Here is a 57671-nt window from a genome sequence, read left to right as displayed (position 1 = left end):
GCTGGTCACGGGGCTGATAGCTGGCTTCCAGTACTTCACCCCAGCGTACGTGCTCACCGGGGGCAACGGCGGCCCCGCCAGGTCCACGCTGATCGCGGCCCTGTACCTGTACCAGAACGCCTTCCGCTACTTCAAGATGGGCTACGCCAGCGCCATGGCCTGGATCCTGTTCCTGATCATACTGGTGATAACCCTGCTGACCTTTAGAACCCTCTCCAGGCGCATATACTACGGAGGTGCTTAGCATGACCGTACCCAGCACGAGCAGCGAACAAACCTACATGCAGGAGGTCGGTGCGACCAGGATACCAGCCATCACAAGGCAGAGGAGGCGCAGCACCAGAAGCCTCCTGCAGAGCCTGATCGCCCATATCGTGCTCGTATTCCTGAGCGTGGTGTTCTCCATCCCGTTCTTCTGGATGGTCACCGGGTCCTTCAAGACCAACCAGCAGCTCAACGCCTTCCCCCCGGTCTGGATACCCGACCCGATCACCCTGGAGCACTATCTATACGGGCTCAGGGTCGTGCCGTTCGCCAGGTACATCGTGAACACCCTGATCATCTGCGGCTTCTCGGTCGTTGGCGTGGTCCTGTCCAGTGCCATGGTGGCGTACGGCCTGGCAAGGATAGACTGGCCGCTACGCACGCCGCTGCTGATCATCATCCTGGCGACGACTATGATCCCCTTCTACGTGACCATGATCCCGCTCTTCACCCTGTTCAGGAGCATGGGATGGACCAACACGTTTCTCCCGCTGATCGTGCCCGCGTTCTTCGGGAGCCCATTCTATATCTTCCTGCTCAGGCAGTTCTTCATGACCATACCCAGGGAGCTGTCGGAGGCAGCCAGGGTGGATGGAGCCAACGAGCTCCTGATATTCGCGCGTATCATCCTGCCGCTTTCGGTGCCCGCCCTAGCCACCGTGGCCCTATTCCAGTTCCTGGGAGCTTGGGGCGATTTCCTAGGGCCGTTGATCTACCTGAACGACCCCAACAAGTACACAGTATCTCTAGGGCTGTCGTTCTTCCAGGGCCAGTACACCACCGACTTCGGGGCGCTGATGGCGGCCAGCACGGTCATGCTCTTGCCAGTGGTGGTGCTGTTCTTCTTCACCCAGAAGACGTTCATCCAGGGCATCACGCTTACGGGCATCAAGGGGTAGGGTATGCAGTGGCAAGCTAGCTGGATATGGCTCGAGGGGGAACCCAGCCCTCGCAATGCCTGGGTGTGCTTTCGCAAGAGCTTCGAGCTCGACCGACATGCCTCGCGGCTTGAGGAGGCCAGGCTCTCCATAACCGCGGACTCGAGGTACGTCCTGTACGTCAACGGCCAACTGGTCGGCCGGGGACCGGTGAGGTCCTGGCCTTTCGAGCAGTCCTACGACACCTACGACCTGCACCATCTGCTGCGCCCCGGCCGCAATTGCCTGGCGGTACTGGTGACGCACTTCGGCGTCTCGACCTTCTCGTACGTCCGGGGCAGAGGGGGGCTGCTGGCGCAGCTCGAGCTCTCCACCGGCGACGGTCGCACGACCCTGGGAACGGACGGCTCCTGGAAGGTGCACAGGCACCTGGGGTACAGCCGACGTACCACGCGCATATCCCCGCAGCAGGGGTTCGTCGAGCAACTCGACGCTCGTGCCTGGCCCGGCGAGTGGACGGATCCGGTGTACGACGACTCCGGTTGGGAGGACGCCAAGATCGTGGGGCCCGCGGGCACTCCGCCCTGGGAGCGGCTCGTGCCCAGGGATATCCCGTTCCTGACGGAGGAGGTGCTGCACCCCACGAGGGTCGTCTCCCTGCACTCGGTAGTCCCGCCGCAGGTGGCCGTGGCCGTGGACATGCGCACCATCATGATGCCCGATAGCGCCGACCACGCCGAGCAGGTGCAGTACGCGGGCTTCTTGGCCACGATCCTGAGGGCCGATGGCGAGGGCACCGCCAGGCTCCTGCTCTCCAAGCCATGGTTGGGCGACGGCATCGCCGCCAGCGTCAACGGGCAGGTGTACTGGGCGGACCGGATGACGCGCACCCCCACGGGCCGAGAGCTCCACCTCGAGCTCTCGGCGGGGGACAACCTCCTGCTGGTGTACGTGTGCGGCAGCGACCATGCCGATCCCCTGCGACTGGCGCTGGACTCCGACCTGGGGCTAGAGCTTGTGCCCCCGCTGGGTGGGGAGTCGCCGTTCGTCGCGATCGGTCCGCTGGGCTCACGGGTGGTGCGCAACTTCGACTTCAGCCGGCCCCTGGAGTACGACGAGGCCGCCGTCCAACGGATAAGCAGCTGCGCCTCGGCGGCAGACCTGCACGCTTGGTCGCACCTCCTGCGTCCCGTGCCACCCGAGCTGGTCAGTCCGGCAGACGTCTTCACGCTGTGCACCTGGCCAAGGCGGAGGGAGAGACTGAGCACGGGGAAGGACGTGGAGGCCATGGTGGTCCCCAGCCAGGACCCGGGCGTGGCGCCCATCCTGCGGGCGGGGGATACCGAGCTAGTGCTCGACTTTGGGCAGGAGGTATCCGGCTACCTGTTCCTGGACGTGGAGGCTTCGGAGGGCACCGTGATCGACCTCTATGGCTTCGAGTTCATGGAGGACGACTACCGGCAGGACACGGTAGGGCTGGACAACACCCTGCGCTACACCTGCAGGGAGGGCAGGCAGCGCTACGTCTCACCCCAGAGGCGCGGCCTACGCTACCTGATGCTGACCGTCAGGCACGCCAGGGCTCCCCTGCGCGTGCACGGCGTGGGCGTGGTGCAGAGCACCTATCCGGTCTCCCAGGCAGGCACCTTCCGGTGCTCGGACCCGCTGCTGAACGACATCTGGGAGATCAGCAGGCTCACGACCAAGCTGTGCATGGAGGACACGTTCGTGGACTGCCCGGCCTACGAGCAGACCTTCTGGGTGGGCGACAGCCGCAACGAGGCGCTCATAGCCTACTACCTCTTCGGTGCCGAGGGGCTGGTGAGGAGGTGCCTCCGGCTGGTGCCAGGCTCGAGGCGGTACACCCCCCTCTACATGGACCAGGTGCCCAGCGGCTGGGTGAGCGTCATACCCAACTGGACCTTCCTGTGGGTGATGGCCTGCAGGGAGTACTACGAGAGGACGGGCGATCTGGCTTTCGTCCAAGGCATCTGGCCAGATATCCAATACACCCTAGACCATTACCTGCAGCACATCAACGGCGACGGGCTGCTGGAGATATCCGCCTGGAACCTGCTGGACTGGGCGCCCATAGACCAGCCCAACAGCGGCGTGGTCACCCACCAGAACTGCTTCCTCGTGCGCGCCCTCATGGACGCCGACGAGCTGGGGCGGAGCGCCGGGGACGAGACCGCGAGGAGGTACGCGGAGAGGGCCCGGGAGCTCGCGGCCGCGATCAACGCCCACCTGTGGTGCCCCCAGCATAGGGCCTACATAGACAGCATCCACGCCGACGGCCGTAGGTCCGACACCCTCAGCATGCAGACGCAGGTGGTGGCGCTGCTGACCGGCGTCGCCGAGGGGGACAGGGCGGAAGTCGTTCGGAGCTACATCGCATCCCCTCCAGCCGGCTGGGTGCAGATAGGCAGCCCGTTCATGTCCTTCTTCCTCTACGAGGCCATGGTGCGTCAAGGGATGTACGCCCAGATGCTCGAGGATGTCAGGCACAAGTACGGCATAATGCTGGAGCACGGGGCGACCACGTGCTGGGAGACGTTCCCCGGAGCCCTGGGCGCAAGGTACACCCGCAGCCACTGCCATGCGTGGTCCGCGGCTCCGGGCTACTTTCTGGGAGCGTACGTGCTGGGGGTCAGGCCCGGAGGGCCGGGGTGGCGCAGGGTGATCGTGGCCCCGCAGCCGTGCGACCTAGCGTGGGCCCGGGGCAGCGTCCCACTACCCCGAGGGGACAGGGTGGACGTCTCCTGGAGGAGGTCGGGGCAGAAGCTGCTGCTCCGCGTGGAGAGGCCTCGGGAGGTGGAGCTGGAGGTCGTGCCTCCGGAGGGTTACGAGCTGGAGGTCGAAGAACGGGTGAGAGATATAGCACCGCAGTAGCTGACAAGGAGGAGATCATGGAGAGACGCGAACCAAGAAGGGCGAAGGTCGGAGTGTTCGGGGTGGGGCTTGCGGCCTACTGGCCGCAGTTCCCCGGGCTCCGCGAGAGGCTGGAGGGCTATCAGCGGCACGTGGAGTCGGAGATCTCCAAGTGGGCGGATGTCGTGTCGGCCGGGCTGGTGGACACGGCCCCGGCGGCTTACGAGGCCGGCAGGCTCTTCTCACGAGAGATGGTCGACCTGCTGGTGTGCTATACCGCCACCTACGCCACCAGCTCGCAGGTGCTGCCGATCGTGCAGGAGCGGCGCGTGCCGGTGGTGGTGCTCAACCTGCAGCCGTCGGCTGCACTGGACTACGAGCACACCGATACCGGTGAGTGGCTAGCCAACTGCTCTGCCTGCTGCGTGCCCGAGATCTCATGCGCCTTCGAGCGCTCCGGGATAGACTTCAACGTGGTTTCCGGCATGCTCTTTGATGACGAGGAGGCCTGGCGGGAGATCCAGGAGTGGTGCGAGGCGGCCATGGCCGTGGCCAATCTCAGAGGGGCGCGCTTCGGATTCCTGGGACATACCTATCCCGGCATGCTGGACATGTACTCCGACTTCACGATGATCCACGCCCAGCTGGGAGCGCACGTCGAGGTGCTCGAGATGGACGACCTCAAGGACCGGGTGTTGGACGCCACGCCTGAGGAGGTCCGGCGCAAGATAGAGGAGGCGCGCGAGATCTTCGAGCTCGACAGGAGCGTGACCAGCGAGAACCTGGAATGGGCCGCCAAGGTGGCGGTGGGGCTGGAGAAGCTGGTGGAGGACTTCGACCTGGATGCCCTGGCCTACTACTACAGGGGCACGAGGGGTGACCTCTACGAGAGGATCGGCGCGGGCATGATCCTGGGCAACTCCATTCTCACGGCCAACGGCGTGCCGGCATCCGGAGAGGGGGACCTCAAGAACGCCGTGGCGATGAAGGTGATGGACACCCTCGGCGCTGGGGGCTCCTACACGGAGTTCTACGCCATGGACTTCAAGGAGAACTTCATCCTGATGGGGCACGACGGCCCAGGGCACATCTCCATCAGCGACCGCAAACCCATCCTGAGGGAGCTACCTCTCTACCATGGGAAAGCAGGCTTCGGTGTGTCGGTGGAGTTCAACGTGCGCACAGGCCCGATAACGATCTTCGGGGTCACCCAGACCCGCCACGGGCGGCTCAAGCTGCTGGCGGCCGAGGGAGAGTCCATCCCGGGCCCCATCCTGCAGATCGGCAACACGAACAGCCGCCTGCGGTTCGGGCTGCCCCCAGCCAAGTTCATGAATGCCTGGTGCGAGCAGGGACCCACTCACCACTGCGCGCTGGGGGTGGGACACAGGTTGAGCGCCCTCAGGAAGGTGGGCAGGTTGCTCGGTCTGGAGTTCGTCTCAATAGGATAGATATAAGAGGAGAAGAGGATGTCGTTGCTGAGAGAGAGGTTCGAGAGACCGCCGAAAGCCTTCTCGCCGGTCCCCATCTGGTGGTGGAGCGGCGACAGGCTGGAGCGGGAGAGGCTGCGGTGGCAGCTTGAGAGGTTCGCCGAGGGCGGGGTACACAACCTGGTGGTGCTCAACCTGGCGCCCACTAGCCCCATGTACGGCTCGGATGCCGACGATCCGCCCTTCCTCTCGGACGCCTGGTGGGAGATATTCCGCGGCGTCTGCGAGGACGCCAAGGAGCTCGAAATCTACCTCTGGTTCTACGACCAGCTGGGGTTCTCAGGGGCCAACGTCCAGGGGGAGATCGTCAAGGCCAACCCCGGCTACGCGGGGAGATCCCTCGAGAGGCTCCAGGTGGAGGCGGAGGACGAGGCCGAGCTGGTGGTGCCTGGTGGGGGCACGCCGGTCGGGGCCGCAGCCATCCCCATAGACGACAGCGGGCGCCCGGTGGGACCACCGCAGCCCCTGGAGCTCGAGGGCAGGCGCCTGCGCTGGAGGGGCAACTCCCGCCACAGGGTGATGCTCTTCTACTCCGTGGAGAGGGGCTTCGACTACTTCAACCCCGAGGCCTGCAGCAGGCTGCTGGACACCGTGCACGGCGAGTTCGAGAGGCGGCTCGGCGAGTTCTTCGGCAGCGTCATAGTCGGCTCCTTCCAGGACGAGCTGCCGTCGATGCCCACCTGGTCCGAGGATTTCCCCGGGCTTTTCAGGCAAGCCAGGGGCTACGACCTGGTGCCCAGGCTGGCTGCGCTGTGGGAGGACTACGGGGAGGAAGCCAAGAAGGTGCGCCGCGACTACCACCTCACCCGGGCGGAGCTCGCTGAGCGGGCATTTTTCCGCCCGCTGTTCGAGTGGCACGAGTCGCGCGGGCTCATCTGCGGCTTCGATCAGCAGCACCCCGCCCGGGCAGGATACCCCCTGCAGAGCATGTCCCTCTACGCGGACTACCAACGCACCCACAGGTGGTACGGAGCTCCGGGGAGCGACCACCACGGCGAGACCAAGATCCACTCCTCCCTGGCGCACCTTTACGGGCGTCCCAGGGTGTGGTTGGAGGCCTTCCACAGCTCGGGCTGGGGCGGCACGCTGGAGGAGACCTTCGACTGGCTCCTGAACTGGATCAGGGACGGCGCTACCCTCTACGACCCCCACGCGGTGTACTACAGCACCCACGGCGGCTGGTGGGAGTGGGCGCCGCCGGCCACCGACTGGCGCCAGCCCTACTGGCGGCATTACAAGGGCTTCGCGGAAGCGGTGGCCCGCCTGTGCGCGGTGCTCTCGATGGGGGACCACGTCTGCGACGTGGGGTTGCTGTTCCCGGCATCCACCGTGCAGGCCAACCTCGGCCTGGGGGGAGCGCTGGAGGATGGGGAGGTGGCCCACGACCTGTACCTCCAGCTCGTGGGGAAGAAGCACTGGTACAAGATGGAGCCTGGCCTATTCGACAGGATGTGCCTGGACTACGATGTGCTGGACGAGGAATCGATAGCAAGGGGCGAGGTCCGGGAAGGCAGGCTCCGGATAGGCAACGAGTCCTACTCCAGGCTGGTGCTGCCCAACTGCACGTCCCTGCCCGAGCCCGTGGCCAGGAAGCTGCTGGAGTTCGTCGAGGGTGGCGGGGAGCTCATAGCCCTGGGCAGGCCTCCGTCGCTGGGCGCGGGCATGGAGGACGAAGATGCGGTCGTGCGCCGGCTGGGCGAGGCGTGCGTGCGGGCGAGCGGGCCAGAGGAGCTCGAGAGGCTGCTGATGGAAGGACAGCCCCTAGTGAAGGCCCCTGTGGCCACTCTGGTCCGCCGCTACCAGGACAAGACGGTGGTGTACGTGCCCGCAGCATGGCCCAGGGCCACGAGGATGAGGAGCGAGGAGGACGAAGACGGGTGGTCGTGGCTGCAGGTGGACTACACCTTCGACTCCGCTAGGTACGCCCGTGAGATGGAGGTGTGGGTAAGGGGCGCCTCCGGCCGCGCCCAGGCATGGGACCCGTACTCCGGGGAGCGCAGGGAGGTGGAGACCTGGGAGTCGGACGGAGGGTGCTGGGCGAGGCTACGCTTCGCAGGCAGCCCGGCGATGCTCCTGGTGTGGGGAGAGGAGGACCCAGCACTCCCCGAGGCAGGAGGCACCGAGGCGGAGCTGCTGGAGCTGGGCGACACTTGGGAGGTGGAGCTCGTGCGCACCTTGGACAACCGCTGGGGAGACTTCGACATGCCCCCGGGCAAGGAGGTACCCCTGCAGAGGTGGAGCCTGCTGCACAGGGCGGAGGCACCGGGCGAGGATGGCCTGGAGCTCAGATGGCAGGCCCGCGAGGTCCCAACGGATGGTTGGCGGGAGGTCCACGCCAGCTTCGGCCCCCGGGTGCTGTGGACGGGCCCCTCGAACCCGGAAGACCTGCCCTCACCAGGCTCCGGGGACGATGGGCTTTGGCGGGAGGCCGAGTACTCGCTCTCCAGGGGCATCCACAAGGACCCCGTGCACGTGCCGACGCTCGGGCCCAAGGGGCACGTGCCGGAGGAGTTCCTGGACTTCGGGAGCGTGCGCGCGGGCCAGGCGGTGCAGCTGCGCACCGTCCTCCGAGCCCGGAGCGCCCTGCGCACCTACCTTGCCGTGGGAGCCGCCGCCGCCAAGAGGGCCTGGCTCAACGGCGAGGAGGTGCACATGGAGGACCCAGGCTACCTAGCCTTCGGAGCGGTACACCTCAGGGAGGGGGACAACCTGCTGGAGATAAGGCTCGAGGCCGAGGAGGACGTGCGGCTGCGGGCGCACTTCGCCTGCGTGCGAGACCCACAGCGCTACAGGCGGCCGGAGTGGATGCGCCTGGAAGGGGAAGTGCAGAAGGACTCCCTCATAGTGTTCAGCAAGGCGGTGCACGCCCCCGACCGGATCGAGAGGGCCGTCCTGCAGGTGGCCAGCGTGGACCCATGCAGGGTGCGAGTCAACGGCCACGAGGTGGGCAGGCACGGGGGCTTTGACCCCTACTTCGAGTCCGACAGCGCGCGCATCCGTCCCTACGACCTCCGCCGCTGGCTGCGCCCGGGGGAGAACCAGATCGAGATAGTGGTGATCGACCTGCGTTCCCGGGGTGTGCTGCTCGTGGACGGCTTAATAGAGGGCGGAGGAGAGAGGGTAGAGGTGTTGTCAGATACCTCTTGGCTGGCCACAAGAGACGGGATACCTGCACAGGTGGTGCTGCGACGCACTCAGTGGGGGGATCCTGGATGGACTCACCTGTGGCGACGCCCACACCCATTGAAGCACTCTTCCTGGCTAGAGAACAGGATACCAGGGGACGACGTCGAGGACCTGCCCCCCGGGCTCCCAGGCAGCGGGGGCAGGGTGGAGTGGCTGAGGTTCCCGCTGCCGCCGGGCGCCAGGAGCATGCGTCTCAGCCTGCACGGCGATGCCAGGGTGTTCGTGGACGGCCAGGAGGTCCAGCCAGCCCACCAGGGAGAGGGCGGCAGCACCCTGTTGGAGGTGGAGCTACCCCGGCCCGAGGCGGTGGGGCGATGGTGCGCCGTCAGAGTGGTGACCGAGCAGGGGCACAACGGCGGGGCGATCCTAGACGGCCCCATCACCTTCGTGGAGGGCCCCGGCAGGATGAGGCTGGGCGACTGGGAATCGGAGGGGCTGGTGGGCTGGAGCGGTGGCGTCACCTACAGGCAGACCTTCAGCTACGGCGGCCAGCTGGGGCGCGTGCTGCTGGACCTCGGCCGCGTGAGGGGCACGGCGGAGGTGAAGCTGAACGGGGCTGTGATCGGAGCGCGCGTGTGGTCTCCCTACCGGTACGAGCTGGGCGACGCGCTGGTCGAGGGGGACAACACCCTGGAGATCACGGTGTACAACACGCTGGCGCCGTATCTCGATGAATTCAGCCCCACACACTACGTGTTCCCCCGACAGCGGGTCTCAGGGCTGTTCGGGCCGGTCAGGTTGTTGAGGGGATAAAAAGCTTGGGGGCTCGGGAGTTACCCGAGCCCCGAGTGCAGGAGGATGAACCTACTTCTTATCCCTATCCAGAAAGTCGGCCACCTTGTCCTTGACGTCACCCACGGCCTGCTGAATCTTCCCCTCGGCCTGCTCCTTCTCGCCCTCGGCCTGGAGCCTCTCGTTGTCCGTGAGGTCGCCAGCGGCCTCCTTCACCTTGCCAGATAGCTCCTTGCCCTTGCCCTCGAGTCTGTCGTCCATTTCGAATCTCCTTTCTCTACTTTGCATATCTACTTTGGGTCCTTTGCAGGGACCTGGATATCTATAGCAACTAGCGTGCCATAGGCGTTGAGCATCGGTGGCGCTAGTCGGAGCTGAAGCCCCGCCCGCGCGCCAGGGTGACTGCTGAGGCTATCACCCCGATGTGGGAGAAGGCCTGGGGGTAGTTGCCCAGGTGGTGCCCGGTGGAGGGGTCTATCTCCTCGGCGTACAGCCCCAGGGGGCTAGCCCTCCGAAGCATGCGCTCGAACATCTCCCGAGCCTCATCGTGCCGCCCAGCGAGCGCCAGGGCGTTGATCAGCCAGAAGGTGCACAGCACGAAGGCCCCCTCGTTGCCCGACACGCCCTCAGGGGCGTCGAGGTACCTGTAGCAGAGGCCATCCACCACCAGCTGGTCCAGGGTAGCGTCGATCGTGGAGACCATCCTCGGGTCGTCGCCGGCTATGAAGCCCATGCTCGACAGCAGCAGGTTGGAGGCGTCCAGGCGCTCGTCCTCGTAGGACTGCTTGAACGCCCCCAGCCTCTCGCTCCAGCCCCTCTGGAGCACCTGCGACCTGATCGCCTCCCGCTCCCGCCGCCAGCGCTCGAGATCACCACGCAGGCCCAGCTCCTCGCACAGCTTGATCGCGCGGTCGAGTGCCACCCAGCACATCGCCTTGCTGTACACGAAATGCCTCCTGCCGCCCCGCACCTCCCAGATGCCGTTGCCGGGCTCCGGCCAGTGCTCGGCCACCCAGTCGACTATGGGCACGAAGTGGTCCCACACGCCCCTCGGGTCGTAATCCCCCGCGTGCACCGCGAAGTACAGGGCGTCCAACACCTCGCCGTACATGTCCAGCTGCAGCTGGTCGGAGGCGGCGTTGCCCACCCGGACGGGGCGGGAACCACGGTAGCCCTGGAGGTGCTCCAGCACCCGCTCGGTGGTGTCCCCCTCGGGCGTTATGGGGTAAAGCACCCGCATGCCCTCGTGCTCTATCTGGACGGTCCTCGTGATCCATCCGAAGAAGGCATCGTCCTCATCCTTGTAGCCGGCCATCAGCAGGGCGTACAGCGTGAGGGAGGCGTCCCTGATCCAGGCGAACCTGTAGTCCCAGTTGCGCTCACCCCCTATCTCCTCGGGCAGGGACGTGGTGGGCGCAGCTACGATGGCACCGGTGGGCTCGTAGATCAGCAGCTTGAGGGCCAGGGCGCTCCTCACCACCTGCTCCCGGTAGGGCCCGTCGTAGGTGCAGGCCCCCGCCCACCGGCGCCAGAACTCCTCCGTGGCGCGCAGCATGGCGCTCGGCTCCGGCAGCCGCAGGTGCTGGGACTCCTCGCCCATGCAGGCCAACACGAAGGCCCGGGACTCGCCCTTGCGCACCCTGCCGCGGCTGCGGAAGATCCCCTCCCCCGCGGACCACTCGAACGGTGAGTCCAAGAAGCACCGATCCCAGGTCAGCCTGCACCCGTCGATGCGTGCCGACACCCCAGCCAGCGCGTAGTTGGGGGTAGGGCGGCACGTGCTCTCCATCTCGGGAGCGCCCTCGATACCCTCCAGCAGGCGCACCATCACCCTGTGGCCGGTCCCGCGCAGCTCCGGGATGACCACCAGGCAGTCCAGCATCCTGACCCGGCCCGCGTCGCAGGTGAACACCGTCTCCAGGATGTTGGTGTCCTCCAGGTACCGGCGCCTGACCCTGTACTTCCCGACCGGCGATACCTGCCAGAATCCCCCCTTCTCCCAGTCCAGAAGGCGGCAGAAGAGGGCAGGGGAGTCAAAGGCAGGCACGCACAGCCAATCTACGGAGCCGCGGCTGCTCACCAGCGCGGCGGTGTGCATGTCGCCGATGATCCCGTAGTCCTCTATCGGAGGGTAGAAGCTGGCGTCGGTCACGAGTCAGGAGGTAGCAGGAAGCGTACCAGCGGAGGATCCCCTCCAGGGGAGGCGCTCGTACTCCTCGCGGATGAGCGCGTACACGTGCGTGTCCCTGAGGTGGCCGTCGCCGTCCCGCATGTTGCGCCTGAGAGTGGCCTCGTGGGTGAACCCGAGCCGCTCGGGCACGCGCCGGCTGCGCTCGTTCCTGGCGTCCATCCGGATCTCCACGCGAGCGGCGTCGAACAGGTCGAAGGCGGTGCGGGTGAGCGCGCGCACCGCGTCGGTCACGTACCCCTTGCCCTGCGCACTCGATCGCAGCCAGTAGCCTATCTCGAACTTGCGGGTGGTCCAGTCTATGCGGTGGAGACCGGTGCCGCCCAGCAGGCGCCCGGTGGAGGGGTCGAAGATCCCCATGGTGAGGTCCTCCCGCAGGAGCCACCGGGCCTTATGCCGTATCACGAACTCGAGGGCCACATCCGGGCGATCGTAGCTCCTCACCCAAGGCAGCCAAGGCTCCAGGTCCCGGCGGGACTCCTCTATCGCCTCCCAGAGCGCCGGCGCGTCCTCCTCGCGGTAGGGGCGCAGCAGCACCTTCTCTCCGCGTACCTCCTCGGGCACGGGTATCAGGCACGGCGAGAGCTGTTGGCCAGGCCGCGACAACGCTAGCTCCCCAGCAGCAGAGCAGTGATGTCCTGCGGGGACGCCGTCATCCCGATGTAGAACGGCCCGAACTCGGCGTACCTGGAGCTGGCGGGGTCAAAGCGCATCTCGTACACCAGCTTCTTGAAGTGTATGGGGTGGTCCGCAAAGAGCGTCACCCCCCACTCCCAATCGTCCAGGCCTTGAGAGCCAGTAATGATCTGAGTCACCTGCTCAGCGTACTTGTGACCCACTCTGCCGTGCCCCTTCATCATCTCGCGCCTCTCGGACGCCGGTAGATCGTACCAATTGTACCGCTCCCCCCTGCGCTTGTTCATGGGGTAGAAGCACATGTAGCGCCTGTCGGGGATACGCGGGTATAGCCGCCGCTCCATCACCTCCGGACGGGAGGAGGGCCCCCTGTACAGGCTGAGCTCGATGACCGAGAAGTAGGAGTAGGCAGGCAACAGGAAGTCGGCGATGCCGCACCTCCAGAGCCCCGCCTGCAGGTCGAACAGCTGCGCGGGATCCGGCCGAAAGTGGATGACCGCGAGGTCCGCCTTCTGGGTGATCACCCTGTAGGCCCTGCTCGAGCCCCCGCGCTCGACCCCCTCCACCGAGGCGCACTCCCCGAGAAAGCCCAGCAGCTCCTCCAGGAGTCGCGACCTGGCGGCCTCCGGCAGCGAGCGCCAGCGCGGCCAGTCGATCCGGCGGAAGTCGTGGAGCACCCAATAGCCCTCGATGGTCTCGGGAGCCTCCACCTCGGGCGCCGCCATCTGCTGCGTGGTCAGAGTGTTATCCGTCAAAGCCCGACTCCTAGCAGCCGCCACGCTCGACGACGGTCTCGCAGTGGTTGGCGGCTGTGACTTCCACGCTGCCTGCCTGCTCGAAGGGCTGCATGAATCGCTTGACGGCCTCGGCGTCCTGCGCCTCCACGATCATCACCAGGGTGTGCTGGCCGTCCAGCACGGCCTCGCCCTGGATCTTGACGCCGTGCTGCTCAGCGTTGGCAGGAGAGAGGTGCTGCAGGAGCATGGCGCCCATCCTCGGGTCCCTCGCGGGGCAGGTATCTGGCGAGTGTCTGTGCTCTACAAAGTACAGAGCCATAAGCGTACTCCTTCTTAAATTTTGCTCTCCTAACAGTATAAACGACGCACCGCCCGAAGGCTAAGCGGCTGGGCCCGCGCCCGACCCTCAGTCGCTTATGTCAAATACAAGTTACAGACGGGGTTTTTGCCTTGCGGTATTGCAATCCGGGTGCGTTGACCGTATAATATGCCATGACAAATCTCATAGACGCAGAGAGATTTCTTAATTAATGCAATAAAATACAAGGAGGATTCGCGTTCATGATACAAATCTTCAACCTGCGGCTGGTGACCCTCTCCCTCGTGCTGGTGCTGCTCGGCGTGGCCGCTTACGGCTTCGCGGCGGCCAACACCGTGCCCGACTCGGGCGCCGGCGACGGCTCGGGCAACATCACGGGCTACACCGTCAGCAACATCAGCTACACGCTGGACAGCAACGATCCCACCAAGATCAACGCCGTCACGTTCAACCTGAGCGCCGCTCCCAGCGTGCTCAAGCCGAACGTCGTGAAGATCAAGCTCGTGAGCAGCAGCAACACCTGGTACACCTGCACCACGAACTCGACCAACTCACCGTACGCTTACAGCTGCAACACCACCGCCCCACAGGCCACGGTGCAGGCAGCGGATCAGCTCCGGGTCGTGGCCGCTCAGTAGTCCGGAGGCCCGGTTTTGAGGAAGGTCCTGCTCCCCTGGCAGCTTCTGCTGTTGGTGGTTCTCGCTTGGTGGCTGCTCCCGGTGCAGCTGGGGGGCAGGACCGCCTACGTCATCGTCAACGGCAACAGCATGTACCCCACCCTGCACAGGGGGGACCTCGTGCTCGTGCGCCGCGCCGAGAGCTACTCCCCTGGGCAGATCGCCGCCTACCGCTACCCGGACGTCGGGACGGTCATCCATCGCGTGGTCGGCACTGCGGGCGACCGCCTGATATTTAAAGGAGACCACAACTCCTGGACGGACGGCTACAGGCCCACGCCCGCGGAGGTGATCGGCAGTTACTGGCTGAAGATACCCAAGATCGGAGGTCTAATAGGCAACATGCGCTCTCCCCTCGAATTCGCGATCCTGGCCATGGTGATAGGAGCGGTGTCGCTGGGACCGGCAGCGCTCGGCGCGAGGCGATCCGCCTCCACGGCGACCAGGGCGATGCCCACGGTCGGCAGCGGGCTGCTGGTGGCCGCTGCCCTCTCCCTCCTGCTTGGCGCCCTCGCCTTCACGCGCCCCACGCGCATCGAGGCGGTCCAGGAGGTGCCCTACACCCAGGCCGGCAGGTTCGGTTACACCGCCCGGGCGAACCCATTGGTGTACGATGGCGGGGTGATCACCACAGGGCAGCCCGTCTTCCGCAGGCTGGTGGATACCCTGCAGCTGCGGCTGGCCTACCGCTTCTCCTCCCCTCAGCCCCACGAAGTAGGGGGCAGCTACAAAGTGCTAGCCCAAGTCGGCGACGATAGTGGGTGGAGGAGGAGCATCGAGCTAGTGCCATCTACTCCCTTCCGAGGAGACGGCTTTGAGAGGAGCTTCCAGCTCGACCTGCGCCGCGTCCAGCAGCTGCTGGCTGAGGCCCAGCGGCTGACCGGGGTGCAGAGTGAGCAGTACACCCTGACGATCCTGGCCCAGATAGCCACGGAGGGTACGCTCGACGGGCAACAGTTCAGGGCCCAATTCGCCCCCGCCATGGCTTTCCAGATGGACTCGCTCCGCCTGCAGCTGTTGCAGCCCACGGAGGGCGAGGCCACGGGCAAGTCGGTGCAGGCGATTCTGCGGGTGCCCGCCCTGGAGACCAACTACCTCTCGCTGGGGCCGTTGCGCCTGCCGGTGATCGCCGCCAGGTGGCTGGCGACGCTGCTCCTGCTAGGCTCTATCCTTGGGCTGATCGCCCTCCAGGGCTGGTCGCGCCGGCTGCTGGAGCAGGGGGAGCACGCCGTGATAGCCTCGCGCTGGGGGCACGCGCTGGTGGACGTGCTGGAGCCCCCCAGGGCAGAGGGGATCGTGCCCCTGCGCGACCTGGGCAGCCTGGAGGCACTGCTGGCTAGCGCCCCGAGCGCCAGGCTCCTCCACGCTCGGCAGGGAGACCACCACTACTACTACGTGATGGTCGACGGCCAGACCTATCTGTACGCCGCGGAGGGGCGATGACGCGCAAGCTGACCGGACGCCTGGCGACGCTGCTTATGCTCCTCGCGGCGCTCTCGATGGCCGCCCTGGCCACGGGCAACAGCGTGCCCCCCAGCGGCCTGAGCACATCCACCTCCTCCATCGGCCCCAACGCCCTCAAGCCCTCCCAGTGCGCGTCCCTCAACCTGACCAACCTCCTGGTAGTCAATGGCTTTGGCTTCTCGCCCCACGTCCCCACCCTCATCCTGGGGTCCAGCGGCCCGGATTACATCTTCGCCGGCATCGACGACGACTGCATCGTGGCCGGGGCGGGCAACGACTTCATCAGCGGGAGCGATGGGGACGACATCATCCTGGCCGGGAGCGGCGCCGACTACGTGAACGGCGGTCCGGGGTACGATATTTGCTATGGTGTGTTTGACCCGGGGGACACGGCCGTGGGCTGCGAGGTGCGGCTGCCCTAGGCCGAGACATTTGACAGCACGAACCAATCCATATACGATTGCGTTGTGATAGCTTTCTCGCAACAACTCCGCACGAGCTCGGATGTACCGCTGTACAGCATATCTACGGTGTCTGAGCGCACCGGGGTCCCTCAAGGCACTATCCGCTCATGGGAGAGGAGGTACGGCGTGCCGCGCCCCTACAGGTCGGCGGATGGCAGGCGGCTGTACTCCGAGCGGGACATCCTCTGCATCCTGTGGTTGAAGGAGCAGTCGGAGGCTGGCGTGCCCCTGTCCCGCATCACGGAGATCGTCAAGGAGGCCCTGGCCAGCGCCACTGCCCCCATGGCCGAGAGCGAGGGCAGGCTGCAGGACGTGGCCGACGCCCTCTACGACAGCCTGGTGCGCCTGGACACCTGGGAGGCGGACCGGATCATCTCCAGCACCCTGACGATGTTCGGCGTGGAGGCCACCTGCCTCAGGGTGCTCCAGCCCGTGCTGTACAGGATAGGCGAGAGCTGGGAGCACCAGAAGATCAGCGTCTCGGTGGAGCACTTCTGCAGCCAGTTCATCCAGATGAAGCTCATGATGCTGCTGAGCATGTACGCCCTCACAGGCACGCTGGGACCTGTGATCACCGCCTGCGCGCCCGGTGAGCAGCACGAGATCGGCCTCCTGATGCTGGCGATGCTGCTCATGCGCCGCGGCGTGCGCGTGGTGCATCTGGGGGCGGACGTGCCCATCAAGGACCTCGACGACATGATACAGCATACGGGCGCCCGCTTCGTGTGCCTCTCCGCCTCCTCCAACACGCTGGCCACAAGGCTCATCGAACAGACGGGGCACCTCCGGAGATTGCTTGGTCCCAGGCTGCTCTATGGCGGCTACGCTTTCGTCTCCGATCCTTCCCTGGCAGATCTAGTGCAGCCCTCTAGGATCGTCATGGACGCCGTGCAGGCCGCCGACCTCATCCGCGAGGAGCTCAGCAGGGTCGACGCCTCCGAGAGGCTCAAGGGGGCATAGTCTGCACAACCTATGCATACCCTTTTCAAAACCTTGGCACACCTCTTGCGAACACAGGGACACTGCGACCAACGTCGCAGCAAGTTGATCTCACATGGAGGAGCTATCATGAGCAACACCCAGGTAACCGAAGAGTACTTCAGGGTAACCGACCAGGTCCCAGGACAGGTGTGGTACTGGGCAGCACTGGCCTCGATCATAGCCTCGGCCACCCTGCAGCTGACGGGGCGGAAGGATTGGGCGGTGTTCGTCGGCCAGTGGCCACCCACCTTCCTGCTGTTCGGCATCTTCCACAAGCTGCTGAGCGAGCAGCAGAAGCGCGCCTAACCTCCCCTGAGGGAGGGGCTGAGAGCCATTATCCCCGCTCCGCATCACAGCAATCGACATCCATCCCCATGCCTCTCAGCTCCTCCCTCAGCCTCAGCAGCGCCAAGTCCTTCTTCTTGGCCTCCAGCATCACATCGAAGGCCAACCCCTCGCACTCCCTCAAGAACCCGGCGAACTCCCACGCGTCTATCCAATCGCCGTGCTGCCAGGGCAATGGATCGCTCTCCCCGCGCTCCGTGCTCCTGGGCTCCGTGCGCGGGCTGCTGAAGTGGACCTTCGGCACCACCCCCTGGGGCCAGGTGGCCAGGCAGGCTGCCACGGCTTCGCGGGTCTGCCAGCCATCGGGATCGTGCACGCGGTGGTGCAGGTGATCGAACACCACGGGCGCTCCCGTCCTCTCGTGCAACCACAACACGTCGCTCACCGAGAAGACCTTCTCGTCGTTCTCCACCACCAGTCGTCTCCTCACCCTTTCCGGCAGCTCCAAGTAGCGCCGCACAAAGCGGTCCATTGCTGCCCTCTTATCCCCGTAGGCCCCGCCTCCGTGGATCACTACCACTGCCTCAGGGCCAAGCCCCATGGCATCCAGGAAGCGCGCGTGGTACTCGAGTGCCATCACCGCCGCTAGGTGCACCTCCTCCCGCGGCGAGTTGAGCACGATGTACTGCGAAGGGTGCATCGACAGCCGCAGGTTGAGCGCCCGAGCCTTGCGCCCCAACTTCTCAATCTCCTCGGCGCACTCCTCTATCTGGTGGTGGAACTGAGGCATCTCCGGGTGGGTGATGTACGGGGCTATGTTGGAGGATATGCGGTACATGCAGATGCGCCGCTCCTGCAGGTAGTCGAATATGGCCTCCAGGTAACCCAGGCTCACCCGCAGGTGGGGGGAGTTCATCCACCTGCGGGAGTCGTCGCTCTTCAGTCCCGGCCTGCCCAGCACCTTGACTGCAAAGCCTAATCGCATGCCCACTCCTCAGCGCACGATCGCGACATCTCAGTATAACCGCCGCAAAAGACTCTTGAAAAACCGCGAGAGTGCATATATTCTATAGCAAACATTTAGTACACAATCTGCTTTGGATACCTATACAAGATGCAGGAGGAGAACATGCAGCAGATGACGAGGCGGGAGTTCCTCAAGAAGACGGCCGCCGCGGCAGCGGGCACGGCCTTCCTCGGAGGATGCGCCCCGGCCTACAACAGGGGCGCCAAACCTACGCTGAACTTCTGGGCCTTCACCGAGACGCGCATCGCCTGGCAGCGCAAGGCCTGGGAGCTGTACAAGCAAAGGAAGAAGCCGGATTTCGAGCTCAACTTCATAGTTTTCCCCTACAACCAGATGCACGACAAGATCATGATCGTCTCGCAGGCTGGCTCCGGTGGCCCCGACATAGCCGACATCGAGATCAGTCAGTTCTCCCGATACATCAAGGGCGACGTGATCTTCGTCGACATGACGCCTAAGCTCCAGGAGATAGGAGCCCTTGACAAGTTCTACAGGCCCTCAGCCACGGACCCTTGGAGTTGGCAGGGCAAGGTGTACGGCCTGGGCAACGAGCTCAACACCTGCCTGCTGAGCTATCGGTGGGATATCTGGGAGAAGGCCGGCATCAAGACGCCGATCGAGACCTGGGAGGAGTTCGTGGAGATCGGCAAGAAGTTCCACCGCGACACCAAGAAGTACCTCATCGACGTCGAGTTCACGGGCTGGGGCCAGTGGTGGATGCTCACGCTGCAGCAGGGTGGAGGGTTCTTCGGACCCGACGGCCAGCCTACACTCAACTCCAAGGAGGGGGTGAACACGCTCTCGTTCTGGCAGCAGTCCCTTAAGGACGGGTGGACCACTTACAGACCATCGGGCCCCGCCTACAACACCGCGCTCTTCAACGGCGACATCACCAGCCTGCTAGGACCCTCCTGGAACTTCAGCGGCTTCGTCCAGCAGTCGCTGCCCAACACGAAGGGCAAGTGGCACCTGCAGCCCTTCCCCAGGTGGACTGAGGGTGGGTCCCGCACCGCCACTTGGGGCGGCACTGGGGTGTGCGTCCTGCGCACATCGCCCTACATCGAGGAGGCGTTGGACTTCGTCATCTGGGAGCACACCACCACCGAGGCAGTGATGTTCGACTTCGAGGAACGGCAGGTGTGGCCCACCTGGAGGCCAGCCTTTGAGGACCCCAGGCTCACCGAGCCGATAGAGTTCTTCGACAACCAGCGGGTGGGTGAGCTCATAGAGGAGGTCTCCCCAGAGATCAACAAGTGGTACAACTCGCCTTTCTGGCCGGAGACCACCGACGCGTGCGTCCGCAAGGGCATCACTCCAGCGCTCCAGAACCTGAGGATGTCCCCTAAGCAGGCCCTGGACAACGCCCAGCAGGAGGCCCTCGACATCATCGAGTTCGAGACTGCCTAGGCAAGGGAGGTGAAGGTATAATGGCTGCAACGACTTATCACACCAGCTGGTGGAGGCGCAACGAGCGGAAGATAGCGCCCTACCTGTTTATAGCCCCATTCTGGATCCTGTTCCTGGTGTTCGGGCTGTACCCCATCGTGTACTCGCTGTACCTGAGCTTCTTCAAGGGCTTCGGGTTCGAGGAGAAGACCTTCTTCGGCCTGGGCAACTACATCCACCTGTTCCAGGATGAGCGGTACATCAAGGCGGTGATCAACACCACCTACTTCGCGGCGGGCAGCGTCTTCATCCTGTCGCCTCTGGCGCTGATCCTGGCGCTGGTGGTGAACTCCCGCTTAGTGCCGGGACAGCTCAAGAGCTTCTACAAGGCAATGCTATTCTTCCCGGTGATCACCTCCGCCGTCGTGATCGCGATCATCTTCGCCAGGGTGCTCGACCAGCAGTACGGCCTGCTGAACGCCCTGCTGCGGTGGTTCGGGCTGGGGCCCTACGGGTGGCTGACCGATCCCAAGTTCGTGATGCCCTCGTTCATCATCATGGCGATCTGGACCTACCTCGGGATCAACATGCTCTACTGGATAGCGGGGCTCACGGGCATCAGCCGCGAGCTGTACGAGGCCGCCTACACCGACGGCGCCAACAAGTGGCAGGCGTTCTGGCACATAACCCTGCCGCTGCTCCGGCCGGTGACGCTCTTCGTGGTGATACAGGCGATCGTGGGCTCGTACAACCTGTTCGCGCAGCCGCTGCTGCTCACCAACGGCGGCCCGTCCGATGCTTCCCTCACGATCACGCTGTACCTGTACAACCAGGGCTTCGTCTACTTCAACGTGGGCTATGCCAGCGCGATAGCCTACTCGATGGTGGTCATCCTGCTGATACTCTCTCTCCTGAACATCTACCTGTTCAGGGGCTACTCCACTGAGGCTTAAGGAGGTCAGGACATGGCAACTACTGAGACGACCGCAACCAGGGCAAAGGTCAAGGGAGGCGTCTCGGCCTACAGGCTGAGGTTCTACCTGGGCCTGATCATCACCAACATCGTCATGCTGATGATAGTGGTGCTCACGGCCATCCCCTACATCTACATGGCGTTCAGCGCCTTCAAGCGCAACGACGAGATCTTCGGCACGCCCCTCACGATCTGGCCGCGCGTGTGGGTGTGGGACAACATGCAGCGGCTCCTCTCGGAGTTCCCGTACGGCCGGTGGTACCTCAACACCGCGATCGTCGCGGGCGTGGGCACGGTCCTCTCGGTGCTGCTCGCGTCGCTGGCGGGCTACGCCTTCGCCAAGTACAACTTCCGGGGCCGCAACCTGCTGTTCACGCTGATGCTGCTGACCCTGCTCATACCGTTCCAGGTGCTGCTCGTGCCCCAGTTCCAGATCATACGGGCGCTAGGCTGGTTCAACACCTATCAGGCGCTGATAGTGCCCGGCGCCGTGACCGCCTTCGGCATCTTCCTGATGCGCCAGTACACCATAGGCGTGCCCGACGAGCTGCTTGATGCCGCCCGGATAGACGGCGCCAGCGAGTTCGGCATATGGTGGAGGGTAGTGCTGCCGCTGGTGAGGCCGGGGCTGGCAGTGCTGGCCATATTGTCCTTCACCGGCCTGTGGAACGACTTCTTCTGGCCGCTGATCGTGACCACTAACCCCTCGATGTTCGTCATCAACCTGGGGCTGGCATCCCTCGTGGGGCCCTACGATTACCAGTACGGGATCCTGCTCTCTGGCGCGCTGCTGGCATCCCTGCCCGTGATAGTCGTGTTCTTCATCTTCCAGAGGCAGTTCATCGAGGGCCTGACCGCCGGGGCCATCAAGGGCTTCTAATTAGGCTGCGAAGGGAGGTCCCCCTCCCTTCGCCCCCTCGGGCGCCTTCCCGCCCGCCTCTCCGTGGCGCAGATCGCTCACAGGTCGATGATCATGATCGCGCTGTAGAAGCGCCTTGCCGGCCACTTGGCAGCGCGCATCAACCTCATGAGACAGCCGGCAGGGCGGGACCCAAGCACATAGCGCGTGGGGGCACCGCTATCATCCTGGGCCAGCCGCGCCAGGCGGTGCGCCTCCACGTCCGCCAGGAGAGAAGCCTGCCTCTCCTTAGCCACCTCGGCCCCTCTTAGATCGTGCATGCGATACCTCCTAACCAGACCTTTGATCAAGCTATAATCGTGTGTCACCTCACGCGACCAACACCAGCCTAGCACTAAAAGTTGGCATAAACGGTCCTAATTAGGACGATATCAGGAGAAAATAAAACTCATGTACCATCCAACTACCCGCGTCCTGGCAGCCCTCGAGCTCCTGCAGGCTCACGGACGGATGACCGGGGCCGAGCTCGCAAGGCGCCTGGAGGTGGACGTGAGGACCGCCCGCAGATACATAGAGATGCTCCAGGACCTGGGCATCCCGATAGAGGGGGAGCGCGGCCGCTACGGGGCCTACAGGCTGAGGCCGGGGTACAAGCTGCCGCCGATGATGTTCACCGAGGACGAGGCGCTGGCCCTGACCCTGGGCTTGCTCCTGTCCAGGAGGTCGGCGCTGGGCGCCGCCACGCCCGCCATCGAGAGCGCACTGGCCAAGCTGTCCCGGGTCATGCCGGCCAGCTTGCAGGAGCAGGTGCAGGCCGTGGAGGAGAGCCTGATCCTGGACGTTGCACCTGCCGAGAGCCCGCCGGATAGCTCGGTGATACTCACCATGAGCCTGGCGGTGCACAAGCAGCAACGGGTAAGGATGACCTACAGGGCCTGGAACGGCGAGGAGACCGAGCGCGAGTTCGACCCCTACGGGCTTGTGTACCGCGACGGTCGATGGTACACCACGGGTTACTGCCACCTGCGACGGGCACAGCGCCTCTTTCGCCTGGACCGCGTCCTCTGCATAGCTATGTTGGATGCGACATTCGAGCGCCCCGAGGGCTTTGATCCGCTGCAGGAGGTGGTCCGGACCATAGCCAACATACCCGACGATTGGTACGTGGAGGTGGTCCTGGAGACCTCGATGGCGCGTGCCCAGGAGAAGATACCCCCCGTGATGGGGACGCTGACGGAGTCCGATGAGGGGGTGGTGTTGCGTTGCCACAGCTACGATCTGGCATGGATGGCCAGGTTCCTGGTGGGGCTGGGTTACCCGCTCGTCGTAAGGGAGCCACCGGAGCTGAGGGATGAGCTCCGACGTCTGGCTGCGGAGATAGCGAGCTACGCCGAGCGATCTTAGGGCTCCAGCCAGGGGCTACTGCGAGGGGCGGAGGGCGATCCCCTCCAGCTCATCCAGATCGACCACCCTCACGCGCTCCCTGCCCGCCAGCACGATACCTCGCCGATGCCAGGAGCTGAGTATGCGGCTCGTGGTGCTGAGAGTGGTGCCCGTGAGGTCCGCCAGGTCCTGCCGCGACAGGTTGATGGTGACGCCGTCCGGGCTGTCCTCGAGCATGCGCAGCAGGGCCCGAGCTAGCCTGCACTCCACCCCCACGGTCTGCAGCTCGAGGATCCTCTCCTCGGCCTGCCGCAGCCGCCTGCCCAGGTCACGTATCACCGACATCGCCAGGTCGGGGTGGGTGGACAGCAGCCTGTTGAACTCCCAAGCCGCCAGGCGCAGGACCACCGAGTCCTCCAGCGCGTAGGCGCTGGCCGGGTACAGCATCTCGCCCCAGCCGCCCGACACACCGAACATCTGCTTGGGCTCGATCAGGCGGAGGATCACCTGCCGCCCCTCCTCGGTCTCCCGCACGATCTTCACCTTGCCCTCCGCCAGGAGGTTGAAGGCGTCCGCGGGCATGCCGCGCGCGAAGATCATCTCGCCCCGTAGGTAGCGGCGGGGCATCAGGCGCTGGGCCACGCTTGCCACCGTCTCCTCCGAAAGCCCAGCAAACAGCGGCACCTCCCTCAGCAGCGACCGGCGCGCCTCGAGGGTCCAGGAGGGTGGAGTATGGATCGTGGCTGGCTTGGCCATAGGTGACTCCTTGAGGTGCGCCCTAGCTGTACTCCTGCTTGATGCGCTTGAGCAGGTTCTGAAGCTCCTTGGCGCGCCCGTTGACATCATCGGCAGGGTACTTCCCCTCCACCATGCGCTGCAGGTCGTCCAGGCCCTCCTCCACCTGCGTCCGCCAGGAGGAGTCGATCTTGCCCCCGATAGCACGCCATTCCTCGCGCGCTCGCTTCAGGTCCTCCAGCGCCGCCTCGTACTCGCCCTGGTTGAGGATCTTGCCGTCCTTCACGGTGGCGCTGGTGTAGTGGGACACCCTCATCACCTCTATCTGGTTGGACATCGTCTCGAGGGCGTTCGGGATCTGCTGGGAGCTACCTGGGCCCAGCAGCGACCAGAATATGACGCCAAGCATGAACAGGATGAACAGCAGGGCCACGCCCAGCGCGATCCTGATCCCTGTAGCCCTGTGCCTTCTGCCGCTGTATACAGCCATCAACTACCTCGCATCGCTCGAAGATCCTGCAAGCACCAAGATGGGCTCGGAGGCATCTGTTGGGCGAAGTGAGCGCACCACCTCGCGCAGCTGCCCCGACATGCCTAGCGGCAGGTCCAGCAGGTTGCCTCCCCACAGCACGGCCACCCTGGGAGGTGAGGACAGCAGGCCGCCTTTGCCATCGCCCACCGGGAGCTTGCAGCTATCTATGTCACTCCAATTGTAGCATTGCCAGCTGCCGTCTGAGGCCGTGAAGAGCACTGCTCCCTCCCTGTCCACCACGGCTATGGGCCTGCGCACCCGACGGAACGGCCCCAGGCGCCTGACGATCTCGCCCTGGAACACCCGAAAGTGCGCGTTCTCGTAGATCAGCGCGATCGAGCTCGGTGTCTGCCCCAAGGCCCTCGCGGCCAGCCCCCTGGCGGCTTCCGCGTCCAGGCTGGTCCAGCCATCCCTGCGGGCGTAGGCCGAGCCCACGGCCCGGAGCCTCACGGCCGACCTCTCCGGCACGGGCTCCACGGTCACACGCACCGTCTCTGGATCGGCCCCCGCCGCCACAGCGGCCCTCTCGGCCTCGCGCACCCAGCGGCTCAGCAGCTCAGGGTCGTCCCGCCCCAGGCTGCGCTCAAGCTCCACCCCCACAGGCGCCATTGCTACCCCTATGGAGGATATGACCTCGGCGTTGGGCACCACTTGGTGCGACATATCCAACTTCTTCGCTAGCCATGGTACGAGCACGCTGGCCCCACCCCCCAGGCCCAGCAGGGGGCAATCACCCAGCTTGTACTCCTCGCGCAGCTCCTTGATGGTGGGCAACACCTTGGAGGCGGCCAGGTCCAGCATCCGGCTCGCGGCCTCATCCACCGATACCCCCAGGTACTCTGCCAGGGGCTCGAGGGCCCTGCGCGCCGACTCGCGGCGGCCGAGCGCGTAGTCGCCTGCGGGCACGATCCCCAGGGCATTGGCCGCGTCTGTGAGGGTGAGAGCGAACCTCTCCCCCGCGGCGGATTCCACCACTGCGTAGTCCGGCGAGTCCCCCGGCCGCGGGGCTATCGTGACCAGCCTGAGGTCCCTCAGCCGGGCGGGGTCCACGAAGCTGGGATACGGCAGGCCGGCGATGTGGGCGCTCCTGGGACCGACGTCGCTCAGCTTCCCGCGCCTCAAGCGGACGAGGCTTCCCCCCGCAACGCCGGCCACGCGGACGTCGACCGACTTCAGGCAGGTGGGGTGATCCATGATGCTCACGTACTTGGAGGCGGGGCGCCCGTTCCTGACCACCCCTACGTTCGTGCTGGTGCCCCCCACCTCTACGAACAGACCGTGCAGCACCCTGTGGTACAGCAGGGCGCCGGCCACGCTGGCCGCCGGCCCAGAGAGCACCGTCGATACGGGACGCCTACGGGCCTCCGCAAGCCCCGTGACCTCTAGGTCCCCGTGCATCACCATCAGGGGGGATGTGAGCCCGGTCTCGCGCATGCTGTGCTCCACCCAGGTGATGGTGCGGGCCATCTTGGGCAGGATGCTGGCGTTGACCGCTGCGGTGACCGTGCGCACCTCGAGGCCGTAGAGGCCGCTCATCTCGTGGCCGGCGGTGGCGGGCAGCTCGAGGCGACGGGCGGCCTCCAGCACCCGGGACTCGTCCGAGGGGTCCTCCACGCTGAAGGCCCCGCTGGCCACCACGGCCTCCGCTCCCTCCTCCACGAGGGAGAGCAGGGCTTGCTCCACCTTCGAGCGGTCGGAGGCGTCCTCGGAGGCCAGGAACCTGTGCAGCAGCCGCAGGTCCTTGTCCGGCGACAGGCGTATCCTGTCCATGCGGGTGCGCTTGATCACCTGCCGCTGCTCCCCGGCCCTGCCGATGGCCACGATCCCCACGGTGGCCACGTCCCCCTCCAACAGGGCGTTCACCGCCTGAGTGGTGCTGAGCACCACGAGCTCCACGTCCCCGGGGCTCACGTCGCCGGCCGCCAACACGCGCCGGAAGGCCTGCACGACGCCCCGGGCCACCCCGGTGTCGGCGTCGTGCGTGGTGGGCACCGTGACCTTGCGGAGCAACCTGCCGCTCTCGCTGTCCAGCAGCACGGCCTTCGTGAAGGTGCCGCCCACGTCTATCCCTATCCTGGCTCTCAACCTGCTCACCTCCCAAACACTCACGCCTGCCTGGTGCGGGCCTCGGCCAGGCGGGCCCGCCTGGCGGGGCCAAGGTAGAAGTACACCCCGCCGATCACGTACACCAGCAGCAGCGCCACCTGTGCCGCCACCGTCTCCACCGTGGGGTAGATGCCCAGGAACTGCGCCACGAACGGGTTGATCCTGGGGAACGTGTCGAACAGCGACGTGATGCTGATCACGTCGGCGTCCTGCAGCTCTCTGACCGCGTTGCCGAGCATCGCCACCGACAGCAGCATGACCATCACCATGGCCGTGGTCAGGAACACCCTCACCGGCAGCCTGGCGCCGGCCCACAGGATAGCGTAGCCTATGACGGCGAGCACGGCGGTCGCCAGGAGGATCCCGAGCAGGATCCACGCCTCCATGTTCTCGGCCATCCACAGCAGCGCCTGGTAGAACAGCGCCGTCTCGGCGCCCTCCCGGTACACGCTGACGAACCCCAGCACGGCCAGCGCCGAGGCGTTACCGGCAGCCACGGCCTCCCACACGTGGGACCGCAGGAACTCCATCCAGTGGCGCACCTCCATGCGCTGCAGCAACCAGAAGCTCACGTAGAAGAGGAAGGCCACCGCCACCAGCGACACCACCGCCTCCAGCAGCTCCCTCCCCACCGGCGCTACGTTGAGCACGAAGCTGAGCAGCGCCCAGGTGACGATGCTGGCCGGTATCGCCAGCAGGGCGCCCAACGCTATGGGCCTGCGCAGCCGCGGGTCTCGAGTGCGCACGTACCCGAACAGCGCCGCGAGCACCAGTATGACCTCCAGCCCCTCCCGGAACAGGATGGAGAAGGAGGCTATGGTGACCAGCGCCTTGCCCGTCATACCAGGGCCTTGCAGCAGGGCCAGGGTCTCGTCCAGGCCTCCGTCGATGTCCCTGACGATCTGCTCGATCTCCCCCACGGGCGCCCCGTCCTCTATCCGGCTGCGCCAGTGCGCGAACTTGTACTCCATCTCCAGCGTGAAGCTGGAGTCCACTATGCGCAGGGGGATCTCCACCAGCTCGAAGTGGTCCAGATAGGCCGCGCGGGCGAGGGTGTAGGCCCGCTCCCTGTCGCCCGCACGGTACGCCTCCAGGCTCTCAGCCATCAGGGAGCGGATGGCCGCTACCTCTCGCTCCACGTCGACCTGCTCGCTGGCGGCCAGGGCGCTCGGCCCACGCGCCGATAGCACCGCCACCAGTACCAGCGTCATCACAGATAGCTTCAAGATAGCTCGCAGCATGATCCGCCCCCAGACAAGTTACTTCAAAGCTTGTACCGCCTGATCGAGCCCCTGCTCGATCTCCTCAGCTATAGCCTCGACCTCGCTCGCCGGCTTACCGGCTCGGATGGCGTCTCGCAGGTCCTTGAACTTGAGCTCCAGGTCCTCCACCAGCTCGCGCTGTCCCTGCTGCAGGAGATCGCCCTCCATGTGCTCGAATCCCTCCAGGTAGGAGTTGGCAGCGTGCTCGTAGGCCTCATCTGTGTTGCCGGCCTTGTAGGCGGACAGGGCCTCCTCCATCATGCCCTTGATCTCCTCCGCCTGGGCCTCTGGCCCCTGGGCGGTGCTCACCTGGATACCCAGCGCCTTGGCCAGCTCGGCCCTTACCTCGCCCACGGCCTCCTCGACCTGGGAGAGCTCAGCCCTCGCGTTCTCCAGAGTGACCTGCGGGAAGGCCTTGCGCAGCTCCTCGAGCTCGTGATCTATCTCCTCGGCAGCCTCGGCCGAGCCTGACCTCACATCACCGGCTATCTCCCTGTAGAGGTCGTCGGCCACCTGGAGGAACCCCCAGGCGTCCTGGTACTCCTCGAGGTTGGCTATCTTCTTCCCTTGCACGGCCTCGCCGTACTCATGCTCCACGGCCTCCAGCAGGTCGCGCAGCACCTCTCCCCTGAACTTGGGATCGTTCCAGTCCTCGCCAGCGACCGCGCTCATGGCGTCCTGCAGAGCCTTACGAGCGTCCTGCAGCCTGGCGTCTATCTGGTTGGAACGATCGTCCACCGCCTGCTGGTACGCATCCAGAGCCTGGCGCACCTCCTGATCCACGCCGGCCTCCGCCAATGTACCCTTGACCGCGTCCCAGTACTCACCTACCGGGTGCCCGGCATGGGTGCCCGCCATGGCCCAGTTGCCGGCATCTGCGTTGGCGGCGCTGGCCTCAAGGTGCCCCCACATCTGCGCCAGCTGGCTCACGACGCGCACGGTCTCGTCGCTCGAGGCTGACCCGCTCTCAGCACCGTGCTCCGAGTGAGGGGTTTCTACCACCCCTATGGTGGGTGTGGGGGAGGCCTCCGCCTCCATCGCGGGTGAAGGTGATGGTGAGGAAGCGCCTACGGAAACCGTGGGCGTGCTGCTCTCGTTGGCGCCACAGGCTACCATCAGCAGGCCCGCCATCGAGACAGCCACCAGACGTCGAGTTAGTATCCTGAGAGATGGTCCGACCATTGCATGTACCCCCTTCCGAGATGTTGTTCAGCGTGCATGCGATAAACGACCTGTTTTAGGGCGGACCACCTATCTATGTTCAGAATATCCAAATCTAAACATTAGCCCGCCCTAATGATAAAGCTTAACAACTCATCTGTCAAACCTCCTCTCGCCTGCAGCTCCCGTGCTAGGGCCGCGTCAGCATCGCCCCGTCGAGCGCCGGGGCAGGGTGCGCCTCCCGGCTGCAGAGCCCCAGGGGCAGGCAGTAGGAGGCGCCGCTCTCTGGATCCACCAGTATCCTGGCCTCCACCCCGAACACCTCCCGCAGCATCTGGGGAGTTATCACCTCTCGAGGGCTGCCGGCGGCGAACACCTCGCCCCGCGACATCACCACCAGGCGGTGCGCGTACCTGGCTGCCTGGTTCAGGTCGTGCAGCACCATGACTATCGTCCTGCCTTCCTGCCCGTTGAGGTGCTGCAGCAGCTGCAGCACCTCCAGCTGGTGTGCCATGTCGAGGAAGGTGGTGGGCTCATCCAGCAGGAGCACCTCCGTCTCCTGCGCCAGGGTCATCGCGATCCAAGCCCGCTGTCGCTGGCCGCCCGAGAGCTCATCCACCACTCGATCGGCCAAGGACAGCATCCCTGTGATCTCCAGCGCCCGATGCACCGCCTCCTCGTCCCTGGCGCTCCACTGCTGCAGCCAGCCCTGGTGCGGGAACCTCCCCTGGGCGACCAGCTCGCGCACCGTCATCCCCTCCGGTGCCGACGGCGTCTGGGGGAGGATGCCCAGCCTCCTGGCCAGCTCCTTGGTAGGCAGCCTGTGGACCGAGTGACCGTCCAGGTACACGGTCCCCGCCCGCGGCTTGAGAATCCTGGCGATCCCCCGCAGCAGGGTGGACTTACCACAGCCGTTGGGCCCGACCAGGGCGGTTATCTCCCCACCTCGCAGCAGGACGTCCAGACCGGTCACGATGTCCAGCTTGTCGTAGCCCAGACGCAGTCCCTCAACGCGTATCTCCCTCATAGCTTGCCTCCATAGCGTGCGGTTCTGTACAGCAGGTACAGCAGGAACGGCGACCCGACGGCCGCGGTCACCACCCCCACCGGGATCTCTATCGGCGCGAACACGGTCTTGCCCACGAGGTCAGCCAGCACCATCACGAGCCCTCCAGCCAGGCCGGCGGCCGGCAGCAGCCCCTGGTGGCCGTTGCCCACGAGCCTGCGGGCGATGTGGGGGGCCATCAGCCCCACGAACCCCACAGCTCCTGCGACCGCCACGGAGGCCGCCGTCAGGGCGGCGGCCAAGGCTATCAGGATGGCCCTGTCCAGGCCGACCCTGCTCCCCAGACCTCGGGCGACCTCCTCGCCCAGCGCCAGCAAGTCTATCCTGGTGGCCATCAGCTGCGCCGCCGGCAGGAGCAGCAACAGCCACGGCAGCATGGCCCTGACCTCCTCCCAGCTCCTGCCGTGGACGCTGCCGGTCAGCCACACGAGGGCCTGGCTGACCTGGTTGATGTCCCCGAAGGTCACCATCAGGGTGGTCAAAGCCCCCAGCACCGAGGTCAACCCCACCCCCACCAGCACCAGCCTGATGGGGGAATCTCCCCCCTTCCAGGCAAGCACGTACACCCCAGCGGCCACCACGGCGGCGCCCACCAGCGCAGCGGGCGGCAGGAGAGAGATCGATGCCGAGGGCACAAGCACGATCAGCGTCACGGCGGCGAGCGAGGCTCCCGCGACCACGCCGGTCAGCTCGGGCGACGCCAACGGGTTGCGCGTGATGCCCTGCATGATGGCCCCCGCCACCCCCAGGGCGAAGCCGACCATGAGCGCCACGAGCGCCCTGGGCAGGCGCAGGGTGTTCACCACGAACGGGTGCTGAGGGTCGCCGGTCTGCATCCCTAGGATCGCCCTGACGACGTCCAGTGGGGAGATGTTGTACTCCCCCACCCCGATGCTTAGCACCAGGCCGGCGCAGGTGAGCCCCGCCAGCGCCAGCAGGACAAAGGGCACCCGCCTATCTAGCCTGAAAGACACCCCATGACCGGCCCTGACCACCACCCAGCGCCCGCTCATCTCCTCACCTTCCATCGCACAAGGTACACGAAGCAGGGCCCGCCTATGATCGCGGTCATGACGCCCACCGGCAGCTCCTGCGGACGCAGCACCATCCTCGCCGCCACGTCGGACAGCACCAGGAACATCCCCCCGGCAAGGGCGCAGTAGGGCAGCACCCATCGGTAGTCCACGCCAACGAAGAAGCGCACCACGTGGGGAATGACCAGACCCACGAACCCCACCGGCCCGGCCACTGCCACCGCTCCGCCGGCCAGCATCACCACCGCGAGCGTGGACAGCGCCTTGACCAGAGTGGTCCTCTGCCCCAGGCCACTGGCCACCTCCTCCCCCAGAGTCTGCAGGGTTATCTGCCCGCCAAGCAGCAGGGCCAGCACGAGCCCGAAGCCTATGTACGGCAGCGACTGCAGCATGAGGTGCAGGTCACGCCCGGCCACCGAGCCCGCCAGCCAGAAGCGCACCTGCTCCAGGGTGCGCTGGTCCAGCAGTAGCACCGCCGTGGTGAGCGAGCCCAGCAGCGCCGTGAGCGCCGCCCCGGCAAGGGTGAGCCTCATGGGGGTGGGAGCTCCCCCTCCCAGCGACCCCAGCAGGTACACCAGCGCGGCGGCCAGCAGCGCCCCGGCCAGCGCGAACCAGGCGTACACCAGCAGGGACGATACCCCCAGCAGGTACACCGCGACCACCACGCCGAAGGCCGCGCCGGCGTTTATCCCCAGCAAGTCAGTGGAGGCCAGCGGGTTGCGGGTGATGCCCTGCATGATGGCCCCCGCCACGGCCAGCGCCCCGCCCACCAGCACGGCCACCACCGCCCTGGGCACCCGCAGCGTGCGGATGATCAGATGCTCGGTGGAGTCGTTTGGGTGGAGCAGTGCCGCGAGCACCTCAGATGGGCCGATGTCGGCGGCGCCGAACAGCACGCTCAGCAGCATCGTGGCGAGCAGCAGGCCCAACCCCACCAGCAGCCCAAGCGCGAGCACCCCCCGGGTGCGCCGCAGGCCGATGGTGCTGGTCAGGCTTACCGCCGTCATTCCGACCCCTCCAGTGCGGCCAGCATCTTGGCCATTCGCTCCTCCTCGGGCAGCAGCGGGCAGGTGCTGCACTTGGCACCCCCCGGCAGCCTGTAGCTACAGCAGCAGGTCGCGCGCGCCAGGAAGGTTCGTCCCCTGCCGGCGTGCTCCAGGTAGACGAAGCTCGGCGGCCGGCGCCAGGGTGCCCCGGGTAGCTCCAACAGCCGCTGGCCCTCGAGCGCGCAGCCCTGAGGGTCGCCCATCACCGTCCCCACCCAGGCGCACACTTCCCCCCAGCGGTCGGCCAGCATGCGCCAGAGGGTGCGGGTGCTGAAAGGGGTCACCCTTCCCAGGAGCGCCACGAGCGGCTCGTGGGCCTCCACCAGCTCTCGCCTCAGCCCAGCACGCAGCTCTTCCCGGGACCCCACAGCCACCACCTCAGGCAAGGACTCCGCGGGGTCGCCCTCGATCACTGCCCCGGCATCCCGCAGGAAGGCCACCAGCAGGGTGCCGTCGGGGCAGGGCTGCACCTCCACGTTGCCGGTGGTGCGCGGCACCTTGCCCTCCAGCATGTAGCTCCCTATCAGGGGAGCGGCCAGGTACCAGCCGTACCGCAGCACCAGCATCGAGGCGATGACCCTTCGGTCCCTCGTGCCGTAGGACTCCCCCAGGCCCACCATCTGGCGCTCTACCATCCCTGAGGTGGGCAGATCCTCCAGCGGCATCCAGCCTTCCCCGGCTTGGTGGCCTGCCAGGGCCGACAGGAAGCGGTCCCTGGCAGCAACCTCCCGCAGCGTATCCAGGATGCCCGGAACGGGCGCAATCCCAGCCGTGGTCAGCTCCGAGAGCGCCATGTCTCAGCCTCCTATGTAGCTCGCGCCCGCGTAGCCCACGGGCAGCGCCGAAGAGGGCTTGCCATCCAGGGCATCCACCAGCTGTGGCACCAGGTGCTCCAGGGTGTAGGGGATGCTCAGCACGGTGCTGAAGGATATCGCCCCGCTGAGGGTGCTGTTGGAATCCAGAAAGATGTCCCTGCCCTCCGTGTGGACCTTCAGCCTGGTGTAAATAGGGTCGCTCTCCAGCTCTCGTCTGTCCTGGTCGCCTATCAGCCAGATGAGAGCATCCACGTCCAGCAGGTCCATGCGCTCCTGGCTGAGGGTAGCGTAGAACTGGTCGGCGGCCAGATCCGCGACCTCCTTCGGCATCCTCATCCCCAGCTGGGAGAGGAAGCGGCCCCGCGAATCCTGCTCGCCGTAGACGTAGAGGGTGCCCTCGAACCTGGCCGCCACCAGGCCGGTCGCTCCCTCGAGCTGCGGGTACTGCCGGCGCACGGCCTCTATCTGCGCCTCTACTTTGGACACCAGCTCCTCCGCCTCCTGCTCCTTCCCCAGGGCCCTGCCTATGATCCTGGTCTGCTCCTGCCAGGGGGTGCCATACTCCACGTAGCCCTTGGGCTGAGCTATCGTCGGGGCGATCTTGGACAGGGTCCTGTAGTCCTTATCCGTCATGCCCGAGGATATGCCCACGATCAGGTCGGGCTTGAGGGCAGATATCTGCTCGAAGTTGAGGTCTCCCGAGGGGAGCAGCACCGGCTTGGCATCGCCGAGCTCGTCCCTCGCCCAGGGCCACACGCCGTACGGCTGGTTGCCGAACCAGTCGCGGATGGCCACGGGCTTGACGCCCAGCGCCAGCACCGGGTCCTGGTCGTTGAAGCCTATGACGACGACCCGCTTGGGCTGCTTCTGGATCACCGTCTTGCCGTACTTATGCTCGATCGTGACCGGGAAGGCCGAGGTGCCCTCGCCGCTGGCAGCCGTGGGGGTGACCTGCGCCCCCTCGCCCAGCAGGTAGCGCTCCAGGTCGTCTATCACGCCGTTGGCCGCGGTGTACCCGATGCCCAGCATCCACAGGTCGTCGGATACCTCGTACACCCTGCCGGCGCGCACGGCCTCCAGCTTCTGCCACAGAGGGCTGGTCATGAAGTCCCGCTTGGCGGTGTCAGCCTCGTTGCCGTAGACGGTCACGAAGATCACGTCACCCCCTATCTGCGGAATGAACTCCTCGCTGACGTTGTACATCGCGAAGTCGTTCACGTCCTGCGAGGGCGGTCGGGGCAGCCCCAGGTCCTCCAGCACGGTGCCGATGAACGACTCCTTCTGGTACAGGCGGGTGTCGCCGGGGAGAAACCTTATCACCGTGACCTCGGTCTGCTTGAGGCGATCGCCCATCTTGCGCCGAAATTCCTGGACGTGCGCCTGGTACTCCTGCTTGACCCGCTCGGCCTCCTCTTCCTTGCCCAGGGCGCGGGCGAACAGGTCGAAGTTCTCCTTCCAGGTCACGCCGGTCCGCTCAGCGAACACCGTGGGGGCGATCTGAGAGAGCTGTTTGTATATGGCCTCGTGCCTCATCTTGCTGCTCAAGATCAGGTCGGGCTTGAGGGCGGCGATCTTCTCCAGGTTGGGCTCGTTGATCGTGCCCACGAGCTGTATGCCCTCCGTGCCCTGCAAGTAGGCAGGCAGCCCCTCGCCGGCGATGGCCTCCACCGCCCCCACAGGCTTGACCCCAAGCGTCATGGCGGTATCGAGCTCGCCGGTGTCCAGCACCACCACCCGCTTGGGATGGGCCGGCACCTCGGTGGTGCCCATCGCGTGCTTGATGGTCCTGGTGGCCGACTGGGTAGCCTCGGGGGTGGGTGAGGCTGGGCTGGCGGGCACTGCGGTGGGCGAAGGGGAAGGGGTAGATGTACCGGGGGTGGGCGTCACCTCTGCCGAGGGAGCCCCGCAAGCTATCAGGAGCAATGCGGTCAACAACATCCAGATCAGGCCGGAGCGCTTACCACAGAGCATCTGCACCTCCACAACAATTCATTACAACTAACGAACAATATTAGGATAAGTTAAATTCTCTGGTACGTCAAGATTAAATAAGTCCTTTGGGGTGCGCGTAACCGGGCTGTTATCTGGAAGTCACCGACGGGTCACCTCTCGACACCGTCTTTTCAACCTCACATGCTTATCATCCCTATTGACAGAGGCTCGCGGCCGATGGGCCCGAAGGGAAGGAGGTGTAGTAGGGAAGCAGCCACAAGACGCACATCAACGCATAGTTCAACCCCATTCTCTCGGAGGATAATCAAGGAGACTACAGAGATGTATACTAAGCTTCGTACAGTCATAAACCTACCTCTTACCGTGTTACTGGTACTTGCTACCCTGCTGCCGATGCTCGCGGCGGTGTCCGCCCCCAGGGCTGCCAAGGCACAGGGTGACGACCTCGAGATCTGCAAAGAGCTGCGCGATGCCAGCGGGCTGGACGCTTCTCTGGCGGACACCGAGTTCGTGTTCACCATAGACGAGATGCCCGGCATGAGCTGGTCACTCTTCCCCGGCGAGTGTACTGCCCCCATAGACGTACCGGGTGACTCCGCCACCGTCCGCGAGCAGTACCAGCCAGGGGTGATCGTGGCGGATATCACCGCCCTGGGTGGCTCGCAGGGCAACACCAACAGGCTGATCTCCCGCAACATGAACCCCGACCCCGACGCCAACACCTTGGGCGTGGCGCGCGTGGCGGTAGTGGAGGGCGAGACCACCCTGGTGACCTTCACCGACGCGGTGCTGGGCTACATCCAGATCTGCAAGGAAGCTTCGGACACCAACGACCCGCTAGGCTACCTGACGAACAACGACTTCAGGTTCCGCATCAACGGTCGCGACGACACCTACAGCCTGGGCATAGGTGAGTGCACTGACCTCATCCCCGTGCCGTACGGCCAGGTGACCGTGCGCGAGCTGCCAGACACCGGCACCATGCTGACCGACGTGGAGGCAGAGGCCATACAGACGGGCGACAACATGCTCGTGAGCTGGAGCGCCTCCGGCAGGTGGGCGATCATCAACGTGGTGGCTGGCGATGAGACGAACGAGACGGTGGTCACGTTCTACAACGCCCCGATGCCCACCGGCGTCCTCAAGGTCTGCAAGACCGTCAGCGGCGCCTACCAGAGCCTGCTGCCGTTCTACTTCACGGTTCGCCAGAACGGCAACGTGCTGCCGGACACCAACGGCGCAGCCCCCGGCAACCTGACGGTGCGCGCTGGCCGCTGCGTGATCTACAACGGCGGCATGAGGTTCCTGATGAACACCAGGCTGTCCGTCTCCGAGGAGCTGCCCTACCTCGGCTTCTACGTCAACGACATCTCAACCAACCCCGCGGGCGCGCTGCTCTCTGAGAACCTGGGCAGCATGTACAGCGACGCGGTCGCCTTGGTCGCCATATCGGCGAACGTTACCACGGTGACCTTCAACGACGTCGGAGGCTTCGGCGCCCTGAAGATCTGCAAGCTCAACGGTGGCGGTGTGCCGTCCGGCACGGCCTTCAGGTTCCTGATCACCAACGAGTACGGCACCTGGGTGCGCAACATCAGAGTTGGCTACTGCAACCTGCTCCGGGCCAACCTGGACAACGATCCAGAGCTGGAGATCGTCAGGTTCCCGTTGGGCACGCCGACCATGGTGGACGAGGCCACCAACGGCTACTCAGTCACCAACATCACCTACAGCCCATGGGGCGCAAGCCCACCGGCCCCCTACGGCGGCATCATCTCCACCGATCTGGGTGCGGGCACGGCCAACGTGAGGATAGGCAGGGGCATCAACGTCCTGAGGTTCACCAACTCCGGCGGAGAGTAGCCCTGGGCAAATGAGTCTTCCCGAGGGAGTGGAGGATGCCTCCACTCCCTTTGTATGTGCCTCCTATACCATTTATCTTGGGTTTCTCAACGGATGTGTGACCTAAAAAACACAGCGCCGGGACAGAATTAAGTTGACGTCCTTGCAGGTGGCCTGGAGTGAATGATTCGGGATCATCTCTGCCAACCGCTCTGATCTACTCCCCTCTGGGATCCAACACCCAAGCCGATCGAGACCTGGAGATGGCGGGTTGGAGCGTCAAGCTGGCAAGCAGCGATCTGGAGAGCTGGACGGAGCAGCCCTCGCACATCTGGGTGATCGATGTCAGCACACGATCCATCGAGATGGAGCAGCTGATGCAGGAGCTCTGGGAGAAGAGGTTCTCCGTGCCGCTCATGATCGTGGTGAGGGAGGAGCTGATCGCCACCTACTGGCAACGGCTGGTGCAGCTCAAGCAGGATTGGCCTGCGCCCTTCCAGATGCTGGTCGCCCCCTACCCACTGGAGGAGCTGCTCCTGCGGGTGGTGTTCCTCACCAGGGAGGGGCTGGGGGAGGGAGGCGTGCTGGTCCACGGGCGCTTCCAGCTGGACGTGGGCAGGTACGAGGCCCGCTACGGCGACAGGGTAGTGCCCCTCACCCCCTGCGAGTTCCAGATCTTCAGGGCGCTGATGGAGGCCGGCGGGAAGGTAGTCTCCAAGAGGGAGCTCCTCCGCGCCCTCCACGGCGCGGAGGAGCACTACGACGAGTCGGTCGTCAAGGTGTACGTCAACCGGTTGCGCAACCGCCTTGAGCAGGCGGGCGCTGATCGGACCTGCGTGCGCGCCATCCAGGGCGTGGGCTACCGGCTGGATAGGGGCTAGCGATCAGTCGACCCTCAGTATCGCCTTCTGCACGGAGCCCGGATGCTGCGCCCAGTCGGCGAACAGCGCTGGCGCATCCCACAAGCTGAAGGTTGTGGCCAGGTCCGCGTAGCGGATCTTGCCGCCCGCCAGCAGCTCGATCGCCTCCGGGAAGCAGTTGACCGACGCCCTCGAGCCCAGGATGGTCATCTCCTTCCGGGTGAAGTCCAGGCCAGGCATGGGCACATCCACCCCCTGGGGCACTAGCCCCACGATGACCACCCTGCCCCCAGGCGCCACCAGGTCTACCGCCTGCCGCATCGCCTGTGGGTTGCCTGTCGCCTCGATCACCACCGGCATACCGTCCCCCTCGGTGAGCTCCGACACCCTGGAGGGCAGCTCCTCGCCCCCCGGCAGGGGCCGTGCGCCCAGCTGCGAGGCCGCGTCCAGCCTCGCGGGGTTGATATCTGTGGCGAAGACCTGTGCCCCCTTGGCGCTGAGCACATCGATCAAGGCCAGGCCTATGGGGCCACAGCCCATCACCAGCACCTGGTCCTCGGCCGTGATCTGGCCCCTTCGGCTGGCCTGCACAGCTATGGCTATCGGCTCCGACAGCGACGCCCGCTCGAAGGGCAGGGACTCTGGGATCTTGTGCACGTTCTGCGCCGGGGCCAGCACGTACTCCGCGAACCCTCCGGGGCGGTGGATGCCGATGATCTGCAGCCGGCGGCAGCAGTTGCGCTTGCCGATCCGGCAGGCGTAGCACCGGCCGCAACCGATGAAGGGCTCGACCACCACATGGTCGCCCGCGCTCAGCCCCCGCACGCCCTCCCCCAGGGACTCCACCACGCCGGATATCTCGTGACCGCACACCTGGGGATAGACGGCGTAGGGGTTCTTGCCCAGGTAGAAGTACATGTCGCCGGCGCACACGCCCACGGACCTCACCCTGACCAGCACCTCACCCTCGCCTGGCTGGCGGGCCTCCCACTGGCCCACACGCGCCTGCCTGGGGGCATCCATGATGACAGCTTGCATGGCTCACCTCCGTAATATCTAGCTTGCTACGTCCATCCGAGCGACGGCGTAGGGCCCGAGCTCGAGCTCGAACCTGCCGTCCCACTTCGCTACGCGCCTCCACTCCGACTCCCTGTAGCCTTCGGGGTCGGTCACGGCTCGCATGTAGTTCCCCTGATCCAGCACCCTCAGCCGGAGCTCCAGATCCTCCCCGCTGATCACGATCCTGTTGGCCGTGGGCAGCAGGTTGGCCACGAGCAGCGTCGCTCTCCCCCCGCGGCGGAGCATGATCCCCACGGCGGAGAGCGGATCGCTCGACTCCAGGGCCCGCCACTCCCCACCGACGAACTCGCACCAGTCGGCCAGCACGTGGTAGAGCGGGAAGACCCCGCCCGGCACGGACCCGAAGGCTTCCGGCAGGGGGGAGCCCTGCGCGCCCTCCATCACCCCGAGCCAGCCCACGGTCTCGTAGCAGGTCACGCCGCTAGCGCCCCCCAGCGCCAGGTAGGTGAGCGCTCCCAGGGTCCACGCCGCCCCAAACAGCGACATCTGCCTGGGGTCCACCTGCGAGGGCAGCTCCCCCTCGCTCGCCGGCGGCTCCGGCGCGGTCGCCGCGGGGTTGAACCTCGGCCTAAGGGTGAGGGGGGTCACGTACACCGGCCGCTCACCGAACACCTCTCTGGCGCTCACCACGGGATAAAGCTGGCCCTCGAGGTTCTCGACCAGGGAGGAGTTATCCTCGGCGTGCACCTGGGGATTGGCGGAGTAGCACACACAGTCCAGCTTGGAGGGCTCGGGCCTGCTGCGGTTGAGCTGGGCGAAGTAGGCATCGGTCCCGCCCCCTACCTGCAGGCGCAGCCCCCGCCGCGAGAGCTCGGCCCGCAGGTGCTCAAGCTGCTCCGCTCTGGTGAGCCTGTCCGCCTCGTGGAAGAGCAGCACCCGGGACACCTGGGCAGCGTGCGGCCCGACCGCGTCCAGCAGCGCGGGCGCCCAGCCGGCCTCCTCCGGAGCGAACACCGCCAGCTCCAGCCGGCAGCCCAGCGCCCCCGCCAGCGACAGCGCCCGCGCGAGCTCGTCCCGCCATCGGCCGCGCATCCAGAGCTCGGCTCGCAGGTGCGTCGGGCCCATAGCCCGCAGCCTGTCGACCTCCCGGGGGGAGTGTGCCCTCCCATCGCTCGGCACGCACAGCCCCAACTCGGGTACCTGCCCGCTCGCCCGTGATAGCGACAGCTCCACACGCCCTGCCTCCCGAACGATGTACTGCTGTGAGACCTCACCGCCTTCGAGCCAGAGCGTGACCCTCTGGTGTATCCGCGTGCCTGCGGGCACCTCCACCGGGAAGGGGAGCGCCAGCGGGGTGGAGTAGGTCTTGAAGGAGGCATCCGTCCAGTTACGCTGGTCCTCCATCTCGAACACGTCCCCCTCGAAGCTGGCCCTGGCCCAGCCACCGCTCGGTAGCTCATGCGCCAACCCCCTGATATCCATGAAAGGTTGGTGGGGCGATATCACCCTGGGGAACACCCCCTCCTCCAGGGATCCATCGGCGTGCTCGACCTCCACCCTGCGGCCCGCGCACTCCCTTATGGGGTGCAGCAGGCAGAAGCCTATCCTGTTGCGCAGGAAGGTGGACCTGGCCACCCCATCCATCTCGCAGGTGATCCGGCCATCCCGATCCCCCTCGAGGCTGGCGTGCCAGTAGAAGTCTATATCTCCGGACACGTGCTCCGCGTCGTACCGCACCCGGAACCAGCCCTCCCCGGCCACCACATCCAGGTTGGAGATGCTGGCGGGGATGGTGTTCCAGTTCCGGTCGCGCACCGCCACGTAGACCCTGCGCCAGACCTCCAGGTCGCCCAACCTGATGTAGCGCAGGTCCCCGCCCTCGAACACCATCCTCAGGGGACCGGCCGAGAGGGGCACCCTCTCCGGCAGAGGTTGATCGCGGCCGTAAAGCATCACCCTCGGGTTCATAGGCCCGCTCCCATCAGCATAAAGCCCCCATCCACCCACAGCACCTGGCCGGTAACGTAGTCCGAGGCGGGAGAGGCCAGGTAGACCACCGCCCCCGCCAGGTCCTCCGGCAGCCCGGCTCTGCCCAGCGGGATGCGCGACACTATCCTCTGGGCGCGCTCCGGGTCCGAGTACAGGGCATCGGTCAGCTCCGTGTGGAAGGTGCCAGGGCCTATGGCGTTGACGCAGATGTGGTACCTGGCCCACTCCAGCGCGAACGCCCTCGTCATCTGCAGGATGCCCCCCTTCGTCGTGGCGTACACGCTCACGTCGGGCCAGGCCCCCACGGAGGTTAGAGAGGCTATGTTGATGATCTTGCCCCTGGAAGCCCCAGCCGGCACGTCCTCGCGCGCGATCATGTGCTGGGCGGCGCGCTGGCACATGAAGTACACGGAGCGGAGGTTCACCGCCACCAGGCGGTCCCACTCCTCGAGGGTGACCTCGAGCGCGGGCTTCCGGAGCTGGGTGGCGGCGGAGGTCACCAGCACGTCCAGCCTCCCCAGCCGGCGGACGACGTCGTCCACCACCCCCACGGCGGCATCGACGTCCGACAGGTCTGCCGGCAGCACGAGGGCCCCCCTGCCCAGGGCGCGGATCTCATCGGCCACGGCGCACAGCCTCTCCCGGCTGCGGGCGCAGAGCGCCACGTCCGCCCCGGCCTCCGCCAACGCCACCGCCATGGCCCTGCCCAGTCCCTGGCTACCACCAGTCACCAGCGCTACCTTGCCATCTAGCCTCAACTTGTCCGTCACCATCTCTTCCCCCTCATACCACCCTGTATAGAGGCTCCTCGCCTCGCAGGGCTCGCAGGCAGTTCTGCACGGTCATCTCTCCCATCCTGATCATGCCCTCCCTGGTCTGGCCCGCTATGTGGGGCGTCAGGACGACGTTCGGCAGCTCCAGCAGAGGCCCTCTGGGGGGCTCCTCCTCGAACACATCCAGCCCCGCTCCAGCCAGCCTGCCGACGGCCAGCGCCTCGCAGAGCGCTCCCTCGTCCACTAACTTACCACGAGACGTGTTGATAAATATAGCCCCAGGCTTCATCAGGCCGATCTCGCGGCGCCCCAGCAGCCTCCCATCGTTGCCGGCGGAGGCGTGCAGGGTGACCACGTCCGAGGTAGCCAGCAGCTCCTCCAGCCCCACGAACCTGACTCCGTGCGCGCGCGCGAACTCCTCGTCTGGATAGAGGTCGTAGGCCACCACCCTCATCCCGAACGGCAGCGCCCGCAGGCACACCCCCTTGCCTATCCGCCCCAGGCCTATTATCCCCAGCGTCTTGTCCCTCAGCTCCAGGCCCACGAAGTTGCGCCACTCCCCAGCGACCGTCGAGTTGTGGGCGGGCACGATCTGCCTGGCCACGGCGATGATGAGCCCCATGGTCAGGTCGGCCACGGAGTCGTGGATGGCGCCGGGCGTGGCGGTCACCACTATTCCCCGCCGCCTGGCGGCCTCCAGGTCTATATTGTCCAGTCCCACGCCGTGCTTGGCGATGGTCCTCAGGCGACCCGCCGCCTCTATCACCCGGGCGGTGAGCTCGTCCGTGCCCGTGATGATCGCGTCCATCTCCGGGAGCAGCTCGAGCAGCTCCTCTTCCCTGTAGGCCCTGCCCAAGGAGTTCGGCACCACCTCGCAGCCCGCCTCCTCCAGCTGCCGGATGTGCGAGGGATCGGCCTGGCCGAAGGACCTCGAGCCTATCAACACCCTCCACCTGCGCTCAGCCGACATCTACCGCCTCCCCCGCCAGCGTGCGACGAATCGCCCGCACCTCGGCGCCCATGTCGGGCACTCTGTAGATCCCTCCCCCCAGAGCCAGGGAGGTAGCACCGGCGGCCACGAGGTCGCGCACGTGCTCCCGACGCACCCCGCCGGCGACCTGCAGGTCTACGCCCGCTTCGGCCTGATCTATGAGCTCGCGCGCCCGCCTCACCCTCGGGATGACCATGGGGTTGAAGCTCGCCCCCCTGGTGCCCTCGCCCGTCACCCTGGCGAGCAACAGCACCGCATCCAGCATACCCGCCACGGGCGGCAGGAGCTCGAGCGGCGTGCCCAGGCCGAACACCAACCCCACGCGCAGCCCGGCATCCCTCACCGAGAACACCGCCTCGTACAGCAGGCGGACGCTCTCGACGTGCAGGAGCAGGAGGTCCACCCCCGCATCCCTGAGCACCGGCAGGAACCTGAGCGGCTCCTCGGCAGCCAGATGCACCTCGAAGGGCAGTCGAGTCAGGGGCCTCAAGTGCTCTATGGTCCTGGGGGGAAAGCCGAGGTCGGGCACTAACCGCCCGTCGAACACATCCAGGTGCACGAAATCCAGCCCCGCCGCCTCCACCCTGGCGAGCTCCTCCCCCAGCCTGCTGTGGTCGGCGTTGAAGAGCGCAGCCCCCAACCTAACCCCAGATGTCATCCTCGTCCTCCGGCTCTATGGCTATAGCCCGCACCGGCGAGGCATCCAGCCCGACGACGGGCAGCGGCAGCGCTATCAGGAACACCCTCTGCCTCCGCAGCTCCACCAGGTTACACAAGCACTCAATGACCGGCACCCCGGCCTCGTTGAACAGGCGGTGGTTCGGATAATGATCCACGCCGCGCACCTCGTAGCCTGAGCTGTCCGTGCCCAGGCAGTTGATCCGCCGGTCGTGGACCAGCCACCTGGCGGCCTCTTCCGACAGGTATGGCCTGTCGTGCGACTGTGGGGTGCGGTACTGGCCGTGCCGGCCGGTCATGATGAGCACCCTATCGCCCTCCCGCACGTCCCCCGCCGACCTAACCTCCTCCAAGGTGATGGCCTCGTTCACCTGCTTGTGCCTGAAGTCGAGGACGATAGCAGGGCCCATCAGCCTCTCGATGGGGATGCTGGCGGTATCCGCACCGTCCGAGAGGAAGTGCAACGGCGCCTCCACGTGGGTGCCCACATGGGACCACATATACACCACACTCATTATGTCACCTTCCCGACCGTGGCGCTCGTTGCGGCGCGCCACCTCCAGCGTGTACTGCTCCTTCCCGGGCAGCAGCACGTGCGTGAGATCTACGACCCTACCTTTCGGAATCCGCATGCTGCAACATCTCCTCTCCTAATTTGTCCCACAGCTCCACAGGCTCCGAGCGCACGCCCTCGACGCCCACCCTCAGCGCCATCGGGCGTCCACCCGCGCCCTCCAGGGCACAAGCGACTTCTGCCACGCGGTCTCCGGGCGCCAAAGCCACCATTATGCCCCCTCCCCCCGAGCCGGAGAGCTTGGCCCCCCAGGCGCCCGCCGAGAGGGCGGCCTCCACCAGCCGCTCCAGCTCCGGGCAGGAGACACCCAGCTCCCTCAGCAGCAGGTGGTTCATGTGCATCAGGCGCCCCACCACTTGCAAGTCGCCCCTCTCCAACGCAGGCACGGCGCGCTCGACGAGCAGCCCTATCTCCTCAAAGAGCATCCCCAGGTGCGGCCGGCTCTGCAGCGCCTCCCGCACCCTCGTGTTCACCTCGCCGGTGCTAGCCCTCACCCCCGTATCACCGACCACTATCGGCAGCTCGAGCACGCCGCTCAGCGTCCTCGGAGGCCAGGAGGTCGAGACCAGCACGCATCCTCCCAAAGTGCACGCGCTACTGTCCAAAGCCGAGGCCACCCCTCCGTGTGCCAGGATGTCCCCCTGCCAGGCAAGGTGCGCCACCTCCACCGGCGGCAGATCTCGCCCAAGGGCGGTCGCGAACGCCCCTATCATGGCCGCGCTGGCCGCTGCCCCCGACCCCATCCCAGAACCCATAGGGAGGGCGGACCTCCACTCCACCCTGCAGCCACCATCGTAGCCTAGCCGATCTCTAAGGAGCGAGAGCACGTACTTGGCGGGCGCAAAGAAATCCCCGCGGACCAAATCCCTTATGCCATAGAGATCGTGGTGCGTCCGGAGGGCATCCACCCTAGCCCGGAACTCCCCAAGCCCCTCCCAGGTCAGCCGCTGCCCCTCAGCCCTGAACACCAGCTCCACATCGCTCCCAGCCAGGGTGACCAGCGCATACGCTCGCCTGTCGACCGCCGCCGAGATCCCCGCCTGCTGCCTGTTGATCGCGTGCTCCCCAAACAGGATTATCTTGCCAGGTGCAGAAGCCAGTCCCCTCATGCTCCCCTCTACTCCTTCAGCGCCCCTCCCGTCAAACCAGCCACCAGATACCTCTGAAACGCTAGAAACACCACTATGATCGGCAATATCGACAGCAATATCCCCGCGTTCAGATCGGTGATCTGCGACGAGTACTGCCCCTGGAAGTTGAGCAACCCCAAAGGCACCGTCCTCACACTCTCAGAGTTGAGCAGCACCAACGCTATCAGCAGCTCGTTCCAAGTGCTCACAAAATCTATGATGAACAGCGTGGCCAACGCCGGCTTGGCCAACGGCATCATGATCAACCAGAAGTTCCTCAGCTCCGTCGCCCCATCCAATCGGGCTGCCTCCAGCAGCTCCGTAGGTATCATCTTGAAGAAACCCCGCATCACGAAGATCTGCAACGGCAACCCAAAAGCTATGTACGGCGGAAACAACGACCACAGCGTGTTGGACAACCCCAGATGCCTGATCAAGATGAACACGGGCAACAGCGTCACATGTATCGGCACGGCCAACCCTATCAGAAACAATAGAAATATGCTGTTGTCCAGCGGAAACCTCATCTTCGCCAGCGGATACGCCGCCAACGACGCTATCAGTATCCCCAACGGCACCTTCAGAAAGGATACTATCAAGCTGTTGCGGTAATATACCTGAAAGTTGCCTATCTCCCAGGCGTCCAAAAGGTTGCGCCACTCAAATGAGTGCGGTATCGAAAACACCCCGTAGTTGAAAAAATCAGCCTCCGACCTGAACGCCGTTATCACCACTATCACAAACGGCGACAACCATACCACCCCAAGCAACCCAAGCACCAAGTACAACAACACCCTACCTAAACCCAGTGGTCTCCTCGACAAGCTCACTTCCACCGCCATCACACTACTCCTGCTGAGATCTGGCCATCAGCCGTATGTAAGGTATGGTCACCAGCAACGATATGGCCGCTATCACCCATGCTATCGCCGAACCATACCCGGCATGGTAATACTGAAACGTGTTGAAATACATCCACGTCGCCAACACCTGCGTCGTCTGCCCAGGTCCCCCATACGTCATGGCATAGATCAAGTCAAACACCCTGAAGGACGAGATCACAGCCAGCGTGATCACTATCACGTGCGTCTGACTAAGCCAAGGCAACGTGATGTGCCAAAACCTCTGCCAGGCATTGGCACCATCTATCGCCGCCGCCTCGTACTGCTCCTGGGGTATCACCTGCAGCCCTGCCAGGTAGAACATCATCGGCAACCCAATCCCCTGCCAGATCGCCGTCACCAACGTCGCAGGCAGCGCCGTGTCGTAGTCCGCCAGCCAACCATGCGCCAGACTGCCCAAACCTATGTGCCTCAGCATCTCGTTGATGAAGCCAAAGTTGGGATTGTAGATCCATCCCCAGATGGAGGCCACAGCCACCAACGGCAGCACCCCGGGAGCGTAGAACACCGCCCGAAATAGGTTGCGCCCTCTCAGAGGTTGGTTGAGCGCTACCGCCAAAGCTAACCCTCCGATCGTGGGCACCAGCAGCGTGACCACCGTCCATATGACGTTGTTCCTGAGAGCTAACCTGAAGACGGGATCCCCCCAAAGACTGATGTAGTTCTGCAAGCCTACGAACTTCTTCTGGGGAGACAGACCATCCCACTCGGTCAGACTCAGATACAACGAGTAGATCGCAGGGTACACCAGGAATGTCAGATATATGACCAGCGCCGGCAGCAGGAAAAGGTAAGGCGTCACGCTCACCCTCTTACGGAGAAAACGGGACATGTACGAAGCCCTGGAGACCTCACGCTCCGCCAGCCTCTCCCCTACTCCCTTGGAAACCTCAAGCAAGTCCATCTAACTCCCTCCGTAACATGCACATGCCTGGGGGCAGGTGTATGCTGCCCCCAGGCCAAGCTAACACATGCCGCATTTGCCAGGGTTCCGCGCCTTCCATTCCTCCGCAGCCTTCTGCATCTCCTTGGCCCCCTGCTCGGGAGTCATCCTGCCATCTATGATCGCATCCTGCACCCGGAAGTAGCTATCCATCAGCTCCTTGTAGAAAGCCTGGTCGGTGGGTGGATACGCCTCGTGGGTCGCTACCACCTGGTTCCACTCGTTGACCAATGGGTACTTCTTGGGATCCAGCTTGACGTTGGCCGTGGCGGTAGAGCCCGATATATCGTAGTACTTCTCCTGTATAGAGGGCTGTATGAACCAGTTGATGAACTCTGCCGCCTCATCCGGATGCTTCGAAGCTTTGGCTATCATTATCTGCTCAGGAAATGCGGATATCCTCTCAGGCTTGTGCCCCGTTGGTGGCACTATATACCCGTACTTGGTTATGTCCTGTCCTTGCTGCTTGATCACGGGAATGATCCAGCCACCCTCGAACACCATGGCTGCCTTGCCCTGGAACCAAGGTATGCGCGCATCATCGGGCGTCACAGCCATGAACCCCTCCGGTATCCAGCCATTACTGGCCCACTTGTTGAGCAGCTTGTACGCGTTGACTACCGCCGGGTCATCCCAGCTGGCTTCAAGCCTGTTCAGCTTGTCGTGCTTCTCGGGCCCAGCCTCCATCTCAATAAAATAGTCCAACAGCCTCATGACGTTCCAACCGTACTTGCCTCCCATCGACAAAGCCGCTATGTTGTGCTCCTTCAGCTTCTGGCATATCTGCTCCAACTCCTGATAGGTCTTGGGAGGCTGCAGCCCATACTTCTGGAATATATCCTTGCGGTACCAAAAACCCATGCCCTGATAGTGAATGGGAACACCATACAATGCGCCCTTTCTCTTGATCGCCTGTACAGCGTGTGGTATGAGCACCTTGTCCCACCCGTATCGCTTGTAGTACTGCTCCATCCTTATCACCTGGTTGGCGTCTATAAAAGGCGCCGCCAGGGAACCACCCCACATGAAGAACAGGTCGGGAGGGTTACCCCCAGCCATACCTGTCTTGAGTACATCCGGATACGTGGCCGCTCCGGTCCCCGCAACGGTCTCCTGCGTGATCTGTATGTTGGGATGCTGCTGCTCAAACTCCTTGATCGCCTGGTCCATCAGGGCTTTCCCAGAAGCATCTAGCCAGGTCATAAACCTCAGACGCACTGCCTCCCCAGATGTGGACCCACCTCCAGCAGTACCGGCAGTCGGCGAGGGACTAGCTCCACCACCCGTGGGGGATGGACTGGCTCCCCCTCCAGGCGCCGTCGTGGGCGTGGCCTGGTTGGCACCACATGCCGCCAGCGTTATACCAGCCGCAGCTAGTGCCGAGGCCCTGAGAAATTCTCTCCTGTTGATCTTGCCTCCTCTTGGCATCGATTATCCTCCTCCTAATAAAAACTCCTGCACCTAGATTCCACCCCAAAGTGATCACTACACTACCCTATAGCATCACCTCCTATCGACCGCTTGTGGAGAACCATACCCAGTCGTGGGGCCTGTCTGCCGGCCCGGACTGGGGAGCCACCCACCCGCCACTTGGAGAGGCCTCCGCGGCGAGCACCTCACCGGTGCGTGGGTCGTACCAGCATGGGTCTGCGGGCGGATTGACGCTCAACTTGAACTCTCCCCCTCGCGGCAGGTAGACCGCGAGCACGTCCCTCTCGGGGGAGGACAGTGCCAGGGGCTTGCCACCCTGCTCAGAGATATCGGATACCACCAGGGAGGCATCTGGCAAGAGACGGTGGAAGGGCACGACCTCCGTGAAGAACCTGCGCAGGTGCAGCAAGTACTCCAGCCCGGGCTGGTCCTCCTCCAGCACCATGAAAGGCCCCCAGGAGTTCTCGAACCCATGGATCACCCCTAGACCGCAGAAGGCTCCCCTCCAGGCGCCACGGCGGGTGTGCTCGGGATCGCAGAACTCGTGACCGGGAATATTTAAAGGTAGGGCGGGATTACGCTCGTAGCCGTACTCGGCGAACACGGCCGTGCCGTACCAGCCGCCCAGGGAGTAGGCTATCCTGTCCTCTATGCCGGCCGCCAGCCACGCATCGTCCCGGCCGGTGGTACCCCAGAACTGGAACATGATGGTATCTATCGCCTTGGGATCCGACCTGAACCTGTGGGCAAAGGGTGGATCCCAAGGTCCGTTGTGCAGCGATACGATGTGCCCGTGGGGGGCGTTGGCCCGCAGCCACCTGGCTATCCTGATCGCCCACCTGTCGGCCGTGGGCTTGTAGTGCCAGTCGCCGTTGGGGTAGAACTCGTACTCGTTCATGGGCGTCCAGAAGTAGACGCAGCTGTAGGCGTCGTACCTGGCTACCAGGTAGCGCATCCAGAGCTCCTCCCACTCGGCCACGAAGATGTGCCTGCTGTTGAAGGGGAACTCGAATCCCCAGGCCTCCATTATGACCTCGAGTCCGAGGCCCAGCTCCTCAACCTTGCGCACCACCCTATCAACGGTGGCGAAGTATTCGAGGTTGAACCGATCGAAGACTGGAGCCTGCTCGCTACCCTCCCAGGGCCAGGTGCGCCGCGTCTGCCACTCGCTGTACCCCTTGGGTGGGTGGAAAGGGCTGACCGGCACTCGGACCCTCAGGAGGTTGAATCCCTGGGATGCGCGCCGCTCAAGAAAGGCTTCCACGTCTGCCCCACAGTGGGCCATGCCGAACAGGTTGTAGACCGTATCTCCCAGGATGAACACCGGCTCACCCGACTCGTAGATGAAACCCCAAGCCTGCCCGGGAACGGACCGGAGAAAGCCTCGAGCCTCCCGCGGCAGGACCTCAAAAGTGCCCTCCGCCCTCAGCTCGGGATCCTCCGGGTAGGACTCCAGCCTGTAGGCCCAGCGACCCTCCTCGCCCGGGTTGAACCTCACCTTCCAGACGCCATCACCATCGTAGAAGCCAGGTACTCGCCACTCGCGCCCCGATGGGGAGATGAACCTGCCGATGACCTCGACGTCCACGAAGGGGTTCTCGTACTCACGAGTGCTCGTGACCTCCCACTCGCCCACAGTTCTGCGGGGCAAACTCCGTATGCTCACAGCCTGATTACCTCCTCCCTCTGCGCTGATTCGTAGGCGGCAAACACCAGCCGCACGGTCTTGATATTGTCCTCGGCATCGGTCTCGGCCCTGCGTTCTCCCCTTAGCGCGGCGAGGATATCGCGATGGCAATCCACGATGCTCGAGTGCACCAGTTCATAGGCAGGATCCACCCAGGAGTACCTCCTGGGTGGATACCTCTTGGAGTGAGTGCCCTCCTCCGTTGTGGCCCTCACCCAGTAATCAGGGCCCAGCTCGAGTGCGCCTGCATCCGCCTCCACCCGGATGTAAGTCTCGGGAAACCTCTCGTGCTCCAGCCTGCTGGCGTAGCTCAGCTCGCAGGTACACGTGAGGTCCCCTCTGGCCAGCACGATCGTGGCAACATCCTCCCCCTTGATGTCCCCATGGATCCGCTGGGCCCTGCAGTAGATGGAATCGAACTCTCCAAAAAGAAAGCGCGCCACGTCCAGCACGTGGCTGCCAACATCCGTGATGATGAACCTGTCCAGCTCCCTCAGGAAGGGCTGGTTGTCGAAGACCGGGAAGGAACAGTTGAACTCCAGCCTGCCCCTGAAAGGCTTCCCCACCATCCCGGAGGCGAGCAGCTGCTGGAGCTGCCTGATCGGCCTCTGCCACCTCCAGTTCTCGTGCACGATGAAGGGCACCCCTGCAGCACGTGCCCCCTCCACCATCCGCTCCGCGGACTCCAACGACGTGGACATCGGCTTCTGGCAGATCACGGGCACTCCACAAGCCACGGCAAGCCCCACAAGCTCCTCGTGGGTGTCGGGGCTGGTAATTATGTCCAAAGCATCCGGCCTGGCTTCCAGGAGCATCTTCTGCGGATCGTCGTACACCGCCCGTATACCGAAGCGCGACGCCAGCGACTCAGCCTTCGCACGGGTGCGGTTGTATATGGCGCACACCTCGACTTCCCCAAGCTCCAGCCAACCAGCTATCTGGTAGGCCGCCCAGAAGCCGGCACCTGCTACCGCGATCCTGAGCTTGTCCGAGCTAGCCATCTGCGTCACCGGCCATAGCCTCCCGCATGGTGGATTCGGCCTCGTCCATGTGCCTGTCCATAGCCCGCCGGGCGCCCTCTCGGTCGCCCCTCTGGACGTTCTGGTAGATATCTCGGTGGTAGGCCAGTGCCCTCTGAGGCGTGCCAGGCACCCTGAGGCCCAGCAACCTCACCTGGACCATCACCCCGGCTATGGACTCAAGGAGCACGAGGAACAGCTCGTTGTGCGTGGCCTGCGCCAAGGCGGAGTGGAACTGCACATCGAGCTCCACGAAGGCATCCGGGTCATCCAGGTGCTCCTCGGCCTGTGCCAATATCCGCTCCAGGGTACGCAGGTCCTCCTCGTCCCTGCGCTCGGCGGCAAGCCCAGCTATCTCAACCTCCAGCAGCCGCCTTACCTCCACCACCTTTCGGTAGTCAAACTTGCCGGAGCGCATCGAGAGGTACAGCTCCAGGTAGTCCGACAGGAAGCTGGTGGAGGGAGCGCGCACGATCGTGCCGCTGCCCGCGCGGACCTCGAGTATCCCCTTGGCCATGAGGGACCGGACGGCCTCCCTGATCACGGTGCGGCTGACGCCGAAGCGCTCTGCCAGATCACGCTCCGAGGGGAGTCGGTCGCCGGGCCTCAGGCGGTTTTGGACGATCACCTGCTGGATCTTCTGCCCGACCCTCTGTGCGAGGGTGGACTCTCGCTCCACGGCCTCGAACAGATCCAGAGACCTCGCATCGCTGTCCGAATGACTCACGATTACCTTTCACCTCCTATTACAGGCATGTGGCATACCACATACCTACAAACATTATATGAGCATCATCGGTATGAGTCAATAATATCAGCTGGGTAAATGCTTGAATATCTTGCAGGAGGCCGGGCTCATACTAATTTTCCCCCGTCAGGTAAAGCACCTGCATATCCTCGCAATCGTCTGCGATGAAGTCCTTACTGTCCCAAGTGTACACCGTATCGTAGCCCGGACCACAGTACACGTAGTCCTTAGAGGCATCCTTGTGGAGCATTATTTTATCATTGCCTTCCTGCCCATAGACCTTGTCCGCGCCAGCCGCAGGCAGGATAATATCGAAGCCCTCACCCGCTGTGATCACATCTGCACCAGGCCCGCCTACGATCACATCGTAGCCTTTACCACCCACCAAGGTATCTGCTCCCGGGCCTCCATAGATATAGTCTATACCCTTACCCCCGTAAGCCAGGTCGTTGCCATAGCTGCCATAGATAACGTCTAAATCGAACCCACCCCTCAGCACGTCCCTCCCTGGGCCTCCATTCAGCATATTATTTCCAGGACCGCCAACTAGATAGTCATTCCCCAAACTACCGTATATTCTGTCGTTCCCTGAACCACCGTATACCCTGTCGTTCCCCGGACCTCCATATAGATTATCGTTGCCAGCAAATCCGAACAGCCTATCGTCCCCTCGAGGACCGCGAAGCTCATCCCCTCTCGGCCTTCCAGATCTATCCCCTGGGCCAACTACCCCCTCGTAGGCGCGCACCACCGAGGCACTAGTGATGCACAGCAGCAATAACACACACAACAACCTTTTTGCATAGACACTAATTGTTAGGCTCATATGTATCACAAAAGCAAATATATCTATTACAGTATACAATAAGAGTGTAATTAAATACATACATTTTTTAACTTAATTTAAAAGGCCAAAGCAATATACAAATTAATTTTGATCATACGTGTATGTGTACGGCTAGGACGTGGAAGTGTATGTTGTGAGCAGAGGAGTGTATATAATTGACCAATATCGATTAGGAGGCCATGATTGCAAAGACAATTCGTAGTGGTACCCACTAAGCTGCGGGGTGACACCCTGCTGCTGGAGCCCCTGGATGAGCGCCACGCTCCCGATCTGCTCGCGCACTGCGACCTGACGTCCCTAGCCTACATGCGCAACAAGCCGCAGGAGCTCACCCCGGAGGCGATGGAGCGCTACATAGAGAGCCTCAAGAGCACCCCGGCGATGGTGCCCTTCGCTATCGTCCTGCTCGCGACGGGGCAGGCCGTGGGGGTGACCACCTACATGCACATCAGGCCCGCGGACCGTGGGCTCGAGATAGGGTCGACCTGGATCTCCCCTCGGTACTGGGGCACGCGCGTCAACCCAGAGAGCAAGTACCTGCTCCTAGAGCACGCGTTCGACCGCCTGGGAGCTATCAGGGTGGAGCTGCGCACCGACTCCCGCAACGTCCGTAGCCAGAGGGCGATCGAGAAGCTGGGAGCCGTCCGTGAGGGCGTGCTCCGGCGACACATGATCATGCCCGACGGCTACGTGCGGGACACGGTCGTGTACGCCATCACGGACCAGGACTGGCCACGGATCAAAGCCCGTCTGCAGGAGAGGCTTGAGACATCCTGAAAAGATGTTGCCTGCCCCCTCGATGGATGCTACAACTTATGTTAGGGAGGATGCAGGCGTATGGCTACGATACGGCGACTAACATCCCCGAGGGCCGACAAGAACCTGGCTCTGCTGCCCGGGGTCAGGATCAGGCTTCCGTGATCGATCCCTGTGGCGGTGGTGCGCGTAATCCCAAGGTGTTGCTCAACGATAGCGCCCATCGGCTACATGGTAAACCCCTGGCGGAGTTCAGCGGCACCAACACCTTCGACACTTTCAATGGCTGGAACGACTCCCAGGGACCAGACTGGTACTGCATCACCTTCCCCCACCCCGTAGAGTGCAACTGCATAGAGATGACGATGGGATTCCCCTATAGAGATGGCGGATGGTGGACGACGCTTGGCGTGGAGTTTAGGCGGGACCATCGGGCCCCATGGCTGCCGGTAAATAATCTAACGATCACCCCAAGCTATGACTTCGAGGACCACAGGGGAGAGCGCCGCCCGTTCGAGACCTACGCTCTCACTTTTGATCCGGTGCGCGTCCAGTCTTTGAGGGTTATAGGCATGCCTGGTGGCATCGCACAATTTACCTCTCTTGCCAGGCTGGCCGTATACGAGCGGGACCTGTCCAGGTGGAACCCCATGGAGCTTCCCGGGCCGCCACTCCCCGACGTGTTCGAGCTCATAGATTCGGCCATAGTCTGGGACATCTCCGAAAGCATGAAGAAGCTCTGCGGGCTGGACGTTGCCCTCCCGCTGATGGAGTACTACCTGGACGAAGCCCGGTTCTCTCAGTTCTGGGAACGGATCAGGCATAACTACGAGGGGGAACCCGAGCTCTGGTTCCTGGTGGGCAACGTGTTAGGTTGGAGGACGTGGAACCGCAGGACGCCGGCCGTAGCGCGCGTCAGCAGGACCAACCGCACCGAGCCTTACATCCACAGGACTTTCCACAACACCCTCGGGCAGGCCAGGGCGCCCGTCGTCGTGGACGGCCACCCAGTAGGAGAGGTGATGACCCAGTACGTGATCCTGGAGGACGCCTTCGACCTGGATTGGCACAAGCGCTGGGCGGCCAAGCACGGCATTCCCTGGCGAGATTACCAGGCAGCGATAGAGAGATCACCGCACAAGACCACATCCCAGATGGAAGGGGCGGCAACGCTGCTGGGCACGATAGCTAACACCATCGCCAGCCTCGCGCAGCATATCAGCCGGGTCAGCATCCTGGAGGATGACCACACGCGTTGGAAGCGAGAGCTGGTCCAGCGCGCCATAGACCTCATGGAAGAGCGTCTCGAGAGGCAGGTAACGGTGTCGCAGGTAGCACATGAGGTCGGGCTGAGCATGCCCTACTTCTGCCGTATATTCACAGAGCAGACCGGCATGCCCCCCAGCGAGTACCTCATAAACCTCAGGCTGTCCAGAGCACAGGAGTACCTGCGCTACACGGACCTCACCGTAAGCGAGGTAGCCCACCTGCTGGGCTACGATACTAGCTACTTCTCCCGCCTCTTCAAGCAGCGCACAGGTCGCACCCCCGGCGACTACGCCCTCCAGCACCGCTCGCACCACTAGCTTATTTCACCACTTGTTAAAAAAAGTCAACCAATTGTTTCACAAAGGCCATTGTCACCTCATCTAACCGGGGTTAGCTTGTTAAACCAAGATAGTCAAACAGGTGCGGAGGAGATCATGAACGTTACGACCGGCGGGACTGATCGGCTGGAGACGCTGGGCGTTGGCGTCTCCGCCGAAAGCGGCGCGACGACCGGCAAGACCACATGGCAGACTTTTCGGAGGAGCTGGCCCCTGTATACTATGCTCCTACCAGCCTTACTCGCCGTGCTCATATTCAGCTATGGGCCTATGTTCGGCATAGTGGTAGCCTTCCAGGATTACGATCCCTTTCTAGGGTTCCTGCGTAGCCCTTGGGTGGGTTTTGCTAACTTCGAGAGGATCTTCAGCGACCCGTTCTTCATGGCAGCGCTACGCAACTCGGTAACCATCAGCTTTCTCAAGTTATTGTTTGGTTTCCCCTCGGCAGTGATACTTGCTTTGTTGCTCAACGAGTTACATTACCGATGGTTCAAGCGAATCATACAAACTTCTTCTCTGCTCCCATACTTCGTGTCCTGGGTGGTAGTAGCAGCTATATTCGCCGAGCTTCTATCCCCAGATGGCCCAGTGAACGGTATCTTGCACAAACTCCTTGGCATCAAGCCATTGCTATTCCTCACAGACCCAATCCTCTTCCTATGGACGATGATCTTTCAGGATGTGTGGAAGGGCATAGGGTTTGGGGCACTACTTTACTTAGCGGCTATAGCTGCAATAGATCCTACACTATACGAAGCAGCCATCGTGGACGGTGCCAACCGATGGCAACAGATGTGGTACGTCACTCTGCCCGGGATAGCACAGACAATGGTGGTGCTATTCGTCCTAGCTTGTGGCAGCCTGATAAACGCCGGCTTTGAGCAGATAATCGTGCAGTATAGTCCTTCAGTGTATTCCACAGCTGACATACTGGAAACTTTGACTTACCGACTAGGCCTTGGACAGGCAGAGTTTGGCTTAGCAGCAGCTGTCGGATTGTTCCAAGCAGTTGTGGGGTTCTCTCTGCTACTAGTGTCCAACCTAATAGTCAGAAAGCTCTCCAATCGGAGCCTCTTCTAGTTACAACTGGAGGATAATAACAATGCTCGCGATTACAAGACGCATTAGTTTGGATCAGATACTGATAATATTGATGCTATTGTTACTCTTAGTAGTGACTGCTTACCCGTTCCTTTACATCCTATTCATCTCGGTAATGCCCTATACCAATTACATGAGTCAGCCATTCCACCTGCTACCTTCTGGTTTTACCTTAGATTACTACCGTATTATTCTGGCCACACCAGCACTGCTGCATGGGTTCCAGATATCAGTACTCAAGACGGTTGTAGGCACCTTGCTGAACGTCCTGGTTACTATGATGGCAGCCTGGACACTCTCCAGAGCTCACCTACCTTTTCGCAGGTCCCTGATCATATTCTTTGCCATACCTCTATTCTTTGGCGGAGGCATCATACCATTCTTCCTGGTGGTGCATGCCCTGGGGCTGCTCGACACCTTCTGGGCGCTCATACTGCCTGGGTTAGTTTCTCCATTTCTTGTCTTCCTTGCCATGGCCTACCTGAGGGAGTACCCACAGGAGGTAGTTGAAGCTGCGCTGGTTGACGGTGCGGGACAGTTTACGGTGTTTTGGCGAATAGTGATGCCTACATCACAGCCCATCATAGCGACCCTAGCTATGTTGTACGGACTGGGACACTGGAACGATTACTTCTGGCCAAGTGTCTTAGTACAGGACAACCTCTACCCAGCGACCGTGATACTGCGCAACGGCATCTCAGGGCAATTGCAGCTCCAGCAGCTGGGAGTGAACGTATCCCTTGTGCCACAATCAGTCTTCTCTGCAATGGCTGTATTGCTGATAGTACCGCCGTTACTACTTTACCCGTTCCTTCAGCGGTACGTGGTTAGAGGCATTCTCATAGGTTCAATAAAAGGCTAAGGAGGAGGAAGCCATGCAAGACCAACACAATACACCCAAGATGACCAGACGGCAGATATTGAGAATGGGCGCGGCGGCGGGGCTTGCCCTGACGCTTGGGGGGACCTACGGCTGCGCCAGGAACGCTAGCAGCAGCGGCGTCACCATCTGGACGCCCCTTACCGTGGTCGGAGACAACGACCCCATCCTGCAGGCCATAGAGAAAGCGACCGGAGTGCAGATCAAGCTCCAACAGATCGAAGGTTCGGTATACGGTCAGCGGCTCAATGCTAGCATAGCCACTGGAAAGATACCAGATATTATGGCGCTTCAGCCAGCCGCTCCCGATCTACTGGAGAAGTGGGCCACCGAGGGCGTGATCGCAGCTTTCGAAGGCAAGGTCGCGGACGCGGCCCCAAACGTCATAAAAGAGTACATCGAACAACCTGCGCTAGCCGAGCTGAAGATTAACGGTAAGATCTACCAACAGCCGATATTCTGGGGTAAAGGTACTTACCCCAACTTTGGGTTGATACATGTACGTAAAGACCTGCTGGATAAATACGGCATGGCCCCACCGGACACCTTCGACGAGTTGTTCAAGTTCCTCAAGGCAGCCATCGATCGAGGTGAGAAGGGAGTGCTATTCAATGGCTCAGGTGGAGTTAACGGCCTGTTGAGCGCCTTTGCAGGCGCCTACGGTATCCCCTACACTGGCTGGGTCAAGGTGGGAGACCACTGGGAGTACGCGGCCATACAGCCACAGATGAAGGAGGCGCTGTTGCTGTTCCGCAAGATGGTGGTCTCTGGACTAGTGAACCCAGTATCCTGGTCCACAGGCAGCGGAGCAACCACGGCACGTGACCTGTACGTATCTGGCCAAGGGGCTGCCTTGATATTCAATGGCGGTGGTCACGTGGGACGCATCCAGAACGACATGGATCTGGGCGGCAAGGGCTACAAGGAGTGGTTACTGCCAGCGCCCACCAACAATGCGGGACATCGAGGCTATACTAGCGAGCCCCAGTACGCCGGCACAACCATCCTGGGCAATCTCAGAGGTAATAACCCTGTGGGGGCCGCTAAGGTTATCAACTACCTGCTAAGCAAGAGGGTATCAAGCTCACTGTACTAGGCATCTCAGGCAGGGACTACAAGGAGGAGAACGGCAAGATCGTGTTCCTGCCGCAGCGCACGAAGGATGGTTTCCCCAAGAACTTGGGCGATACCGGCGCACATCCCTTGGCATCTGGCATAGTAACCTGGGTGCCACAAGAGTGGCAAGACTTCCAGTTGCTCTACGGTAAGAGTGAGGAATTCAAGCGGTGGTACAAACAGATGTGGCAGAACCAGGGCAAGTACCAGATACCAAGCCATGGCCAGAGCGTTACGACTCCCAAGTGGGGCAAGTTCGTCAACACC

53 protein-coding genes and 1 pseudogene (2 of these 54 only partly in view) are annotated in these 57671 nt (G+C 63.8%); 22 read left to right on the top strand and 32 right to left on the bottom strand.

From position 1 onward, the window contains the following. The 5 genes in view from TTER_RS10365 to TTER_RS10345 are tightly spaced (at most 18 nt apart) and all read left to right on the top strand, a layout consistent with a single transcriptional unit that may run on beyond the window. On the top strand, positions 1-244 hold the final stretch of the coding sequence (locus TTER_RS10365) for a carbohydrate ABC transporter permease (protein ID WP_012875976.1). It extends 674 nt beyond the left edge of the window; 244 of the gene's 918 nt are visible here — the last part of the coding sequence; the start codon falls outside the window, past its left edge; its stop codon occupies positions 242-244. Between the two features lies 1 nt (position 245). Next, positions 246-1163 carry a carbohydrate ABC transporter permease gene (locus TTER_RS10360; protein WP_012875975.1) on the top strand — a complete coding sequence of 306 codons (918 nt, stop codon included), beginning with the start codon at positions 246-248 and terminating at the stop codon, positions 1161-1163. Between the two features lie 3 nt (positions 1164-1166). Further along, positions 1167-4034: an alpha-L-rhamnosidase gene (locus TTER_RS10355; protein ID WP_012875974.1), complete on the top strand. Its 2868-nt coding sequence runs from the start codon at positions 1167-1169 to the stop codon at positions 4032-4034. 17 nt (positions 4035-4051) lie between these two features. Next, complete coding sequence (locus TTER_RS10350) at positions 4052-5464, top strand: L-fucose/L-arabinose isomerase family protein (RefSeq protein ID WP_012875973.1); 1413 nt, start codon at positions 4052-4054, stop codon at positions 5462-5464. Positions 5465-5482: 18 nt separating this feature from the next. After that, positions 5483-9442, top strand: coding sequence for a glycosyl hydrolase family 2 protein (locus TTER_RS10345; RefSeq protein WP_012875972.1), 3960 nt, complete (start codon positions 5483-5485; stop codon positions 9440-9442). Positions 9443-9493: 51 nt separating this feature from the next. Here TTER_RS10345 and TTER_RS10340 read toward each other — a convergent pair whose 3' ends face one another. The 6 genes and pseudogenes from TTER_RS10340 to TTER_RS10320 form a co-directional block, all read right to left on the bottom strand. Then, entirely contained in the window at positions 9494-9682 is a 189-nt protein-coding gene (locus TTER_RS10340) for a CsbD family protein (protein ID WP_012875971.1), read from the bottom strand. A 103-nt stretch (positions 9683-9785) separates the two neighbouring features. Further along, positions 9786-11117: a glycoside hydrolase family 15 protein gene (locus tag TTER_RS10335; protein WP_169302680.1), complete on the bottom strand. Its 1332-nt coding sequence runs from the start codon at positions 11115-11117 to the stop codon at positions 9786-9788. A 111-nt stretch (positions 11118-11228) separates the two neighbouring features. After that, positions 11229-11519 (bottom strand): annotated as a pseudogene (locus tag TTER_RS16395) (trehalase-like domain-containing protein); the annotation flags it as partial. Positions 11520-11576: 57 nt separating this feature from the next. Continuing rightward, the gene (locus tag TTER_RS10330) at positions 11577-12215 is read right to left on the bottom strand and encodes a GNAT family N-acetyltransferase (RefSeq protein WP_049823055.1); all 639 of its coding nucleotides are present in this window, start codon (positions 12213-12215) and stop codon (positions 11577-11579) included. Between the two features lie 2 nt (positions 12216-12217). Then, positions 12218-13000, bottom strand: a complete 783-nt coding sequence (gene hemQ / locus TTER_RS10325) for a hydrogen peroxide-dependent heme synthase (RefSeq protein ID WP_338131994.1) — start codon at positions 12998-13000, stop codon at positions 12218-12220. 10 nt (positions 13001-13010) lie between these two features. Continuing rightward, positions 13011-13301, bottom strand: coding sequence for a DUF3303 domain-containing protein (locus tag TTER_RS10320; RefSeq protein WP_012875967.1), 291 nt, complete (start codon positions 13299-13301; stop codon positions 13011-13013). A gap of 242 nt (positions 13302-13543) precedes the next feature. Between TTER_RS10320 and TTER_RS10315 the strand changes: the two genes are divergently transcribed. The 5 genes from TTER_RS10315 (at position 13544) to TTER_RS10295 (ending at position 17193) form a co-directional block, all read left to right on the top strand. Continuing rightward, positions 13544-13939 (top strand): hypothetical protein, encoded by a 396-nt coding sequence (locus TTER_RS10315; protein WP_012875966.1) that lies wholly within the window; start codon positions 13544-13546, stop codon positions 13937-13939. Positions 13940-13954: 15 nt separating this feature from the next. Then, positions 13955-15421, top strand: coding sequence for a signal peptidase I (locus TTER_RS10310; RefSeq protein ID WP_012875965.1), 1467 nt, complete (start codon positions 13955-13957; stop codon positions 15419-15421). Then, entirely contained in the window at positions 15418-15864 is a 447-nt protein-coding gene (locus TTER_RS10305; RefSeq protein ID WP_012875964.1) for a calcium-binding protein, read from the top strand. The genes TTER_RS10310 and TTER_RS10305 overlap by 4 nt, the downstream gene beginning before the upstream one ends. Before the next feature lie 45 nt (positions 15865-15909). Beyond that, the gene (locus TTER_RS10300) at positions 15910-16866 is read left to right on the top strand and encodes a MerR family transcriptional regulator (RefSeq protein WP_012875963.1); all 957 of its coding nucleotides are present in this window, start codon (positions 15910-15912) and stop codon (positions 16864-16866) included. Positions 16867-16974: 108 nt separating this feature from the next. After that, positions 16975-17193 carry a hypothetical protein gene (locus tag TTER_RS10295; RefSeq protein WP_012875962.1) on the top strand — a complete coding sequence of 73 codons (219 nt, stop codon included), beginning with the start codon at positions 16975-16977 and terminating at the stop codon, positions 17191-17193. A gap of 28 nt (positions 17194-17221) precedes the next feature. Here the strand turns inward: TTER_RS10295 and uvsE are convergent, their stop codons facing one another. Beyond that, positions 17222-18157 carry a UV DNA damage repair endonuclease UvsE gene (gene uvsE / locus TTER_RS10290; protein ID WP_012875961.1) on the bottom strand — a complete coding sequence of 312 codons (936 nt, stop codon included), beginning with the start codon at positions 18155-18157 and terminating at the stop codon, positions 17222-17224. Positions 18158-18286: 129 nt separating this feature from the next. On the opposite strand from uvsE, the gene TTER_RS10285 reads away from it, so the two are divergent. The 3 genes from TTER_RS10285 to TTER_RS10275 are packed head-to-tail and all read left to right on the top strand — an operon-like array spanning position 18287 to position 21438. Further along, positions 18287-19606 carry an ABC transporter substrate-binding protein gene (locus TTER_RS10285; RefSeq protein ID WP_241215268.1) on the top strand — a complete coding sequence of 440 codons (1320 nt, stop codon included), beginning with the start codon at positions 18287-18289 and terminating at the stop codon, positions 19604-19606. Between the two features lie 20 nt (positions 19607-19626). Beyond that, positions 19627-20538: a carbohydrate ABC transporter permease gene (locus tag TTER_RS10280; protein ID WP_012875959.1), complete on the top strand. Its 912-nt coding sequence runs from the start codon at positions 19627-19629 to the stop codon at positions 20536-20538. Positions 20539-20550: 12 nt separating this feature from the next. After that, entirely contained in the window at positions 20551-21438 is an 888-nt protein-coding gene (locus tag TTER_RS10275) for a carbohydrate ABC transporter permease (protein ID WP_012875958.1), read from the top strand. A gap of 77 nt (positions 21439-21515) precedes the next feature. Here TTER_RS10275 and TTER_RS10270 read toward each other — a convergent pair whose 3' ends face one another. Beyond that, positions 21516-21737 carry a hypothetical protein gene (locus TTER_RS10270; protein ID WP_012875957.1) on the bottom strand — a complete coding sequence of 74 codons (222 nt, stop codon included), beginning with the start codon at positions 21735-21737 and terminating at the stop codon, positions 21516-21518. A 130-nt stretch (positions 21738-21867) separates the two neighbouring features. On the opposite strand from TTER_RS10270, the gene TTER_RS10265 reads away from it, so the two are divergent. Beyond that, the gene (locus tag TTER_RS10265) at positions 21868-22821 is read left to right on the top strand and encodes a helix-turn-helix transcriptional regulator (protein ID WP_012875956.1); all 954 of its coding nucleotides are present in this window, start codon (positions 21868-21870) and stop codon (positions 22819-22821) included. A gap of 15 nt (positions 22822-22836) precedes the next feature. Here TTER_RS10265 and TTER_RS10260 read toward each other — a convergent pair whose 3' ends face one another. The 10 genes from TTER_RS10260 to TTER_RS15815 form a co-directional block, all read right to left on the bottom strand. Continuing rightward, complete coding sequence (locus TTER_RS10260; RefSeq protein WP_012875955.1) at positions 22837-23556, bottom strand: Crp/Fnr family transcriptional regulator; 720 nt, start codon at positions 23554-23556, stop codon at positions 22837-22839. Between the two features lie 22 nt (positions 23557-23578). After that, positions 23579-24025 (bottom strand): hypothetical protein, encoded by a 447-nt coding sequence (locus tag TTER_RS10255; RefSeq protein WP_012875954.1) that lies wholly within the window; start codon positions 24023-24025, stop codon positions 23579-23581. 3 nt (positions 24026-24028) lie between these two features. After that, the gene (locus TTER_RS10250) at positions 24029-26152 is read right to left on the bottom strand and encodes a hydantoinase/oxoprolinase family protein (RefSeq protein ID WP_012875953.1); all 2124 of its coding nucleotides are present in this window, start codon (positions 26150-26152) and stop codon (positions 24029-24031) included. A 20-nt stretch (positions 26153-26172) separates the two neighbouring features. Further along, positions 26173-27414 carry an FTR1 family iron permease gene (locus TTER_RS10245; RefSeq protein ID WP_012875952.1) on the bottom strand — a complete coding sequence of 414 codons (1242 nt, stop codon included), beginning with the start codon at positions 27412-27414 and terminating at the stop codon, positions 26173-26175. 18 nt (positions 27415-27432) lie between these two features. After that, on the bottom strand, positions 27433-28617 hold the full coding sequence (locus TTER_RS10240) for a hypothetical protein (protein ID WP_012875951.1): 1185 nt from the start codon (positions 28615-28617) through the stop codon (positions 27433-27435). Between the two features lie 169 nt (positions 28618-28786). Continuing rightward, a complete protein-coding gene (locus tag TTER_RS10235; protein WP_012875950.1) occupies positions 28787-29623 on the bottom strand; it encodes an ABC transporter ATP-binding protein in 837 nt (278 codons plus the stop codon). Further along, positions 29620-30675, bottom strand: coding sequence for a FecCD family ABC transporter permease (locus TTER_RS10230; RefSeq protein WP_012875949.1), 1056 nt, complete (start codon positions 30673-30675; stop codon positions 29620-29622). The genes TTER_RS10235 and TTER_RS10230 overlap by 4 nt, the downstream gene beginning before the upstream one ends. After that, a complete protein-coding gene (locus TTER_RS10225; RefSeq protein ID WP_012875948.1) occupies positions 30672-31703 on the bottom strand; it encodes a FecCD family ABC transporter permease in 1032 nt (343 codons plus the stop codon). The genes TTER_RS10230 and TTER_RS10225 overlap by 4 nt, the downstream gene beginning before the upstream one ends. Next, positions 31700-32536, bottom strand: a complete 837-nt coding sequence (locus TTER_RS10220) for a (2Fe-2S)-binding protein (RefSeq protein ID WP_012875947.1) — start codon at positions 32534-32536, stop codon at positions 31700-31702. The genes TTER_RS10225 and TTER_RS10220 overlap by 4 nt, the downstream gene beginning before the upstream one ends. Before the next feature lie 3 nt (positions 32537-32539). Further along, positions 32540-34528: an iron-siderophore ABC transporter substrate-binding protein gene (locus TTER_RS15815; protein ID WP_012875946.1), complete on the bottom strand. Its 1989-nt coding sequence runs from the start codon at positions 34526-34528 to the stop codon at positions 32540-32542. A 303-nt stretch (positions 34529-34831) separates the two neighbouring features. On the opposite strand from TTER_RS15815, the gene TTER_RS10205 reads away from it, so the two are divergent. Together TTER_RS10205 and TTER_RS10200 are read left to right on the top strand one after the other, a co-directional pair. Beyond that, positions 34832-36373 carry a hypothetical protein gene (locus TTER_RS10205; protein WP_012875945.1) on the top strand — a complete coding sequence of 514 codons (1542 nt, stop codon included), beginning with the start codon at positions 34832-34834 and terminating at the stop codon, positions 36371-36373. Positions 36374-36531: 158 nt separating this feature from the next. After that, complete coding sequence (locus TTER_RS10200; protein ID WP_012875944.1) at positions 36532-37233, top strand: response regulator transcription factor; 702 nt, start codon at positions 36532-36534, stop codon at positions 37231-37233. A 3-nt stretch (positions 37234-37236) separates the two neighbouring features. On the opposite strand, the gene TTER_RS10195 is transcribed toward TTER_RS10200, so the two are convergent. The 14 genes from TTER_RS10195 to TTER_RS10130 all read right to left on the bottom strand — a co-directional run bounded on the left by TTER_RS10195 (position 37237) and on the right by TTER_RS10130 (position 51881). After that, positions 37237-38250, bottom strand: a complete 1014-nt coding sequence (locus tag TTER_RS10195; protein ID WP_012875943.1) for a zinc-binding alcohol dehydrogenase family protein — start codon at positions 38248-38250, stop codon at positions 37237-37239. Between the two features lie 18 nt (positions 38251-38268). Next, the gene (locus TTER_RS10190) at positions 38269-40200 is read right to left on the bottom strand and encodes a D-apionate lactonase family protein (RefSeq protein ID WP_012875942.1); all 1932 of its coding nucleotides are present in this window, start codon (positions 40198-40200) and stop codon (positions 38269-38271) included. After that, complete coding sequence (locus TTER_RS10185; RefSeq protein WP_012875941.1) at positions 40197-40994, bottom strand: SDR family NAD(P)-dependent oxidoreductase; 798 nt, start codon at positions 40992-40994, stop codon at positions 40197-40199. The genes TTER_RS10190 and TTER_RS10185 overlap by 4 nt, the downstream gene beginning before the upstream one ends. Positions 40995-41004: 10 nt before the next feature. Further along, positions 41005-41964, bottom strand: a complete 960-nt coding sequence (locus TTER_RS10180) for a phosphoglycerate dehydrogenase (RefSeq protein WP_012875940.1) — start codon at positions 41962-41964, stop codon at positions 41005-41007. Further along, complete coding sequence (locus tag TTER_RS10175; RefSeq protein ID WP_012875939.1) at positions 41954-42643, bottom strand: ribulose-phosphate 3-epimerase; 690 nt, start codon at positions 42641-42643, stop codon at positions 41954-41956. Before TTER_RS10175 ends, TTER_RS10180 begins: the two co-directional genes overlap by 11 nt. After that, positions 42627-43295: a cyclase family protein gene (locus tag TTER_RS10170; protein ID WP_012875938.1), complete on the bottom strand. Its 669-nt coding sequence runs from the start codon at positions 43293-43295 to the stop codon at positions 42627-42629. Before TTER_RS10170 ends, TTER_RS10175 begins: the two co-directional genes overlap by 17 nt. Then, a complete protein-coding gene (gene mvk, locus TTER_RS10165) occupies positions 43276-44346 on the bottom strand; it encodes a mevalonate kinase (RefSeq protein WP_012875937.1) in 1071 nt (356 codons plus the stop codon). Before mvk ends, TTER_RS10170 begins: the two co-directional genes overlap by 20 nt. Positions 44347-44354: 8 nt before the next feature. Continuing rightward, positions 44355-45209 (bottom strand): carbohydrate ABC transporter permease, encoded by an 855-nt coding sequence (locus TTER_RS10160; protein WP_012875936.1) that lies wholly within the window; start codon positions 45207-45209, stop codon positions 44355-44357. 4 nt (positions 45210-45213) lie between these two features. After that, positions 45214-46173, bottom strand: a complete 960-nt coding sequence (locus TTER_RS10155; protein WP_012875935.1) for a carbohydrate ABC transporter permease — start codon at positions 46171-46173, stop codon at positions 45214-45216. A gap of 60 nt (positions 46174-46233) precedes the next feature. Continuing rightward, entirely contained in the window at positions 46234-47640 is a 1407-nt protein-coding gene (locus TTER_RS10150) for an ABC transporter substrate-binding protein (RefSeq protein WP_012875934.1), read from the bottom strand. Positions 47641-47722: 82 nt separating this feature from the next. Continuing rightward, entirely contained in the window at positions 47723-49309 is a 1587-nt protein-coding gene (locus tag TTER_RS15975; protein WP_012875933.1) for a glycoside hydrolase family 140 protein, read from the bottom strand. Beyond that, on the bottom strand, positions 49306-50331 hold the full coding sequence (locus TTER_RS10140; protein ID WP_041425425.1) for a Gfo/Idh/MocA family protein: 1026 nt from the start codon (positions 50329-50331) through the stop codon (positions 49306-49308). Before TTER_RS10140 ends, TTER_RS15975 begins: the two co-directional genes overlap by 4 nt. Next, positions 50324-51076, bottom strand: a complete 753-nt coding sequence (locus TTER_RS10135) for a FadR/GntR family transcriptional regulator (RefSeq protein ID WP_012875931.1) — start codon at positions 51074-51076, stop codon at positions 50324-50326. The genes TTER_RS10140 and TTER_RS10135 overlap by 8 nt, the downstream gene beginning before the upstream one ends. 133 nt (positions 51077-51209) lie before the next feature. After that, positions 51210-51881: a calcium-binding protein gene (locus TTER_RS10130; protein ID WP_169302678.1), complete on the bottom strand. Its 672-nt coding sequence runs from the start codon at positions 51879-51881 to the stop codon at positions 51210-51212. A gap of 246 nt (positions 51882-52127) precedes the next feature. Between TTER_RS10130 and TTER_RS10125 the strand changes: the two genes are divergently transcribed. The 6 genes from TTER_RS10125 to TTER_RS10100 all read left to right on the top strand — a co-directional run. Beyond that, positions 52128-52721: a GNAT family N-acetyltransferase gene (locus TTER_RS10125; protein ID WP_012875929.1), complete on the top strand. Its 594-nt coding sequence runs from the start codon at positions 52128-52130 to the stop codon at positions 52719-52721. A 38-nt stretch (positions 52722-52759) separates the two neighbouring features. Next, a complete protein-coding gene (locus TTER_RS14895) occupies positions 52760-54286 on the top strand; it encodes a helix-turn-helix domain-containing protein (RefSeq protein WP_012875928.1) in 1527 nt (508 codons plus the stop codon). Positions 54287-54403: 117 nt separating this feature from the next. Then, positions 54404-55387, top strand: coding sequence for an ABC transporter permease (locus tag TTER_RS10115; protein WP_012875927.1), 984 nt, complete (start codon positions 54404-54406; stop codon positions 55385-55387). A gap of 22 nt (positions 55388-55409) precedes the next feature. Next, positions 55410-56270, top strand: a complete 861-nt coding sequence (locus TTER_RS10110) for a carbohydrate ABC transporter permease (RefSeq protein ID WP_012875926.1) — start codon at positions 55410-55412, stop codon at positions 56268-56270. 13 nt (positions 56271-56283) lie between these two features. Continuing rightward, a complete protein-coding gene (locus TTER_RS10105; RefSeq protein WP_012875925.1) occupies positions 56284-57384 on the top strand; it encodes a substrate-binding domain-containing protein in 1101 nt (366 codons plus the stop codon). A 41-nt stretch (positions 57385-57425) separates the two neighbouring features. After that, positions 57426-57671, top strand: partial view of a hypothetical protein gene (locus TTER_RS10100; protein WP_012875924.1) — the 5' portion only. 165 nt of this gene lie beyond the right edge of the window; only the first 246 of its 411 coding nucleotides appear in the window; the start codon lies at positions 57426-57428; its stop codon lies off the right edge, out of view.

It is taken from the genome of Thermobaculum terrenum ATCC BAA-798, from assembly GCF_000025005.1.
GTDB classification, from domain to species: Bacteria; Chloroflexota; Chloroflexia; order Thermobaculales; family Thermobaculaceae; genus Thermobaculum; species Thermobaculum terrenum.
This window is presented reverse-complemented; position numbering and strand designations above follow the sequence as displayed.

Bases quoted from the DNA above. Each gene is read 5' to 3' on its own strand.
- TTER_RS10190 (WP_012875942.1), bottom strand. From the start codon at position 40,200: ATGAACCCGAGGGTGATGCTTTACGGCCGCGATCAACCTCTGCCGGAG.
- TTER_RS10315 (WP_012875966.1), top strand. From the start codon at position 13,544: ATGATACAAATCTTCAACCTGCGGCTGGTGACCCTCTCCCTCGTGCTG.
- TTER_RS10195 (WP_012875943.1), bottom strand. From the start codon at position 38,250: ATGCAAGCTGTCATCATGGATGCCCCCAGGCAGGCGCGTGTGGGCCAG.
- TTER_RS10220 (WP_012875947.1), bottom strand. From the start codon at position 32,536: ATGGCGCTCTCGGAGCTGACCACGGCTGGGATTGCGCCCGTTCCGGGC.
- TTER_RS10245 (WP_012875952.1), bottom strand. From the start codon at position 27,414: ATGCTGCGAGCTATCTTGAAGCTATCTGTGATGACGCTGGTACTGGTG.
- TTER_RS10320 (WP_012875967.1), bottom strand. From the start codon at position 13,301: ATGGCTCTGTACTTTGTAGAGCACAGACACTCGCCAGATACCTGCCCC.
- TTER_RS10360 (WP_012875975.1), top strand. From the start codon at position 246: ATGACCGTACCCAGCACGAGCAGCGAACAAACCTACATGCAGGAGGTC.
- TTER_RS10340 (WP_012875971.1), bottom strand. From the start codon at position 9,682: ATGGACGACAGACTCGAGGGCAAGGGCAAGGAGCTATCTGGCAAGGTG.
- TTER_RS10155 (WP_012875935.1), bottom strand. From the start codon at position 46,173: ATGGACTTGCTTGAGGTTTCCAAGGGAGTAGGGGAGAGGCTGGCGGAG.
- TTER_RS10175 (WP_012875939.1), bottom strand. From the start codon at position 42,643: ATGACATCTGGGGTTAGGTTGGGGGCTGCGCTCTTCAACGCCGACCAC.
- TTER_RS10230 (WP_012875949.1), bottom strand. From the start codon at position 30,675: ATGAGCGGGCGCTGGGTGGTGGTCAGGGCCGGTCATGGGGTGTCTTTC.
- TTER_RS10265 (WP_012875956.1), top strand. From the start codon at position 21,868: ATGTACCATCCAACTACCCGCGTCCTGGCAGCCCTCGAGCTCCTGCAG.
- TTER_RS15815 (WP_012875946.1), bottom strand. From the start codon at position 34,528: ATGCTCTGTGGTAAGCGCTCCGGCCTGATCTGGATGTTGTTGACCGCA.
- TTER_RS10255 (WP_012875954.1), bottom strand. From the start codon at position 24,025: ATGGCTGTATACAGCGGCAGAAGGCACAGGGCTACAGGGATCAGGATC.
- mvk (WP_012875937.1), bottom strand. From the start codon at position 44,346: ATGAGGGGACTGGCTTCTGCACCTGGCAAGATAATCCTGTTTGGGGAG.
- TTER_RS10260 (WP_012875955.1), bottom strand. From the start codon at position 23,556: ATGGCCAAGCCAGCCACGATCCATACTCCACCCTCCTGGACCCTCGAG.
- TTER_RS10285 (WP_241215268.1), top strand. From the start codon at position 18,287: ATGCAGGAGGAGAACATGCAGCAGATGACGAGGCGGGAGTTCCTCAAG.
- TTER_RS10280 (WP_012875959.1), top strand. From the start codon at position 19,627: ATGGCTGCAACGACTTATCACACCAGCTGGTGGAGGCGCAACGAGCGG.
- TTER_RS10355 (WP_012875974.1), top strand. From the start codon at position 1,167: ATGCAGTGGCAAGCTAGCTGGATATGGCTCGAGGGGGAACCCAGCCCT.
- TTER_RS10235 (WP_012875950.1), bottom strand. From the start codon at position 29,623: ATGAGGGAGATACGCGTTGAGGGACTGCGTCTGGGCTACGACAAGCTG.
- TTER_RS10170 (WP_012875938.1), bottom strand. From the start codon at position 43,295: ATGCGGATTCCGAAAGGTAGGGTCGTAGATCTCACGCACGTGCTGCTG.
- TTER_RS10345 (WP_012875972.1), top strand. From the start codon at position 5,483: ATGTCGTTGCTGAGAGAGAGGTTCGAGAGACCGCCGAAAGCCTTCTCG.
- TTER_RS10350 (WP_012875973.1), top strand. From the start codon at position 4,052: ATGGAGAGACGCGAACCAAGAAGGGCGAAGGTCGGAGTGTTCGGGGTG.
- TTER_RS10110 (WP_012875926.1), top strand. From the start codon at position 55,410: ATGCTCGCGATTACAAGACGCATTAGTTTGGATCAGATACTGATAATA.
- uvsE (WP_012875961.1), bottom strand. From the start codon at position 18,157: ATGCGATTAGGCTTTGCAGTCAAGGTGCTGGGCAGGCCGGGACTGAAG.
- TTER_RS10270 (WP_012875957.1), bottom strand. From the start codon at position 21,737: ATGCACGATCTAAGAGGGGCCGAGGTGGCTAAGGAGAGGCAGGCTTCT.
- TTER_RS10295 (WP_012875962.1), top strand. From the start codon at position 16,975: ATGAGCAACACCCAGGTAACCGAAGAGTACTTCAGGGTAACCGACCAG.
- TTER_RS10105 (WP_012875925.1), top strand. From the start codon at position 56,284: ATGCAAGACCAACACAATACACCCAAGATGACCAGACGGCAGATATTG.
- TTER_RS10225 (WP_012875948.1), bottom strand. From the start codon at position 31,703: ATGACGGCGGTAAGCCTGACCAGCACCATCGGCCTGCGGCGCACCCGG.
- TTER_RS10205 (WP_012875945.1), top strand. From the start codon at position 34,832: ATGTATACTAAGCTTCGTACAGTCATAAACCTACCTCTTACCGTGTTA.
- TTER_RS10150 (WP_012875934.1), bottom strand. From the start codon at position 47,640: ATGCCAAGAGGAGGCAAGATCAACAGGAGAGAATTTCTCAGGGCCTCG.
- TTER_RS14895 (WP_012875928.1), top strand. From the start codon at position 52,760: ATGTTAGGGAGGATGCAGGCGTATGGCTACGATACGGCGACTAACATC.
- TTER_RS10240 (WP_012875951.1), bottom strand. From the start codon at position 28,617: ATGGTCGGACCATCTCTCAGGATACTAACTCGACGTCTGGTGGCTGTC.
- TTER_RS10305 (WP_012875964.1), top strand. From the start codon at position 15,418: ATGACGCGCAAGCTGACCGGACGCCTGGCGACGCTGCTTATGCTCCTC.
- TTER_RS10115 (WP_012875927.1), top strand. From the start codon at position 54,404: ATGAACGTTACGACCGGCGGGACTGATCGGCTGGAGACGCTGGGCGTT.
- TTER_RS10140 (WP_041425425.1), bottom strand. From the start codon at position 50,331: ATGGCTAGCTCGGACAAGCTCAGGATCGCGGTAGCAGGTGCCGGCTTC.
- TTER_RS10185 (WP_012875941.1), bottom strand. From the start codon at position 40,994: ATGGTGACGGACAAGTTGAGGCTAGATGGCAAGGTAGCGCTGGTGACT.
- TTER_RS10160 (WP_012875936.1), bottom strand. From the start codon at position 45,209: ATGGCGGTGGAAGTGAGCTTGTCGAGGAGACCACTGGGTTTAGGTAGG.
- TTER_RS10275 (WP_012875958.1), top strand. From the start codon at position 20,551: ATGGCAACTACTGAGACGACCGCAACCAGGGCAAAGGTCAAGGGAGGC.
- TTER_RS10180 (WP_012875940.1), bottom strand. From the start codon at position 41,964: ATGTCGGCTGAGCGCAGGTGGAGGGTGTTGATAGGCTCGAGGTCCTTC.